Consider the following 56,562-nt stretch of genomic DNA (forward strand, 5'->3'; position numbering starts at 1 on the left):
GCATCACGCCCGCCAGCAGCGTCGCCACCGGAGAGCCTTCGCTCAGGGGCACGGCCGTCAACCGCTCGGCCTCTGGCACCAGCGCGAGCAGCCGCCGGCGCGGGATGCGCAGCATCAGGAACGCGTCGGGCTGCAGGTCGTAGGTGAAGGGGCGCGCCGCGTCGTAGAGGGCGATGTCGCCCGGGCGCTGCACCATCTGGCGACCGCCCTGCGACAGGCGGCCGTGGCCTTCCACCACGAGGCTGAGCATGAAGTCGTCATTCGGGCCGGTGCGCAGGTGGTACGGGGTGCGCTCCCAGGCGTGCGCGGGCGAGGACATCCGCGCCAGGGTCAGGCTGCCGAGCGGGCGCACCTCCAGGCGGGCGTCGAAGTCGTCGCGGCACGGCACCGTGCTCGCGGCGGGAATGAAATGACTGCACACCACATCGCTCCAGTAGGCGAAGCGGTGCGCGGTGCCGGCGGCACGCGTCGAGTAGTTCAGTTCCATGATCGGCACCCCCGGGGCGAGAAGCGATGGGGCACTGTAAAGAGGTGCTCACCCTCACGCAACTTCTGTGCCGCCGGGCCTGCCCGCGGCGGCGGCTACTGCGTCTTCGCGCCGGCCAGGAACCACTTGCCGATCAGCGCGCGCTCCGCGTCGGTGATGCCGGTGGCGTTGTTCATCGGCATGATCTTCGTCACCACCGCCTGCTGGTAGACCGCCTGGGCGTGCAGCGCGACCTGGTCGGGCGTGTCCAGGCGCACGTTCTTCATCTGCACGGCCGCGCCGTGGCACAGGTAGCAGCGCTGTTCCAGCACCTTCTGCACCTCGCCGAAGGACACCTGCTGCACCGCCGCGCCCGGCGCCGGCGCGGCGACCGGCTCGGGCCGCATCCAGACGATGGTCAGGCCCAGCACCGCGACGCCGACCATCGCGTAGGGCAGCGGATTGCCCGCGTTGCCCAGCTTGAAACGATGGCGCACCACGAAGAACTGCCGGATGGCCGCGCCGCCGAGCATGATCAGCAGCAGCACCACCCAGTTGTGCTTGTGCGTGTAGGTGAAGCTGTAGTGGTTGCTCAGCATGGCGAAGAGCACCGGCAGCGTGAAGTAGGTGTTGTGGACGCTGCGCTGCTTGCCGCGCTGGCCGTGCACCGGATTGACCGGCTTGCCCTCCCGCAGCAGGCCCACGTTCTCGCGCTGGCCGGGAATGATCCAGAAGAACACGTTGGCGCTCATGGTCGTGGCCATCATCGCGCCCACCAGCAGGAACGCGGCGCGGCCGGCGAACCACTGGCAGGCCAGCCACGTCGCGAAGGCGATGAAGATCGCGATCAGCACGCCCACGATGGTGTCGCCGTTCTTGCGGCGCCCGAAGACCTGGCAGATGCCGTCGTAGACGATCCAGAAGACGACGAAGAAGGCCAGCGCCACCGAGATGGCCGCGCCGGGCTGCCAGTCCATCTTCGACTTGTCGATCAGGTAGGTGCTCGCGTTCCACAGGTAGGACATGGTGAACAGCGAGAAGCCGGTGATCCAGGTCGAGTAGCTCTCCCAGTACGACCAGTGCAGGTGGTCGGGCAGCTTCTTCGGCGCCAGCGCGTACTTCTGCATGTTGTAGAAGCCGCCGCCGTGCACGGCCCACTGCTCGCCGCCCACGCCCTTGTCGAGCGATTCGGCGTCCTGCGGCTTCTCCAGGCTGTTGTCCAGCATCACGAAGTAGAACGAGGCGCCGATCCAGGCGATGGCGGTGATGACGTGGACCCAGCGCAGCAGCAGGTTGGCCCAGTCGAGGTAATAGCTTTCCATGGCTCTTTCTTTCTCTTTCAGCCTGGCCGGCGCGTGACTGCGCCGGACGGTCGGTGCCTGCTCACCACTGCGGGCGCTGTAAGCAGAAAGAAGGCCGCGAACGCAGGCTCTGATGGCCTCGCTCCGCTGCGGCGTGGGGTCGGGAGTGTAAACAAGGGGGTCGGTGGGTGTGGGCGGTCTCCGGGAAACTCCTCAGCCGCGCGGGCCGAGCGACTGCAACAACTGTGCCGCCACCGCCACGGCGATCACCTCGGGCTCCTTGCCGGCGATGCCGGGGATGCCGATCGGGCAGGTGACGCGGTCCATCTCGGCCTCGGTGAAGCCGCGCGCGGCCAGGCGGTGGCGGAAGGTGGCCCATTTCGTCCGGCTGCCGATCAGGCCGACGTAGGGCAGGTCGTCGCGCGTTCGCAGGCGCTTCAGGCAGGCCACGACGATGTCGAGGTCCTCGGCGTGGCTGAAGCTCATGACCAGCACGCGCGAACCCGGCACCAGGTCGGCGACGGCGTCCTGCACGGGCTCGGAATGCTCGGTGGCGATGCGCGCCGGCAGCGCGGGGGCGAAGACGCCCTCGCGGCTGTCGATCCAGCGCACCGCGAACGGCAGGGTGGCCAGCAGCCGGGCCAGCGCGGCGCCGACGTGGCCGCCGCCGAACAGCGCGACCGGCTCCAGGCGCCGGGTGAACGCGTCGCGCAGCGCCGGCGCGTCGGCCGCGCCGACCCGCTGATACGACAGCACCACGACGCCGCCGCAGCACTGGCCCAGTGCCGGGCCGAGCGCGTGGCGCCTTGGCCCCTCGATGGCCGGGCCGCCGCCGAGCCAGTCGCGCGCGGCGCGCGCGGCCTGGAATTCGAGGTGGCCCCCGCCGATGGTGCCGGTCAGCGTGCCGTCGCCCCACACGGCCATCCAGGTGCCGGCCTCGCGCGGCACCGAGCCCTGCGTGGCGTCGATGCGCACCAGCACGCCGTCCTCGACGCGCAGGCGCTGCAGCAGCAGGTCGAGCATCGATGTCATGCGGCGCTCCGGGCCGGGCGGCGCACGGTATAACCGCGCCGATGACGAAACTCCCGCCCGCGCCGCGCCGCCTCGCCCTGGCCGGCGTCCTCCTCGCCACGCTGTGGCTCGCCGGGTGCGCCGGCAGCCCGACGGCGCCGATCACGCGCCCCGTGCCCGGCCAGCTCACCGACGCCACGCCCGAACCCCCGCCCGGCCGCTCGCCCATGCCGCGCGCCTCCGAGGCCGCCAACGCGCGCGACTACCGCCGCGACGCCGCCCGCCACGTCTACGACGGCAACCGCGCCCGCATCTACGGCGGCAAGCTGCCCGCCCTGCTCTACGCGGTCGGCACGCTGCAGGTGAACCTCGACGCCAACGGCAAGGTGCTCTCGATGCACTGGATGCGGGCGCCGAAGCACGCGCCGGAGGTCATCGCCGAGATCGAGCGCACCGTGCTGGAGGCCTCGCCCTTCCCGGCGGCGGCGCGCATCGGCAAGGTGACGTGGACGGACACCTGGCTGTGGGACAAGGGCGGTCATTTCCAGCTCGACACGCTGACCGAAGGGCAGTTGTAGCGACGGCGCCGGGCGCGGAGCTTGCAAGGCACGCTCAGGAGCCCCGGTAGGTCGAGTAGCTCCACGGGCTCACCAGCAGCGGCACGTGGTAGTGCTCGTCGGTGCGCGCGACGCCGAAGTCGAGCGACACGCGGTCGAGGAAATTGGGCTCGGGCAGCACGACGCCCCGCGCCTTGAAGTACGCCGCGACGTCGAACACCAGCCGGTAGGTGCCGGCCCTGAGGGTCTGGTTGTCGTAGAGCGGGCCGTCGCTGCGGCCGTCGGCGTTGAGCACGAAGCGCCGCACCAGCGTCGCCGCGTCGCCCTGCGTGGTGAACAACGCGACCGACATGCCCGCGGCGGGCGCGCCGTGCATCGTGTCGAGGACGTGGGTGCTGAGGCCCATGGAAAGCTCCTGGTAATTCCGGTGGACAAAAGTGTATACACATTCCCGGTTGCCGCCTATCATGGATGTCATGGAGTCCTCCACCACCGCCGCCATCGTCGACGCCCTGACCCGGGCCATCGTCGAGCACCGGCTGCATCCGGGCAGCAAGCTCGCCGAGCAGAAGCTGGCCGACCACTTCGGCGTCTCCCGCACGCTGGTGCGGCAGGCCCTGTTCCAGCTCTCGCAGAACCGGCTGATCCGGCTCGAACCCGCGCGCGGCGCCTTCGTCGCGTCGCCGTCGGTGGACGAGGCGCGCGAAGTGTTCGCGGTGCGCCGCATGCTGGAGGTCGAGATGACGCGCAGCTTCGTGCGCGGCGTGACCCCGGCGCGCCTGAAGGCGCTGCGCGAGCACGTCGCCGCCGAACGCGCGGCCGTGACCGCCGGCGACGCCACCGGCCGCACCGAGCTGCTGGGCGACTTCCACGTGCGCATGGCCGAACTCATCGGCAACCGGGTGCTGGCCCAGATGCTGGGCGAGCTGATCTCGCGCTGCGCCCTCATCACGCTCATGTACCAGAGCCCGAGCGCCGCCGCGCACTCCAACGACGAACACGCCGACATCGTGCGCGCCCTCGCCGCCCGGGACGAGGACCTGGCCGTGCGCCTCATGAGCGAGCACCTCGACCACGTCGAGGCGAGCCTGACCTTCGACCGCAAGGTGCCCACGCACGACGTGGCGCTGGCCCTGACCTGACCCGGCCCCGTCGGCCTTCCACCCCCGTCCTCACCGCCCTCACCGCCCCGCCCGCCATGACCGTCTACGACTCGACGCTCCCCTATCCCCGCGACCTGGTCGGCTACGGCCGCAACCCGCCGCACGCGCGCTGGCCCGGCGGCGCCCGCATCGCGGTGCAGTTCGTGCTGAACTACGAGGAAGGCGGCGAGAACAGCGTGCTGCACGGCGACGCGGGCTCGGAGCAGTTCCTGTCGGAGATGTTCAACCCGGCGAGCTACCCGGAACGCCACATCAGCATGGAGGGCATCTACGAGTACGGCTCGCGCGCCGGCGTCTGGCGCCTGCTGCGCGAGTTCGAGAAGCGCGGCCTGCCGCTGACGGTGTTCGGCGTGGGCATGGCGCTGGAGCGCCACCCCGAGCTCACCGCCGCCTTCGTCGCGCTCGGCCACGAGATCGCCTGCCACGGCTGGCGCTGGATCCACTACCAGGCCATCGACGAGGCGACCGAGCGCGAGCACATGGCGCTGGGCATGGCCGCCATCGAGCGGCTCACCGGAGCGCGCGCGCTCGGCTGGTACACCGGCCGCGACAGCCCGCGCACGCGCCGCCTGGTGGCCGACTACGGCGGCTTCGAATACGACAGCGACTACTACGGCGACGACCTGCCCTTCTGGATGCGGGTCGCGAAGAGCGACGGCGAGGTGGTGCCGCAACTCATCGTGCCCTACACGCTCGACTGCAACGACATGCGCTTCGCGCTGCCCCAGGGCTACTCGCACGCCGACCCGTTCTTCCAGTACCTGAAGGACACCTTCGACGCCCTCTACGCCGAGGGCGACCCCGCGGGCGACGACCGCCCCAAGATGATGAGCGTGGGCATGCACTGCCGCCTGCTCGGCCGGCCCGGGCGCATCGCGGCGCTGCAGCGCTTCCTCGACCACGTCGCCGCCCATGCGGACGTGTGGGTGTGCCGGCGCGTGGACATCGCGCGGCACTGGCGAGCGACGCATCCCTTTCGTGCCGAAGACACAGGAGCCTGAGACCATGACCACCGCATCGACGACCGCCCCCCGCGCGCCCTTGACCCTCGAGGCCCTCAACGCCGCCACGCCGGAGGCGGCCGTGGCGCTGCTCGACGGCACCTACGAGCACTCGCCCTGGGTGGCGGAGGCGGCCCTGGCCGAGCGGCCGTTCCGCTCGCTGCAGCACCTCAAGCACGCCCTGGCGCGGGTCGTCGACGCGGCACCGGCCGAGCGCCAGCTGTTTCTCATCCGCGCCCACCCCGAACTCGCCGGCAAGGCGATGGAGCGCGGCGCCCTGACCGCCGAATCGACCAACGAGCAGGGCAAGGCCGGCCTCACGAACTGCACGCCCGCAGAGCTCGCGCACATCGGCGACCTCAACGCCGCCTATGGCGCGAAGTTCGGCTTCCCGTTCATCCTGGCCGTGCGCGGGCCGCGCGGCACCGGGCTGGCCAAGCAGGAGATCGTGCGGACCTTCGAACGCCGGCTGGGCCACCACCCGTCCTTCGAGCGCGGCGAGGCGCTGCGCAACATCCACCGCATCGCCGAGATCCGCCTGCACGACAAGTTCGGCGCCGACACCTCGCTGGGCGACGACGTCTGGGACTGGCAGGAGGCGCTCGCGGTCCACACCGACCCGGGCTACGCCGAACTCGGCCAGCTCACCGTCACCTACCTCACCGACGCGCACCGCGCCTGCGCCGCGCAGATCGCGCAGGGCATGCGCGACTGCGGCTTCGACGCGGTGGACACCGACGCCGTGGGCAACGTGGTCGGCCGCTACGAGGCCGCCACGCCGGGTGCCAGGGCGCTGCTGACCGGCTCGCACTACGACACCGTGCGCAACGGCGGCAAGTACGACGGCCGGCTGGGCATCTTCGTGCCGATGGCCTGCGTGCGCGAGCTGCACCGCCAGGGCCGGCGCCTGCCCTTCGCCATCGAGGTGGTCGGCTTCGCCGAGGAGGAAGGCCAGCGCTACAAGGCGACCTTCCTGGGCTCGGGCGCGCTCATCGGGCATTTCGACCCCGCCTGGCTCGACCAGAAGGACGCCGAGGGCGTGACCATGCGCGAGGCCATGCGTCACGCCGGGCTGAGCGAAGCCGACATCCCCGCCATCCGGCGCGACCCGGCGCGCTACCTCGGCTTCGTCGAGGTCCACATCGAGCAGGGCCCGGTGCTCACCGAGCTCGACCTGCCGCTGGGCGTGGTCTCCTCCATCAACGGCAGCGTGCGCCACGTCGGCGAGGTCCACGGCATGGCCAGCCACGCCGGCACGACGCCGATGGACCGGCGCCGCGACGCGGCGGCGGCGGTGGCCGAGCTGATCCTGTTCGCCGAGCAGCGCGCCGCGCGCGACGGCGACTCGGTCGCCACCGTCGGCATGCTGGAGGTGCCCAACGGCTCGATCAACGTCGTCCCGGGCCTGTGCCGCTTCAGCCTGGACATCCGCGCGCCCGACGATGCCCAGCGCGACGCCGTCGTCGCCGACGTGCTGGCCGCGCTGGCCGGGATCTGCGAGCGCCGCTTCGTGCGCCACACCCTGGAGGAGACCATGCGCGCGGCCGCCGCGCCGAGCGCGCCCGAATGGCAGCGGCGCTGGGAGCGCGCGGTCGAGTCGCTGGGCCTGCCGGTGCACCGCATGCCCAGCGGCGCCGGCCACGACGCCATGAAGCTGCACGAGGTCATGCCGCAGGCGATGCTGTTCGTGCGCGGCATCAACTCGGGCATCAGCCACAACCCGCTCGAATCGAGCACGTCGGCCGACATCGACCTCTCGGTGCGGGCGTTCCAGCACCTGCTCGACGACCTGGCGCGGGACGTGGCCGGGGCCACCGCGCCGTCGCCGTCGGCCTGATCCACCCGCTCCCACTTTCCCCTTCTCCGATCCCTTCCGATCTTTCCGGACCGCTGCCCATGACCGCCTACGACCGCCTCGACGCCTGGATCGACGCCCATTTCGACGAGGAAGTGCGCTTCCTGCAGGAGCTGGTGCGCGTGCCCACCGACACCCCACCGGGCAACAACGCGCCGCACGCCGAGCGCACCGCCGAGCTGCTCGCGGGCTTCGGCCTGGACGCCGAGCGCCACGCGGTGCCCGAACAGGCCGTGCGCGACTACGGCCTCGAATCCATCACCAACCTGATCGTGCGCCGCCGCTACGGCACCGCCGGCGACGGCCCGACGGTGGCCCTCAACGCCCACGGCGACGTGGTGCCGCCCGGCGAGGGGTGGACCCACGACCCCTACGGCGGCGAGATCGAGGACGGCCGGCTCTACGCCCGCGCCGCCGCCGTCAGCAAGAGCGACTTCGCCAGCTTCACCTTCGCCCTGCGCGCGCTGGAGGCGGTGGCGAAGCCGTCGAAGGGCGCCGTCGAGCTGCACTTCACCTACGACGAGGAGTTCGGCGGCCTGCTCGGTCCGGGCTGGCTGCTGTCGCAGGGCCTGACGAAGCCCGACCTGATGATCGCCGCGGGCTTCGGCTACGAGGTGGTGACCGCGCACAACGGCTGCCTGCAGATGGAGGTGACCGTGCACGGCAAGATGGCCCACGCGGCCATCCCCGACACCGGCGTCGACGCGCTGCAGGGCGCCGTGCGGATCCTGAACGCGCTCTACGCGCAGAACACGCGCTACCGGGAGGTCACCTCGGCCGTCGAGGGCATCACCCACCCCTACCTCAACGTCGGACGCATCGAGGGCGGCACCAACACCAACGTCGTGCCCGGCAAGGTCGTCTTCAAGCTCGACCGCCGGATGATTCCCGAGGAGAACCCGGTGGAGGTCGAAGCCGCGATCCGCGAGGTCATCGCCGAGGCGGCGGCGCCGCTGCCGGGCGTCACGGTGGAGATCAGGCGCCTGCTGCTGGCCAACGCGATGAAGCCGCTGGCCGGCAACCAGCCCCTGGTCGAGGCCATCCAGAAGCACGGCCGGACGATCTTCGGCGAGCCGATCCCGGCCATGGGCACGCCGCTCTACACCGACGTGCGCCTCTACGGCGAGGCCGGCATTCCCGGCGTGATCTACGGCGCCGGCCCGCGCACGGTGCTGGAGTCGCATGCCAAGCGCGCCGACGAGCGCCTGGTGCTGGAGGACCTGCGCCGGGCCACCAAGGTCGTGGCGCGCACGCTGGCCGACCTGCTCGGCTAGGCACCCGCACCCCTGACACGGACGGCGCTTCGGCGCCGTTTTCTTTTGGCGCGCAACTTGCATCGCGAGGTCCGTCCCGCCAGGCCGGGTCGCGGACTAGGCGTTTTCCTCGATGCGTGCGCAGCCATGCTTTGTATACAGTTTCGCGTACAAAGCAGTCGTCGCCCGCTCCGGCCCGCCGCGATCGCCACCGTCGTCCTTCCTCAGGAGCCACGTGATGTCCTCTCCCTCCGCCGCCGCCTCGCCGGCCGCAGATTCCCTCCCGTCGGTCCACCTCGTCGACCAGCAGCTGCCCCTGGGCCGGCTCTCCGCCCTGGGACTGCAGCACGTGCTGGTGATGTACGCCGGCGCGGTGGCCGTGCCGCTGATCGTGGGGCGCGCGCTGCGCCTGAGTCCGGACGAGGTGGCGCTGCTGATCTCGGCCGACCTGTTCTGCTGCGGCATCGCCACGCTGATCCAGTCGCTGGGCGCCACGCGGTGGTTCGGCATCAGGCTGCCCGTGATGATGGGCGTGACCTTCGCCTCGGTGGCGCCGATGGTGGCCATCGCCAACGCCAACCCGGGCGTCGCCGGGGCGCAGCTGCTCTTCGGCTCGATCATCGGCGCGGGCGTGATCTCGATCCTGATCGCGCCGATGGTCAGCAGGATGCTGCGCTTCTTCCCGCCGGTGGTGACCGGCACGATCATCGCGGTCATCGGCATCAGCCTGATGCGCGTGGGCATCAACTGGATCTTCGGCAACCCGTTCGGCCCGACCGCCCCGGCCATCGTCGACCCGGTCTACGCCAAGTGGCTGGCCGACGTGACCTCGCCGGGCAGCGCGCTGCCGCCGGTGCCCAAGGGTTTCGCCATCCTGCCGACGGTGCCCAACCCGCGCTATGCCGACCTCACGGGCTTCGGCGTGGCGGCCGTCGTGCTGGTGTCGATCCTGCTGATCGTGAAGTACGCCCGGGGCTTCGTGGCCAACATCTCGGTGCTGCTGGGCATCGCCATCGGCGCGGTGGTGGCCTCGGCGATGGGCATCATGACCTACGAGAAGGTCGGCCGCGCGCCGTGGTTCGACGTCGTGCTGCCGTTCCACTTCGGCATGCCGCAGTTCGACGCGGTGCTCATCCTGACCATGACGCTCATCATGATCGTGGTGATGATCGAGTCGACCGGCATGTTCCTGGCGCTGGGCGAGATGACCGAGCGGAAGATCGACCAGAAGGACCTGGCCAAGGGCCTGCGCACCGACGGCCTGGGCACGCTGATCGGCGGCATCTTCAACACCTTCCCCTACACCAGCTTCTCGCAGAACGTCGGCCTGGTGGCCGTCACGGGCGTCAAGAGCCGTTACGTGTGCGTGGCCGGCGGCGTGATCCTGATCGTGCTGGGCCTGCTGCCCAAGATGGCCGCGCTGATCGAGTCGCTGCCCACCGTGGTGCTCGGCGGCGCCGGGCTGGTGATGTTCGGCATGGTGGCGGCCACGGGCATCCGCATCCTCTCGGGCGTGGACTTCAAGGGCAACCGCCACAACCCGATGATCGTCGCGGTGTCGATCGGCATCGGCATGATTCCGCTGATCGCGCCCAACTTCAAGCAGTGGATGCCGCACGCGCTGCACTCGCTGATCGAGTCGGGCATCCTGCTCGCGTCGATCACGGCGGTGCTGCTCAACCTGTTCCTCAACGGCGCGAAGCACGACGAGGCCGCCGTCATCGCCGCGGCCAAGCAGGCCGAGGCGCATTGAGGCCGTTGCCTTCCCGACATCCACGACGACGACACAGGCGACACCTCCTCATGCAACCCACCGGCCTCCACGGCGTCCCCGGCTCGGACGAACGCCTCATCAACCACGACCTCGCGCCCGTCGCGGGCGAGCGCAAGAACTGGTCGAGCTACAGCATCTTCGCGATGTGGATGTCCGACATCCACAGCGTGGGCGGCTACACCTTCGCGGCCAGCCTGTTCCTGCTGGGACTCAACGGCTGGCAGGTGCTCGGCGCCCTGGTGGTGGGCATCGCCATCGTCAACGTGCTGATGAACTGGATCGGCCGGCCCAGCCAGCGGCACGGCATCCCCTACCCCGTGATGGCGCGCGTGAGCATGGGCGTGATGGGCGCGAACTTCGCCGCGCTCATCCGCGGCATCGTCGGCGTGGTCTGGTACGGCGTGCAGACGTACTTCGCCTCCAAGGCCGTGGCCACGCTGGTGCTGGTGTTCTTCCCGGCCGCCGCCGCGCTGCAGTCCAGCAGCTTCCTGCGGCTGGACCTGCTGGGCTGGGCGAGCTTCATGTTCATGTGGATCTTCCAGCTGCTGATCTTCCAGCGCGGCATGGACTCGATCCGCAGGTTCATCGACTTCTGCGGCCCGGCGGTGTACGTGGTGATGTTCCTGCTGGCCGGCTGGATCGTCTGGAAAGCCGGCTGGGACGCGCTGGACCTGTCGCTCAGCGACAAGGTGCTCACCGGCGGCGAGTCGTTCGTCGCCATGGGCAGCGCGATCCTGCTGGTGGTGAGCTACTTCGCCGCGCTGCTGCTGAACTTCGGCGACTTCTCGCGCTACGCGCGCAGCGAGCGCGACATGCGCGTGGGCAACTTCCTGGGCCTGCCGGTCAACTTCATCCTGTTCGCGGTCATCGTGGTGATCGTCACCGCCGGCAGCGCCAAGGTGTTCGGCCACATGATCATGGACCCGATCGAGATCGTCGCGCGCATCGACAACAAGTGGGCCGTGGTGCTGGGCAGCGTGACCTTCATCATCGCCACGATGGGCATCAACATCGTCGCCAACTTCGTCTCGCCGGCCTACGACTTCGCCAACCTGTTTCCCAAGCACATCGACTTCAGGCGCGGCGGGCTCATCACCTCGGTGCTGGCGGTGGCGGTGTGTCCGTGGATCTTCGTGGACAGCCCCAAGGCGATCACGGTGTTCGTGAGCGTGTTCGGCGCGGTGCTGGCGCCGCTGTTCGGCGTGATGGTGGCGGACTTCTACCTGCTCAAGAAGCAGGTGCTGAAGGTCGAGGACCTCTACACCATGGCCCCCGGCGGGCGCTACCACTACGACGGCGGCTGGAACCGGGTCGGCGTCGCGGCCCTGGTGCTGGCCAGCGCGGTCTCCATCGGCTGGGAGCTGTGCACGCAGCTCCTGAAGGTGCTGCCGGAGAACAATTTCGGCTGGGTCATCGGCGCGGTCGCCGGCGCGGTCCTCTACGTCGCGATGATGCGCGGCGCCCGGCGCACCTGAGCCGCGCCCCGCGCGACCCGCCCGGGCACGGCCGCGCTCAGATCGGCGTGCCCTTGTCGTCGTGCCGGTCGCCCACGTCGCCGGAGTTCGCGAACAGGCTCCACGCGGCCATGAACAGGGCGGCGATGACCGGGCCGATCACGAACCCGTTGATGCCGAACAGCGCCATGCCGCCGATGGTGGACATCAGCACGATGTAGTCGGGCATCTGCGTGTCCTTGCCCACCAGGATGGGGCGCAGGATGTTGTCGACCAGGCCGATCACGAAGACGCCGACGAAGACCAGCACCAGGCCCTGCCAGATGCGCCCGGTCGCGAGGAAGTAGAGCGCCACCGGCCCCCAGATGAGCGCCGCGCCCACCGCCGGCAGCAGCGACAGGAAGGCCATCAGCACCGCCCAGAGCAGCGCCCCCTGCACGCCCAGGAACCAGAACGCCAGCCCGCCGAGCGTGCCCTGCGCGATCGCCACGGCCACGTTGCCCTTGACGGTGGCGCGGATCACGGTGGTGAACTTGTTGAGCAGGTAGTGCGTGTGCGGCTTGGCCAGCGGCAGCGCGTCGCGCACGGTCTTCGACAGCGCCGGACCGTCGCGCAGCAGGAAGTACAGCAGGTACAGCATCACGAAGAAGCTGACGAAGAAGTCGAAGGTGTTCTGGCCGATGGTCAGCGCCTGGCCGGCGACGACCTGACTGCCCTGCGCCGCGCCGGCGGTGATGCGCGATTCGAGCGAGGACATGTTGGTCAGGTCGAAACGCTCCAGGATGTTCATGACCCAGCGCGGCATCGCGCCCAGGATCTGCTGGAAGTAGGCGGCGAAATTGATCTGGCCCGTGCGGATGTCCTGCGTCACCACCGCCACCTGCTGCACCAGCGACACGCCGATCATGGCCAGCGGCAGGATCACGATCACCAGGCAGATCGCCAGCGTCGAGAGCGCGGCGGTGTTCTTGCGGCCGGGAAACTTCCGCAGCAGCCAGCGATACATGGGCGTGAACAGGATCGCCAGCGCCACCCCCCACAGCACGGCCCCGAAGAACGGCATCAGGATCCAGATGAAGGCGACCGTGACGATGGCGAGCAGGGCAAAGAAGGTGCCGCGCTGGAGTTGGGGGGAATTCATAGGTGACGCAATGTAGTGCAGCCCTGCGCCGCGGCCGTGTACGTCAGGAACCGGACTTCGCGCCGTCCGTCGGTGGTCGTGGCGTTTGCGCAACGTCCAGCGGCGCGAGCGTCGCGCGCAGGCGCGCCGGCGCATCGGGCTCGCGCGCCGCCGGTTCGACCTCCAGCGCCTGCTCGACGTTGCCGATGTGGGCCAGCATCAGGTCGCGCGCGCGGGCCGTGTCGCCGTCCTCGAGCGCGTCGACGATGGCGCCGTGCTCGGCGCAGGACTGTCCCGCGTCGTGGCGCGACTGGTAGAGCGTGGCCGCCAGCGTGGTGCGCGCGGTCAGGTCGCGCAGCACGTCGACCAGCAGCCGGTGGCCCATCTGCGCGGCCAGGCAGACGTGGAAGTCGGCCAGCAGGAAGGCGCGCGTGGCCGCGTCGGCGCCGTCGATGGCGCGCCGCTCGTCGGCGATGTGCTGGCGCAGGCGGCGCGTGACGGCCTGCAGCGGCCGCCCGGCTTCCGCGAGGATGCCGGCCTCGACGATGCGCCGCGCCGCGAAGGCGTCGCGCGCCTCCTCGGCCGAGGGCTGCACCACGTACCAGCCGCGCTTGCTCTGCACCTCGACGAAGCCGCGCGCCTGCAGCTTCATCAGCGCCTCGCGCACCATGGTGCGGCTGACGCCGAAGTTGCCCGCGAGCGCCTGCTCGCCCAGGCGCTCGCCCGGCGCGAGCTTCTGCGCCAGGATGGCCTCGACCACGCGCTCGGCGATGACGGTGGGCGAGACCTCGTCCAGGGCCGGTGCGCCCTCAGGCATGGCGCGCCGTCGCCGTGGCGGCGCTGGTGGCGACCGGCGCGTCGGCCGTCGTCGCGTCGTCGGGGGTCCAGGTGCCGTCGAGCACGGCATGGGCGCGTTCGCGGTCGATGTCGCCCTCCCAGGCGGCGACGGCCACCGTGGCGACGCAGTTGCCGATCAGGTTGCCCAGCGCGCGGGCGATGCCCATGAACCAGTCCACCGACAGCACCAGCACCAGCCCGATGGCGGGGATCGCGGGGATCGCCTGCAGCGTCGCGGCCAGCACCACGATGGCCGAGCCCGGCACGCCGTGCGCGCCCTTGGAGGTGACCAGCGCGATCGCCAGGATCGCCAGCAGGTCCGACAGGGAGATCGGCGTGTTGGTGGCCTGCGCGATGAACACCGCCGCCAGCGTGATGTAGATGGAGAAGGCGTCGAGGTTGAACGAGTAGCCCGTCGGGATCACCAGGCCGACGGTCGAGTCGCGGATGCCCATGCGGCGCAGCTTGGCCATGACCTGGGGCAGCACGCTGTCCGACGAGGTGGTGGCGAAGACGATCGTGAGCTCCTCGCGCAGGTAGCGCAGCAGCTTGACCAGGCTGAAGCCCGACAGCCGCATCACCAGCCCCAGCACGCCGAAGACGAAGATCAGCACCGCGCCGTAGAACAGCGCCACCAGCATTCCCAGCTGCTTGAGCGAGCCGATGCCGTAGCGCCCCACCGTGAACGCGATCGCCCCGAGCACGCCCAGCGGCGCGAGCTTGATGATGATCCCCATGATCTTGAACAGGACCAGGGAGAGCGAGTCCACCACCTGCGCGACCGGCTTGCCGTGCTCGCCCAGCAGCGCCAGCGCGCAGCCGAAGAGCACCGCGAACAGCAGCACCTGCAGCACGTCGCCGGTGGCGAAGGCGCCCACCACCGTGTTGGGGATGAGCTTCATCAGGAACTCCACCGTGCCGCCGCTGGTGAGCTTGTCGGCGTTGGAGGCGTAGGCGCTCATGGCGCTCGCGTCCAGCAGGCGCGGATCGACGTTCATGCCCACGCCGGGCTTGAAGACGAAGGCCAGCACCAGGCCCAGCACCAGCGCGATGGTGGTGAGCGCCTCGAAGTAGATCAGCGCCTTCACGCCGACCCGGCCCACGCGCCGGAGGTCGCCCGCGCCGGCGATGCCGTGCACCACGACGCAGAACACCAGCACCGGGATGATCATCTTGATCAGCTTGATGAAACCGTCGCCCAGCGGCTTGAGCTTGACGGCGAGGTCGGGCACCAGCAGGCCGGCCAGCACGCCGAGCACCAGCGCGATGACGACTTGGCCGAAGAGGGATCGGGCGAAGCGGGGCATGGGAGGTTCCTGGAGTGGCAAGGTTGCATGCAACATCGCTCAAACTTGCATGCAAGTAATGTAGGCAAGATGGGCGCACGGGACCGAGCGGGTATTCCCGGGGCCTCGGCCGACGCAAGCAAGCGCCGTGCGCGGCGCATCATGGGCACCATGGACACCCTGAGAACCCTGGAACTGCCGGCGGGACCGGCCATGCCCGTGCTCGGCCTGGGCACCTGGCGCCTGGGCGAGGACCCGGCCCGGCGCGCCGGCGAGGTGGCCGCCGTGCGCGCGGCCCTGCGCATGGGCTACCGGCTGATCGACACGGCCGAGATGTACGGCGACGGCGGTGCCGAGGAGGTCGTCGGCCAGGCGATCGCCGAGGCGGTGGACGCGGGCGAGGTGCGGCGCGAATCGCTCTTCGTCGTGAGCAAGGTGCTGCCCCACAACGCCAGCCGCCGGGGCACGGCGCAGGCCTGCGACCGCAGCCTGGCGCGCCTCGGGCTGGCGCGCGTGGACCTCTACCTGCTGCACTGGCGCGGTCCGCACCGGTTGGCCGACACCGTCGCCGCCCTGGAGGCGCTGGTGGCCGACGGCCGCGTCGGCGCCTGGGGCGTGAGCAACTTCGACACCGACGACATGGACGAACTCGCCGGCGTGCCCGGTGGCGATCGCTGCGTGACCGACCAGGTGTACTACTCGATCGCCGAGCGCGGCCCGGAGTTCAGCCTCGCGCCCTGGCTGCGCGCGCGTGGCCAGGCGCTGATGGCCTACAGCCCGATCGACCAGGGCGCGCTGGCGTCGGATCACGCCCTGGCCGCGCTGGCCGAGGCGCGCGGCGTCACGGCGGCGCAGCTGGCGCTCGCCCGGCTGCTGGCCGAGCCCGGCGTGGTCGCGATCCCGAAGGCGGCGCGCGAGACGCACCTGCGCGAGAACCTGGCGGCGGCGTCGATCGTGCTGTCCCCCGGGGACATCGCCGCGATCGACCGGCTGCACCCGCCGCCCAGGCGCAAGACGCCGCTGGCGATGATCTGAGGCGGCCTGGGCCGGTCGCGCCTCAGGCCTCCGGCGGCCCGGGCGGCGCGATCTCCCACCAGCGCTCGCCGAAGCGCCCCTGCAGGAAGGCCACGAAGCCCGCGACCTTGCCGCCCAGCCGCCGGGGCGAGGGAAAGACGGCGTGGATCTCCTGGCTCGCCAGGGCATGGTCGGCCAGCACCTCCACCACCCGCCCCGTGGCGAGCGATTCCGCCGCGACGTAGCGCGGCACCATCGCCAGCCCCAGGCCGTCGCGCACCGCCGCCAGCACGGCCGAGACGTTGTTCGAGCGCAGCCGCGCGGTCACCGGCACGCTCGCCGGTTCGCCCCGGGGCGTGCGCAGGTGCCAGACGTCGTCGCCCACCACGCTGCTGTAGGTGATCGCCACGTGCGCGCTCAGGTCGGCCGCGCGCCGGGGCGTGCCGTGGCGCGCCAGGTAGCCGGGCGCGGCCACCACCACCCACGGGTTCAGGCCCAGGAAGCGCGCGCCGAGCGAGGAATCGGCCAGCCGCCCCATCCGGATCGCCACGTCGATGCCCTGCGCCACCAGGTCCACGTAGCGGTCCTCGAAGCTCAGGTCGAGCCGCACCCGCGGGTGGTCCGCCATGAATTCGAGCGCCAGCGGCACCACCACGCGGCGGCCGAAGGCGACCGAGGTGGCGATGCGCAGCAGCCCCTGCATGGCCGAGGGCTGCTGGCGCGCGACGTGCTCGGCCTCCTCGGCGTCGCGCACGACGGCCTTGCACCGCTCGCAGTAGAGCGCGCCCGCCTCGGTCGGGCTGACGCCGCGCGTGTTGCGGTGGAGCAGCCGCACCCCCAGGCGCGCCTCGAGGGCGGCGACCTGCTTGGTCACGGTGGGCTGGGTGGTGTTGAACTCGCGCGCCGCGCGCGAGAAGCTGCCGGTCTCCACCACCCGCACGAACATCGCCATCGCCTGCAATCGGTCCATGGCCGGATGCTAGCCACGGATCGGCCCGCGGTCATTCCGCGGCGGAATAGCTTCTATGGCGCGGCACCGTCTTCCGCCCGGCGGCACCGGTTCCTAGAGTCGGTCCATCGACATCCAAGGAGACATGCACATGACGAAGATGACCGCCATCGAGGCCGCCGTGCGGGTGATGGAGAAGGAAGGCGTGACCCAGGCCTTCGGCGTGCCCGGGGCCGCCATCAACCCGCTCTACGCCGCCCTGCGCCGCCACGGCGGCATCGCCCACATCCTGGCGCGCCACGTCGAGGGCGCCTCCCACATGGCCGAGGGCTACACGCGCGCCGTGGCCGGGAACATCGGCGTGTGCATCGGCACCTCGGGGCCGGCGGGCACGGACATGATCACCGGGCTCTATTCGGCCTCGGCCGACTCGATCCCGATCCTGTGCATCACCGGGCAGGCGCCCCGCGCGCGCCTGCACAAGGAGGACTTCCAGGCCGTCGACATCGAGTCGATCGCGCGGCCGGTGACCAAGTGGGCGGTCACGGTGCGCGAGCCCGGGCAGGTGCCGCAGGTGTTCCAGCAGGCCTTCCACCTGATGCGCTCGGGTCGCCCGGGACCGGTGCTGATCGACCTGCCCTTCGACGTGCAGATGGCGACCATCGAGTTCGACATCGACGCCTACGCCCCGCTCGCGCCCTACCGGCCCGCCGCCACGCGCGCCCAGATCGAGAAGGCCCTGGCGATGCTCGGGGCCGCCGAGCGGCCGCTGATCGTGGCCGGCGGCGGCGTGATCAACGCCGACGCGAGCGAGCTGCTGGTGCGCTTCGCCGAGCTCACCGGCGTGCCGGTGATCCCGACCCTGATGGGCTGGGGCGCCATCCCCGACGACCACCCGCTCATGGCGGGCATGTGCGGGCTGCAGACCAGCCACCGCTACGGCAACGCGACGCTGCTGGCCTCGGACTTCGTGCTGGGCATCGGCAACCGCTGGGCCAACCGCCACACCGGCTCGATCGACGTCTACACGAAGGGCCGCACCTTCGTGCACGTGGACATCGAGCCGACGCAGATCGGCCGCGTCTTCACGCCCGACTTCGGCATCGTCTCGGACGCGAAGGCGGCGCTGGAACGGTTCGTCGAGGTGGCCGGGGCGATGAAGGCCGGGGGCCGCCTGCGCGACCGCGCCGCCTGGTCGGGCGAGTGCCGCGAGCGCAAGCGCAAGCGCACGATGCTGCGCAAGACGCACTTCGCCGACGTCCCGATGAAGCCGCAGCGCGTCTACCAGTGCCTCAACGCGCACTTCGGCCCCGAGACCTGCTACGTCAGCACCATCGGGCTGTCGCAGATCGCGGCGGCGCAGTTCCTCCACGTCCATCGGCCGCGCCACTGGATCAACTGCGGCCAGGCCGGCCCGCTGGGCTGGACGCTGCCGGCGGCGCTGGGCGTGCGCGCGGCCGACCCGGCGCGGCGCATCGTCGCGCTCTCGGGCGACTACGACTTCCAGTTCATGGTCGAGGAACTGGCCGTGGGCGCGCAGTTCAAGCTGCCCTTCCTGCACGTCGTGGTCAACAACAGCTACCTCGGGCTGATCCGCCAGAGCCAGCGCGGCTTCGACATGGACTACTGCGTGCAGCTGGGCTTCGACAACGTCAACGCCGGGCCCGAGGCCGGCATCGAGGCGGGCTACGGCGTGAACCACGTGAAGGTGGTCGAAGGCCTGGGCTGCAAGGCGATCCGCGTGAGCCGCCAGGAGGAGATGCAGCCGGCGCTGGAACAGGCCGAGCGGTGGATGGCCCAGTACCGGGTGCCGGTGGTGATCGAGGTGATGCTCGAGCGCGTCACCAACATCGCCATGGGCACCGAGATCGACGCGATCCAGGAGTTCGAGCCGCTGGCCGAATCGCTCGAGGACGCGCCCACGGCCCTCGCCGCGACGATGCCGGGCTGAGCGGACGACGCACGCCATGCCCCGTTTCGCCGCCAACCTGTCCATGCTGTTCACCGAGCGGCCCTTCATGCAGCGCTTCGAGGCGGCCGCCGCGGCCGGCTTCGAGGCCGTGGAATGCCTCTTCCCCTATGCCCTGCCCCGGCGCGAACTCGCCGCCGCGCTGCGCGCCAACGGCCTCGCGCAGGTGCTGCACAACCTGCCCGCGGGCCGGTGGGAGGCCGGCGAGCGCGGCATCGCCTGCCACCCGGGGCGCATCGGCGAGTTCCGCGCCGGCGTCGACCGGGCCATCGACTACGCCCGGGCGCTGGGCTGTCCGCGCGTCAACTGCCTGGCCGGACGGCGCCCCGAAGGCGCGAGCGAGGCGGACGTCCGGCGCACGCTGGTCGACAACCTGCGCTTCGCCGCGTCCCGGCTGCAGGCCGCGGGCATCGGGCTGCTGGTGGAGCCGGTCAACCACTTCGACGTCCCCGGCTTCGCGCTGACCACCACCGCGCAGGCGCTGTCGCTGATGGACGAGGTCGCTGCGCCCAACCTGCGGCTGCAGTACGACATCTACCACGCGCAGCGCATGGAAGGCGAGCTCGGCGCCACGCTGGCCGCCCACATCGGTCGCATCGGCCACATCCAGCTGGCCGACAACCCCGGACGCGGCGAGCCCGGCACCGGCGAGGTCCATTTCCCGTGGCTCCTGCGGCACATCGACGCGCTCGGCTACGACGGCTGGATCGGCTGCGAATACCGGCCGCGCGGCGACACGGCGGCCGGGCTGGGATGGCGCGACGCGTGGGCCGGACCCGTGCTTCCCATTAGACGGAAAGTGCCAATTCTGGAGTAGCCTGCGGGTCGCTTTCGTCGTTTGAACCCAGGAGACTTCTCTCAAATGTCCGCTCCCCTCTCCCCTGCAGAAGAAGCCTTGCGCGATGCCGCGCGCGACTACCACCGCAACCCGGTGCGCGGCAAGATCTCGATCACGCCGACCAAGCCGCTGGTCAACCAGCGCGACCTGTCGCTGGCCTACTCGCCCGGCGTCGCCTACCCGTGCCTGGACATCGAGGCCGACCCGGCCATGGCGGCCGAGTACACCTCGCGCGGCAACCTGGTGGGCGTGGTCACCAACGGCACCGCCGTGCTGGGCCTGGGCAACATCGGCCCGCTGGCGGCCAAGCCGGTAATGGAAGGCAAGGGCTGCCTGTTCAAGAAGTTCGCCGGCATCGACGTCTTCGACATCGAACTCGCCGAGAACGACCCCGACAAGCTGGTCGACATCATCGCGGCGCTGGAGCCCACGCTGGGTGGCATCAACCTCGAGGACATCAAGGCGCCCGAGTGCTTCTACATCGAGAAGAAGCTGCGCGAGCGCATGAACATCCCGGTCTTCCACGACGACCAGCACGGCACGGCCATCATCTCGGCGGCCGCGCTGCTCAACGGCCTGGAACTGGTCGGCAAGAAGATCGAGGAGGTGAAGATCGCCGTCTCCGGCGCCGGCGCCGCCGCGCTCGCCTGCCTGGACGTGATGGTCGGGCTGGGCGCCAAGCCCGCCAACATCTTCGCCGTCGACTCCAAGGGCCTGATCTACGAGGGCCGCCCCGGCGGCTTCGACGAGTCCAAGGCCCGCTTCGCGCAGCCCGACACCGGCGCGCGCACCCTGGCCGACGTGGTCGACCGGGCCGACGTGTTCCTGGGCTGCTCGGCGCCCGGCGTGCTGACGGCCGACATGGTCAAGACGATGGGCACGCAGCCCATCATCCTGGCGCTGGCCAATCCCGAGCCCGAGATCCGCCCCGAACTGGCCAAGGCCGTGCGTCCGGACTGCATCATCGCCACCGGCCGCTCGGACTACCCCAACCAGGTCAACAACGTCCTGTGCTTCCCCTACATCTTCCGCGGCGCGCTCGACTGCGGCGCGAGCAAGATCACGGAGGAGATGAAGCTCGCCTGCGTGCGCGAGATCGCCGACCTGACCAAGGCCGACATCAGCGAGGAGGTGGCCACCGCCTACGAGGGCCAGGAGTTGTCCTTCGGCCCCGACTACCTGATCCCCAAGCCCTTCGACTCGCGCCTGATCCTGCGCATCGCGCCGGCCGTGGCCAAGGCGGCGCAGGAGTCGGGCGTGGCGGCGCGCCCGATCGAGGACCTGGAGGCCTACCGCCAGCAGCTCACCCGCTTCGTCTACCAGACCGGCATGTTCATGCGCCCGGTGTTCGCCGCGGCCAAGGTCGCCACCGCCAAGCGCGTGGCCTACGCCGAGGGCGAGGACGACCGCGTGCTGCGCGCGGCCCAACTGGCCATCGACGAAGGCCTGGCGCGGCCGATCCTCATCGGGCGGCCCTCGGTGATCGAGGCGCGCATCAAGAAGGCCGGCCTGCGCCTGCGCCTGGGCGAGGACTACGAGATCGTCGACCCCGAGAACGACGCGCGCTTCCGCCAGTACTGGGAGGCCTACCACCGCACCATGGGCCGGCGCGGCATCTCGCCGGAAGCCTCCAAGGCCATGGTGCGGCGCTCCAACACCACCATCGCCTCGCTGATGGTGCAGCTCGGCGATGCCGACGCCATGATCTGCGGCCTGGTCGGGCGCTTCGACAGCCACCTGAAGATCCTCGACCAGCTGCTCGGCGCCAAGGAGGGCGGCCCCGGCTTCGCCACGCTCAACGCCCTGACGCTGACCAACCACACGTTGTTCATCGCCGACACCAACGTCCACGAGGACCCGAGCGCCGAGCTCCTGGCCCACATCGCCGTGATGGCCGCCGAGGAGGTGCGCCGCTTCGGCCTGCCGCCCAAGGTGGCCTTCCTGTCGCACTCGAACTTCGGCTCGTCCGACCGCGCCTCGGCGCGCAAGATGCGCCGCGCGCGCGAACTGTTCATGGAACTCGCCCCGGACGTCGAGTGCGACGGCGAGATGCACGGCGACTCGGCCCTGTCGGAGGACGTGCGCAGGCACGCGCTGCCCGAGACGACGCTCACGGGCTCGGCCAACCTGCTGATCTGCCCCAACCTCGACGCCGCGAACATCCTGTTCAACGTGCTCAAGATCACCGGTGGCAACGGCGTCACGGTCGGCCCCATCCTCCTGGGTGCCTCGCGCTCGGCGCACGTGCTCACGCCCTCGGCGACGGTGCGGCGCCTGGTCAACATGACGGCCCTCGCCGTGGCGCAGGCGGCGATCCAGAAGTAGCGGCGCCGGCGGCTCAGGCCGCGCCGGAACGCCGGCGGTGGCGCTTGGCCGTCTCCTTGCGCAGGGCCAGCGAGAGCTGGTCGAAGGAATAGGGCTTCTGCAGCAGTTCGAAGCCGCTCGTGCCGTCGTGCACCAGCGCGTCGCTGTAGCCCGAGGTCAACACCACCGGCACGTCCGGGTGCCGCCGGGCGATCTCCCGGGCCAGTTCGACGCCGTTCATGCCGGGCATCACCACGTCGGAGAAGACGACGTCGAAGGCATCGGGGGCGCGGTCGAGTTCGGCCAGCGCCTGCGTCGCGTCGACGGCCCAGGCCGTGACGTAACCCAGTTCGGCCAGCGTCTGCGTCGCCAGCGCGCCGACCTCCACGTTGTCCTCCACCACCAGCACGCGGGTGCCGTGCCCGGTCAGCAGCATCTCGGGCACGTCCGCCTCCTGCGCGGCACCCTCCCCATGGGCCCAGGGCAGGTAGAGCGTGAAGGTGCTGCCCCGGCCCGGCGTGCTGTCGACCTGGACCTCGCCGCCGGACTGCTTGGCGAAACCGTAGACCTGCGACAGCCCCAGCCCCGTGCCCAGACCGACCGACTTGGTGGTGAAGAACGGTTCGAAGATCTTCTTCAGGTGGTCCGTCGGGATGCCCGTGCCGGTGTCCGCGAGCGACACCTCCACGTAGGCGCCCGGGCGCACCGGGTGCGAGCGGATCGCCGGCAGGGCCTCGACGCGGCGCACGCGCAGGCTCAGGGTGCCCTCGCCGCCCATCGCGTCGCGGGCATTGACGGCCATGTTGATGATGGCCGTGTCGAACTGGCTCGCGTCCGCGTGCACGAAGCAGGGGTGCGGCGGCAGGTCGATGCGCACGCGGATGCGCGACCCGGTGAGCGTGTCCATCATCTCGCCCACCATCCGGATGTTGCGCACGACGTCGAACACGGTGGGCACGAGCGCCTGCCGGCGCGCGAAGGCCAGCAGCTGGCCCGTCAGCTTGGCCGCCCGGTCCACCGCGTCGGAGATCGACTGGATGTAGCGCCGCCGCTTCTCCACCGCGCCCGCGTCGACGCGGCGCAGCAGCTCGACCGACGAGCGCACCACCGTCAGCAGGTTGTTGAAGTCGTGCGCCACGCCACCGGTGAGCTGCCCCACGGCCTCCAGCTTCTGCGACTGGCGCAGCTGCTCCTGCGAGGCCGCCAGGGCGCTCGACTGCGCGAGTTCCTCGGTCACGTCGCGCCCGACGGCGTTGATCAGGCCGTTGGCCGAACGGGTCGACCAGCTGATGTGGCGATGGCTGCCGTCCTTGTGGCGAAAGCGGTTGTCGAAGCGCTGGAACGAGCGGCCTTCGGCCGAGGCGTTGGCGCCATCGATGGTGCGCTGCAGGTCGTCCGGATGGATCAGCTCGAACAGCGAAGTGCCCAGCAGTTCGTCGTCCCGCCAGCCCAGCAGGCGCAGCCACGCCGGATTGACCGCGACGATGCGGCCGTCGAAGCCGCAGCGCAGCATCAGGTCCGAGGACAGCTCCCACAGGGCGTTGCGGTCGCGCGTGCGCTCCTCGACCGTCATCGCCAGGTGGCGGGTGAGCGCGCGCAGCTCGGCGGCGGTGGCGTCGCGCTGCATCTCGGCGACCACCTGTTCGGTGACCTCGGTGCCCTGGTTGAACAGCCCGGCGATGCGCCCGTCCTCGCCCCGGATGGGCGTGGCGGTGAAGTCCCACCAGGTCTCGACGTCGTGGCCGTGGCGGCGGATCACGAGCGGCACGCGCCGCTGCATCATGCCCACGCCCGTGGCCACGACCCGGTGGAAATCCGGCGCGACCGCCGCCCAGGCCTCCCCCCACACGTCGGCCACCGGCCGCCCCAGCGCGAGCGGGTGGCGCTCGACCATCGACGGGATGTAGGCGTCGTTGTAGAGCATGCGCAGGTCGGGACCCCACAGCACGGTGCCCAGCACGGGCGAGTTCAGGCAGGCCGAGACCATCGAGCGCAGGGACTGGGGCCACTCCGTCGGCGCACCGAGCGGATGGCCGCGCCAGTCCATCCGGCGCATGAGGTCGCCCATCTCGCCGCCGCCCGAGAGGAAGGCCAGGTCATCCGAGCCGGGGTCGATGGGCGTTGAGGTCATGGCGATGGGAAGGCTGTTCGGTGGGGCGGCGCGGTCGTTGCGGCCGGATGCTGGCACCCGGCCCGCCGCCCGCCTGTCAGCCGGGGACTGTCGCGGGCCTTCCCGATTCGCCATGAAACGATGCACCGGAACGGTGCAGGCACCGTTATTGCTAATTCCCGACGCCATTCTCCCGACGCCATCCCCCTCCTCCTCCCGCACGCCCTCCCCGATGAACAAGCGCCACCTCCTCCAGTCCTTCTTCGCCGCTTCCGTCCTCGCCCTCGGCCTCGCCGGGAGCGCGAACGCGCAGACGCCCGTCAAGTTCCAGCTCGACTGGCGCTTCGAGGGACCGGCCGCGCTGTTCCTGCACCCGGCGGCCAAGGGCTACTTCAAGGGCGCCGGACTCGACGTGACGATCGACGCGGGCAACGGCTCGGGCGGCACGGTCACGCGCGTGGCCTCCGGCGCCTACGACATGGGCTTCGCCGACCTCGCCGCGCTCATGGAATTCCACGCCAACAACCCCGACGCGCCCAACAAGCCCGTGGCGGTCATGATGGTCTACAACAACACGCCGGCCTCGGTGATGGCGCTGAAGAAGAGCGGCATCGCGAAGCCGGCGGACCTCGCGGGCAAGAAGCTCGGCGCGCCGGTGTTCGACGCCGGGCGCCGCGCCTTCCCGATCTTCGCCAAGGCCAACAACGTGGGCGCGGTCAACTGGACCGCCATGGACCCGACCCTGCGCGAGACCATGCTCATGCGCGGCGACGTCGACGCCATCACCGGCTTCACCTTCACCTCGCTGCTCAACCTGGAGGCGCGCGGCGCCAAGGCGGCCGACGTCGTGGTGCTGCCCTATCCCGACTACGGCGTGAAGCTCTACGGCAACGCGATCATCGTCTCGCCGAAGATGCTCAAGGACAACCCGGCTGCGGTGAAGGCGTTCCTCTCGGCCTTCGCCAAGGGCGCGAAGGAAGTCATCGCCAACCCGGCGGTGGCGATCGAATCGGTCAAGGCGCGCGACGGCATCATCGACGCCAAGCTGGAGACGCGCCGGCTGCAGCTGGCCATCGACACCGTGATCAACAGCGCCGACGCGCGCACCGAGGGCTTCGGCGCCGTCAACGCCGCCCGCCTGTCGCTGATGGCCTCGCAGGTGTCGGACGCCTTCGCGACCAAGACTCGGGTCGACCCGGCCACGGTGTGGAACGCCACGCTGCTGCCGCCGGCCGCCGAACTCGCCGTCCTGAAGAAGTGACGCCCGACGCCCGCCGACCCCGCGCCCCCGAAGCCATGTCCGAACCCACCCACTTCGTCGATTTCCAGGATGTCTGGCTGGCCTACAACGAACAGCTGCTGCGCGAGAACCATTTCGCGGTCGAGGCCATCGACCTGAAGATCCGGCGCGGCGAGTTCATCGCCATCGTCGGACCCTCGGGCTGCGGCAAGTCGACCTTCATGAAGCTCGCCACCGGCCTGAAGATGCCCTCGATGGGCCGCATCCGCATCGACGGCGCGCCGGTCACCGGACCGCTGAAGGTCTCGGGCATGGCCTTCCAGGCGCCGTCGCTGCTGCCCTGGCGGACCACGGTCGACAACGTGCTGCTGCCGCTGGAGATCGTCGAGCCCTACCGCTCCAGCTTCCGCGCCAAGCGCAAGGAATACGAGGAACGCGCCCGCCGGCTGCTGCAGAAGGTCGGCCTCGCCGGCTACGAGGACAAGTTCCCCTGGCAGCTCTCCGGGGGCATGCAGCAGCGTGCGAGCATCTGCCGCGCGCTCATCCACGAGCCCCAGATGCTGCTCCTGGACGAGCCTTTCGGCGCGCTCGACGCCTTCACGCGCGAGGAGCTGTGGTGCATCCTGCGCGACCTGTGGACCGAACAGCGCTTCACCGTCATCCTGGTCACCCACGACCTGCGCGAGAGCGTCTTCCTGGCCGACACGGTCTATGTCATGAGCAAGAGCCCCGGGCGCTTCGTCGTGCGCCGCGAGATCGAGCTGCCGCGCCCGCGCGAGCTCGAACTCACCTACACCAAGGAATTCACCGACATGGTCCTGGAACTGCGCGGGCACATCGGCGCGTTGCGGGGCAGTCCGGCCCCGGCGGTGGCGGCATGAGCGCGATGCAGCGCAACGCCCGGCAGATCGAGCGCTGGTCGCCGTGGCTGCTGCTGGTGGCGGTGCTGGTGCTCTGGCAGATCGTCTGCGCGGGCTTCGGCATCTCGGAATTCATCTTCCCCAGCCCGATGCGCATCTGGACGCAGTTCTGGGAGTTCAAGGAGATCATCGCCGGCCACGCCTGGCGCACCTTCTGGGTCACGATGGCCGGCTTCGGCCTGGCCATCGTCGTGGGCGTGCTGCTGGGCTTCGTCATCGGCAGCTCGCGCCTGGCCTACGCGGCGATGTACCCGCTGATGACGGCCTTCAACGCCCTGCCCAAGGCGGCCTTCGTGCCGATCCTGGTGGTGTGGTTCGGCATCGGCGTCGGTCCGGCGATCCTGACGGCCTTCCTCATCAGCTTCTTTCCGATCATGGTGAACATCGCCACCGGTCTGGCGACGCTGGAGCCGGAACTCGAGGACGTGCTGCGCGTGCTGGGCGCCCGGCGCTGGGACGTGCTGATGAAGATCGGCCTGCCGCGTTCCATGCCGTACTTCTTCGCCTCGCTCAAGGTGGCCATCACGCTGGCCTTCGTCGGCACCACGGTCAGCGAGATGACGGCGGCCAACGAGGGCATCGGCTACCTGCTGATCTCCGCCGGCTCGGCCATGCAGATGGGCCTGGCCTTCGCGGGCCTGATGGTGGTGGGCGCGATGGCGATGGTGATGTACGAGCTGTTCAGCCTGATCGAGAAGCACACGACCGGCTGGGCGCACCGCGGCTCGCAGGGCGGATGACGCGCGATCAGGCGATCGCCGCGCTGCGGCGGGCCGACGCGGTGGCGCGGCGGGCGATGGCGATGGGCCGGCATCCGTTCGGGGCCGTGCTGGTGGCCCCGGACGGCGACACGGTGCTGGCCGAGCAGGGCAACATCGACACCGTCCATCACGCCGAGGCGACGCTCGCGCGCCACGCCTCGCTCGACCATCCGGCCGCCTACCTGCGGCGCTGCACGCTGGTGACCACCTTCGAGCCCTGCGCGATGTGCGCGGGCACCGTGTACTGGGCGGACATCGGCCGGGTCGTCTACGGCGCGGGCGAGGACGCCCTGCTCGCCCTGACCGGCGACCACCCCGAGAACCCCACGCTCGCGCTGCCCTGCCGCGAGGTCTTCGCGCGCGGCCAGAAAGCCATCGAGGTGATCGGGCCGGTGGCCGAAGTGGCCGAGGAGATGGTGGCGACGCACCGCGGCTTCTGGGCCTCGCGCGGGCGGTAAGCGCGCAGGCGGCACAATCCCCGCCCGCCCCTTCTTCGCCTTCGCGATCCGCCCCATGACCACCCGCCAGTCCCGCCGCAAGCTCATCGTCGTCGTGCTGCTGTTCCTGGCGGTCGCGGGGGCGGCGATCCGCCACTTCGCCGTGCCCGGCACCACCACGCGCGACATCGGCACGCTGATGCTGCTGCTGTGGATTCCGGTGATCGGCAATGTCGTGGGCTGGCTGATGGGGCGCCTGAAGCGGCCCGCGAAGCCGGCGCCCACCTCGGCCGTCCTCCTGGCCGACCAGGTGTCGCTGGCGGCCCGGGCGCCCTTCCACGCGCACGCGCTGGCGGAAATCACCCTGCGACCCGCCGCCGTGCCGGCCGAGGACGTGCTGATCGCCGAGGGCCAGCATTTCTGTGCGTTCGTCGTCGACAACGCTGGTTTTTCCGGGCGTTGGGAGGTGCCGGCGGGTGGCGCCTTCCGGCGCGGCACGGTGCAGCGCCTGCCGGTCGAATTCCTGTCGCCGGCGGTGGCGCGACCCCGCTTCGCTCCCGGCACGGCCTTCCGCATGCTGGTGGGCGAGGCGTTCGTCGGCGACGGGACGATCGTCGAGGTGAGGCCCGACACGGATCGCTAGAAACCCGGGTATTACATGTCGCACAGGCGACTTACCGTCGACGACCAAGTGCGCGGGCGTTAACCGTGCAAGCGGGATAGCCAATGGCTGACAAGCCGTTACAACAATCGATCCAGACTCTCGCCATGGTCAATTTCCTCATCACCGTTGTCATCTCGACGGCTTCTGCTGCGATCTTCATGTTGGCGGTACCGGCCGATGCGGCCAGCGCTGATTGGGAGATTCCGACAGTGGCGACGTTCGAACGCTGACCCGACCCGGGTTCCTCCGTCGTGGACGGAGCAGTGCGCGGGCGGCATCGCCGCTGCTCGCGTCATGGCCGCGTGACCGGCGCGCGGTCCGCCCGCCGGCAGCGGCCGTCGCTTTCCTTCACGCCCCGAAAGCCTAGGATCGCGGTCATGTCTACCGATTTTTCCTTCCACAACCCTCACGCGCACGGCTTCGCGCGCTTGGCCGTGGCCGTGCCGCGCAACCGCGTGGCCGACCCCGTGTTCAACGCGGCCGAGACCCTGCGCCTGTACCGCGAGGCGGCCGCCGACGGCGTCGACCTGGTCGCCTTTCCCGAGCTGGGACTGTCGGCCTACACCTGCGACGACTTGTTCCACCAGGCCGCCCTGCTCGAGGCCTGCGAGGCCGCGCTCGGCGAGATCGTCGCGGCCTCGCGCGCGCTGCCCACCATCGCGGTGGTGGGCCTGCCCCTGCGCGTGGACCACCGGCTCTACAACTGTGCGGCGGTGGTCGCCGGCGGTGCCCTGCTGGGCGTGGTGCCCAAGACCTACCTTCCCAACTACGCCGAGTTCTACGAGGCGCGCCAGTTCAGCCCCGCCGACAGCGCCCTGGCCACCGAGGTCGACCTGTGCGGCATGCGCGTGCCCTTCGGCGCCGAGCTGCTGTTCAGGGCGCGCGCCCTGCCCCTGCTGACCTTCCACGTGGAGATCTGCGAGGACGTGTGGGTGCCCATCCCGCCCTCGAGCCTGGGCGCGCTCGCGGGCGCGACGGTGCTGGTGAACCTGTCGGCCTCCAACATCACGGTGGGCAAGTCCGACTACCGCCACCAGCTGGTGCGCTCGCAGTCCGCGCGCTGCCTGGGCGCCTACCTCTACTCGTCGGCGGGCATCGGCGAGTCGACCACCGACCTGGCCTGGGACGGCCAGGCGCTGATCTACGAGAACGGCGAACTGCTCGCCGAGAGCGCGCGCTTCAGCAACCGCTCGCACATGATCGTCGCGGACGCCGACCTCGAGCGCCTCGCCCATGAGCGCATGCGCCAGACCTCCTTCGGCGCCTCGGCGCAGCGCCACGGCGAGGCGCTGCGGCGTTGGCGCGTCGTCGAGTTCGACCTGCCCGGTCTCGGGCGCGATGCGCCAGGGGGCCTGCGCCGCACGGTCGAGCGCTTCCCCTACGTGCCGGCGGACGCGGCCACGCGCGACGAGCGCTGCCGCGAGGTCTTCAACATCCAGGTGCAGTCGCTGGTGCAGCGCGTGGAGGCCGCGCGCATCAAGAAGCTGGTGATCGGCGTCTCCGGCGGACTCGACTCGACCCACGCCCTGCTGGTGTGCGCGCAGGCCATGGACCGCCTGGGGCGCCCGCGCAGCGACATCCTGGGCTTCACCATGCCCGGCTTCGCCACCACCGGGCGCACCCTGGCCCAGGCCCACGGGCTGATGGCGGCCATCGGCTGCACCGCGCGCGAGATCGACATCCGCCCGAGCTGCCGCCAGATGCTCGCCGACCTGGGCCACCCCTTCGCCGACGGCGTGCCGCAGTACGACATCACCTTCGAGAACGTGCAGGCCGGCGAGCGCACCAGCCACCTGTTCCGACTGGCCAACCACCTCGACGGCATCGTCGTGGGCACCGGCGACCTGAGCGAGCTGGCGCTGGGCTGGTGCACCTACGGCGTGGGCGACCACATGTCGCACTACAACGTCAACGCCAGCGTGCCCAAGACCTTGATCAAGCACCTGGTGCGCTGGGTGGCCGGCGCGGGCGTGCTCGACGCGACCGGCAGCGAGGTGCTGCGCGCCATCGTGGCCACCGAGGTGAGTCCGGAGCTGGTGCCGAGCGAGCCGCCGCCGCAGGCCGAGGGCGCCGGCGCGGCGCCCGACACCGCGCGCCACGCCCAGCCCGGCCAGCGCACCGAGGACACCATCGGCCCCTACGAGCTGCAGGACTTCCACCTCTACTACATCACCCGCCACGGCTTCCGGCCCTCGAAGGTGGCTTTCCTCGCGCACGCGGCCTGGGGCGAGCGCGAGCGCGGTCCCTGGCCCGAGGCCCTCGCCGGCGAGGAACGCAACGCCTACGGGCTCGCGGCCATCCGGGGTCACCTGCGCACCTTCGTCTGGCGCTTCTTCAAGACCAGCCAGTTCAAGCGCTCCTGCGTGCCCAACGGCCCGAAGGTCGGCTCGGGCGGCTCGCTCTCGCCGCGCGGCGACTGGCGCGCCCCGAGCGATTCGGAGGCCGAGGTCTGGCTCGCCGACCTCGAGCGCATCCCGGCCGACCCGGACGCGCCGGCCGCACCGGCCGCCGTGGTCAGTACGCCTTGAAGTTCGCCGCGATGCGCTGGTTCAGGAAATCGCCCGCGCTGATCGGCGCGTGCGTTCCGCCCGGGCTCACGATCATCGCGTCGCGGTTGGCCTGGGCGAAGAAGGCGATGCTGTAGCGCGGCCCCATGTACTCGCCCGGCAGCGGGTTCTTCACGCGGTGGAAGTTGCTCGGCAGACGGTCGTCGCTCCAGCGCATGAGCATGTCGCCGATGTTGCAGGTGATGGCGTCGCCGTCGGGCGCGATCGGCGTCCATTCCTGCGCGTCCATCTCCTTGCCCGGACACACTTCCAGGCCGCCCTGGCCGTGGCGCTGGTAGAGCAGGGTCAGGCAGTCGAAATCGGTGTGGGCGCCGGCCCGCCAGAGTTCGAGCCGGTCCTGCGCCTCGGGCGGGATCGCGTAGTAGTGCAGCAGGCGCAGGGTGCTCTGGTAGCTGGCGCGTTCGGAATCGTGCGCGCGGGCGAAGAAGTCGCGCTCGAAGCCCAGCCGGGTGGCGAAGCACGACAGCACCCGCATGGCGACCTCCCAGCTCTCGCGCTCGAAGGCGAGCATCGTCTCGCGAAAGCCCGGCAGTTCCGCGTCGGTCGGCCACAGGCCGGCCATGTGCGGACGGGTGAGCTGGTAGCTTTCCTTCTGGTCGGGCGTGCCGGTGGAGGGCCGGACCTGCGCCTTGCTCTCCCAGCCGGCGTTGAGCGCCTTTTTCAGCGGGTACTGCGCCTTGACCGGTTCGGGCAGCGCGAACAGGCGTTCGGCCATCTCGAAGGCGCCGCGTACCTTGGCGAGGTCGATGCCGTGGTTGACGAGCTGGAAGAAACCGACATCGACGGCCGCGTCCCACAGCGCCTGCGCGATGACGTCGCGGCGGCGCTCGAAGTCGGAGAGGTCGATGCGGCGGATCTCGCGCGCGGTGGTGGTGCGGCCCACCGCGCCCATGCGGGTCTCGCGCTGGATCTCGGCGAGGTCGTGGTCGGCGGCGCTCGTGGTCATGGCATGGATCTCCTGAAGGTTGGAACAACGCATCAAGAGCAATTTCCTGCCAGCCCGTGAAGGCCTGCGGCTGGTGAACGCTTCTACTCTCGCGGCGCCGATGATGCGCCCGCCCCGTCCCCCGGGGCAAGCCGGCGGCCACGGTGACCCCGCGCGGTGGTCGAACTTCGCTGGTGCACGGCGCGCCGCGTCTTGGTGCATGCCGGCGGCGCGGCGCGCGGCCGGTTCGGGACGACGGGGGATTGGCATGCCTCGTGCTTGCCGCAGGACCGAGAGTAGAAGCGTTCAGCAGCGCACGCACCCGGTCCGGGCGCTGCCCGGAAATTGCTCTTGAAGCACCTGTCGCCCTCGCGCGACGGGTTTCAAGGCCACCACGATTCCAGGGTTCATCGCCATGCAACGCCGCACCTTCCTCGCCACCGGCTCCGCCGTGGCCGCCTGCTCGCTCGCCGCCCCGCTCGCCTTCGCACAGGGCACGAAGCCCGTGCCGATCAAGTTCACGCTCGACTTCCGCATCAACGGCCAGACCGCGCCGTTCTTCCTCGCACTGGCCAAAGGCTACTACCGCGACGAGGGGCTGGACGTGACGATCGACACCGGCGCCGGCTCGGTCGCCTCCATCACGCGCATCGCCAGCGGCGTCTACCAGCTCGGCCTGGGCGACATCAGCTCGCTGGTCGAGTTCAACGCCCAGCACCCGGGCACGCCGGTGGTGCAGGCGGTCTACCAGTACTACAACCGGGCGCCCTTCGTCATCATCGGCCGCAAGGACCGGGGCGTGACCGGCGACTTCCGCAGCCTGGCGGGCCGCAAGGTGGCCGCGGCCGCCGTCGAGTCGACCCGCCGCGCCTGGCCGATGGTGGCGCGCAAGACCGGCATGAAGCCCGACGCCTTCCAGTGGCAGACCACCGACTTCAGCGCCCGCGACAACGTCATGGTGCGCGGCGACGTCGATGCCGCGACCTACTTCCACGACTCGGCCGTGTCGCTGTTCGCGCGCATGAAGACGGACGAACTCTCGATCCTGAAGTACGCCGACGCCGGCGTCGACCTGTACGGCAACGCCATCCTCGCGAGCAGCAACCTGGTCGCCCAGAATCCCCAGGCCGTCGCCGCCTTCCTGCGCGCGAGCAACCGCGCCATCGTCGAGACCCTGGCCAACCCGGGTCCGTCGATCGCCGCGATGCGCCAGCGCGAGCCGATCCTCGACGAGCGCGTCGAACTCGATCGCTGGGCCATCACCGCCCAGTACGTGGCGGCGTCCGACACCCGCTCGCACGGACTGGGCGATATTCGCAAGCTCGTCCTCGAGCGCCAGGTCGACGAGGTGGTCGACGTCTTCGGCCTCCGGACCCGGCCCTCGGCCGATGCCATCTTCAACACCTCGATGCTGCCCGCGCGCGGCGAACGCACCGTCAAGACATGACCTCCACCACCTCCCCCCCGATCCGCACCCCCGCAAGACTCCCCGCCGAGCAGCCCCTGGACGAACGCGACGGCCGCTACCTGCGCAAGGCCATCTACTGGTCGCACGCGGCGGTCCGGCGCGGCAACCGGCCCTTCGGCGCCCTCGTGGTGTCGGCCGCCGGCGAAGTCATCGCCGAGGCCTACAACAACACCGCGGAGACGGGCGACTGCACCGGCCACGCCGAGATGGGCGCCATCCGCGCCCTGGCGGCGCGCAAGCCCTCGCGCGACGAACTCGCCGGCGCCACGCTGTACTCGTCGGGCGAGCCGTGCGTGATGTGCGCCGGCGCGATCTTCTGGTCGAACATCGGGCGCGTGGTGTTCGGCATCGACGCCGAGCGCCTGCGCGTCTTCCGGGGCGAGCACCAGGACCAGCGCGACGCCGAACTCTCGTGCCGGGACGTGTTCGCCGCCTCCCCGCACCCGATCGAATGCATCGGTCCGGCGTTGATCGGCGAAGCCACGGTGCCCCACGAAGGGGCCTGGAAGCCCTGACCCGGGGGACTTCTAGACTCCCCGGATGCCCTGGCACGCCCGACTCGCGCTCGACTACAGCGCCACCGACCCCTCACGCACCGTCGCGCGCTTCCGCCACGACGGCCCCCTGCGCATCCTGCAGAGCCTGTACCCGGAAGGCCCCGCGGTCTGCCACAACGTGCTGGTGCATCCGCCGGGCGGCCTGGTGGGCGGCGACACGCTCGACATCGACGTGAGCGCGGCGCCCGGCAGCCACGGGCTGGTCACGACGCCGGGGGCGACGCGCTTCTACCGCAGCGAGGGCGAGGCGGCGGTGCAGCGCGCCACGCTGCGCCTCGCGGCCGGCGCGCGACTCGAATGGCTGCCCCTCGAAGCGCTCTGCTACAGCGGCTGCCGGGCCGAGAACCGCCTGCGCATCGAGGCCGCGCCCGGCGCCGAGCTGATCGGCTGGGACGTGAGCGCGCTGGGGCTGCCGGCCGCCGGCCAGCCCTTCGTGCGCGGCAGCCTGCTGCAGCACATCGAGGTGCCGGGCACGTGGCTGGAGCGCGCGCGCATCGACGCGGCCGACCACCGGCTGCTCGCCAGCCCGATCGGCCTGGCCGGCCACCGCTGCATGGCCACGCTGTTCCTGGTGACGGGCACGCCGCTCGCGCGCGCGCGGCGCGAGGCGCTGCTCGACCTCGCGCGCGCGCTGGCCGACGCGCACCCGCTCGCGGCGAGCGCCGGCGCCACCAGCCCGCACGGCGGGATCGTCGTGCTGCGCGTGCTCGCGCCCGTGGTGGAACCGGCGATGCACCTGCTGCGCCAGGTGTGGCTGGCCTGGCGCGGCGAACTCTGGCGGCGCCCGGCCGTCGCGCCGCGCATCTGGTCGATGTGACGGCGTCCCGGCGCGGCGGCTAGGCGCCCGGCGCCGGCGCGGCGCGGTCGCTCAGGAACAGCACCCCGGCCGCCAGCGCCAGCGCGCCCCCCATCAGGCACACGCCGCTCCAGCCGTGGAAGGCGTAGATCGCCGCCGAGACGCCGGAGGCGACGGCCGCGCACAGGAAGATGAAGGTCATGAACAGGCCGTTGAGGCGGCCGCGCAGCTCGGGCGCGAGCATGTAGAGGCTGCGCAGGTTGAGCACCTGGCACAGCTGCACCGCGCCGTCGAGCAGGATGCCCGCGAGCACCAGCCCGGCGAGCGAGTGGAAATGCACCGACACCGCGCCGATCACGAACGACAGCAGCGCCGCGCCGATGGCCGCGCCGGTGGCCGGCCGTGTCAGCCCGCGGTCGGCCAGCCGTCCGGCCCACGGGGCGGCCAGCGCCCCGGCGGCGCCGGCCAGCGCGAACAGCGCGATGCCGCCCTGCCCCAGGCCGAACTCGTGCGCCAGCAGCAGCGGCACCGCCGTCCAGAAGGCCTGGAAGCCCGCGAACAGCATGCCCTGGTAGAAGCCCCGGCGCTGCAGCAGCGGCGTGCGCCAGGCGATGCCCGGCAGCGAGGCCATGGTGCGCGCGTAGCCGATGGTCCCGTGCGGCACGCGGCGCGGCAGGGCGCGCCAGAGCACCGCGATCAGCACCGTCATCAGCAGCGCCGAGACGGCGAACACCGCGCGCCAGCCGAAGGCCGACGCCACCAGGCTGGAGAACGGCCGCGCCAGCATGATCCCGGCGATCAGCCCGCCCATGATGTTGCCGACCACCCGGCCCCGGCCGGCCTCCGGCGCGAGGTGCGACGCGAACGGCACCAGCACCTGGGCCGCCACCGCGCACAGCCCGACCACGAAGGAGGCGCCCAGGAAGGTCGCGGCCGAATTCGACAGCGCCACGCCCGCCAGGCCCAGCACCGCGCCGGCCATGGCCACCAGGATCAGGCGGCGGTTCTCCACCACGTCGGCCAGCGGCACCAGCAGCAGCAGGCCGGTGCCGTAGCCCAGCTGCGTGAGCGTGACGACCAGCCCCGCCATGCCGGCGTGCAGCCGCAGGGTCTCGGCGATGGGGCCGACCAGCGGCTGCGCGAAGTACAGGTTGGCCACGCACAGCCCGCAGGCGACGGCGAAGAGCAGCGTCAGGCGCGGCGACAGGCCGGGGCCCGCCGGGACGGCGGACCGCCCGGCGGCGGTGGCATCGGCATCGGCGCGGGCGGCGCGCGCGGCGACGGCCGCTGCGCTGGGGACGGGGGGTTCGGGGAGGGGCACGGGGCGCTCGGTTCCAGGGTCACGGCCGGAGGGGGCTCCGGGCGGCGGGCACCTTAGCACGCGACCCGTTTCGCTGCGCGCGAAAGGTTGCCGGGGACGTTCCCGTGCGACGTGCGCGCGGCGCCGAAGCGGCGTAAGGTCTTCAACCTCTTCCAGCCCCAGCCAGGACCCTCTCCATGACCCGACTCACCCACGCCTACGCGGCGCGCTCCGCCACCACGCCGCTCGCGCCCTTCACCTTCGAGCGCCGCGACCCGACCGCGCGCGACGTCGCCATCGACATCCTGCATTGCGGCGTCTGCCACTCCGACCTGCACACCGCGCGCAGCGAATGGGGCGCGGCCAACTACCCGTGCGTGCCCGGCCACGAGATCGTCGGGCGCGTCACCGCCATCGGCGAGGGCGTCTCCAAGTTCGCCGTCGGCGACATCGTCGGCGTCGGCTGCATGGTCGACAGCTGCCAGCACTGCCAGCATTGCGCCGACGGCGTGGAGCAGTACTGCGACAACGGCTTCACCGGCACCTACGACAGCCCCGAGCAGGTCTCGCGCGCCAACACGCTGGGCGGCTATTCCGACCACATCGTGGTGCACGAGAAGTTCGTGCTGAAGGTCAACCACCCGGAGGCCGATCTCGCCGCCGTCGCGCCGCTGCTGTGCGCGGGCATCACCACCTACTCGCCGCTGCGCCAGTGGAAGGTCGGCCCGGGCTCGAAGGTGGGCATCGTCGGCCTGGGCGGCCTCGGCCACATGGGCGTGAAGATCGCCGCCGCGATGGGCGCGCACGTGGTGCTGTTCACCACCTCGCCCGACAAGCGCGAGGACGCGCTGCGCCTGGGCGCGAAGGAGGTCGTGGTGTCGAGGAATGCCGAGGAGATGGCCGCCCACGGCAACAGCTTCGACTTCATCCTCAACACCGTCGCCGCCGCGCACGACCTCGACCCGTTCCTGGCGCTGCTCAAGCTCGACGGCACCATGACGCTGGTCGGCGCACCGTCCACGCCCCACCCCTCGCCCACCGTCTTCAACCTGATCCTCAAGCGCCGCCGCCTGGCCGGCTCGCTCATCGGCGGCATCGCCGAGACCCAGGAGATGCTCGATTTCTGCGCCGCGCACGGCATCGTCTCGGACATCGAGCCGATCCGCATGTCGCAGATCAACGAGGCCTACGAACGCATGCTGAAGAGCGACGTGAAGTACCGCTTCGTGGTCGACATGGCGACGCTCGCCGAAGGCGCGCCGGCCTGAGCGGCGGCGCGGCGCCTCAGCGCTCGAACAGGCTGCCCCAGCCCGTCAGGCGGCGCGTGTCCACGCCCGCCAGGCGCAGCGACTTCCACACCACCGTGGCGATGGTGTCGTAGACCGGCACGCCCAGCTCGGCCTCCAGCCGGGCCGTGACCGGCGCGCCGCACAGGTTGGTGCAGTAGATGGCGATGGCCTCGGGCCGCGTCGCCGCCGGGCCGGACATCACCTCGCGCGCCATCGCGCAGATCTCGTCCTCGGTCACCTGCGAGAACGAGAAGTTGTCCTGCAGGCCGAGGTGGCGCTCGGCCGAGCAGTCGATGCCCTCGCGCGCGTAGTTGCGCACGATCGCGGCCTGCACGTCGTCGCGGTAGGGCGACACCAGCCCGAGGCGCGTCACGCCGGTCTCGCGCAGGATCTCGTTGAGCGCCAGGATCGACGTGCACGCGAGCGCGCCGGTCGTGCGCTCGATGGCCGTGCACAGCGCGCGGTCCGACTCGAACCCCAGCCAGCCGGCCGCCGTGCCGTTCCAGCCGATCACGTGGCAGCGCGCGTGCGAGAGCAATTCGGCCGCGGCCAGGATCTCGCGGTTGTCGAACTGCGCCAGGGCGTCGGCCGACAGCGCGATCTCGGTCACGCGGAAGCGCCCGAAATGCGCGCTGACCTCGCTCAGGTCCGCCAGCATGGCGGCGGTGACGGGTTCAAGGATGGTGTTCGACGAGGGGGTGAGCATCCCGAGCAGCTTGCGGTCCGGCATCTTGTCCTTTGGGGCATGAATGATCGGCCTCCGACGCCAGAAGCGTGCCAGCCCCCGGCGCATTGGATACGATCCCCGGCGTTCGTGTATCCATCCATGCCGCGCCGCCCGACCCGGACGCGCGCACCCTCCGCCGCAACCGCCCTCGCCCGATGACTTCCTCCAGATCCCGCCCCGCCGTGCCCGCGACGCCCGGGACGGCCGCGCCGTCGGCCGCCACCCGCGGCGGCGCCAGCCGGGCGGACATCCACCGCAGCATCTACGACGCCATCGTCGAGCACCGGCTGCTGCCGGGCACCAAGCTGTCGGAGGAGCGCGTGGCCGAACTCTTCGCGGTCAGCCGCACGCAGGTGCGCGGGGCCCTGCAGCGCCTGGCCGTCGAGCAGCTCGTCACGCTGATCCCCAACCGGGGCGCCTTCGTCACCACGCCCAGCGCCGAGGAGGCGCACGACGTGCTCTCCGTGCGCCGCACGCTGGAGCCGGCCGCCGTGACGCGGCTGATCGAGCGCATCGCCACGGGCAAGGCGCCGACGGCCGTGCGGCAGCTGCGCGCGCTGGTGCGGCGCGAGCAGCAGGCGCACGCGCGCGGCGAGCGCCGCCAGGCGGTGCGGCTGTCGGGCGACTTCCACGTCCTGCTCGCCGAGCTCTCCGGCAGCAGCATCCTCGCGCGGCTGATGCGCGAACTCACCCCGCTCACGTGCCTCGCGATCCTGACCTTCGAGGCGCCCACGGCGGTCGCCTGCCCCAACGACGAGCACGCCCTGCTGATCGACGCCATCGAGCGCGGCGACGCCGAGGGGGCCGCGCGGCTGATGACCGAGCACCTGACGCACATCGAGGGCGCGCTGAACCTGGACGCGCAGGCGCCCGGCGAGGTCGATCTGGCGCAGGTGCTGTTCGGCTGAACCCCGCCCGCGCGCTCGCCCGCGCCGGCCTCAGGCCATCAGGGGCGACGGCGCGCCCGTGCCGAGCACCTGCTGCGCGTGCCACGCGAGCCGCAGCACGCGCGCGTCGGCGAAGCGCGGCCCGGCGATCTGCAGGCCCACGGGCAGGCCCTGGCGCCCGGTGCCGCACGGCAGCGAGATCGCGGGCACGCCGCCGTAGTTGAAGATCGGCGTGAAGGCCGCGTGGCCGCGCGGGCCGGCCGGCCGCCCGCCGATCGCCGCCGGCCCCAGGCGGCCGAGCGGCCACGCCTCGACCGGGCTCACCGGACACAGCAGCGCGGCGAAGCCGCCTTCGCCGCCACCGCCCCCGTCGCCGCCGTCGGCCGCGCCGAAGAAGCGCGTGAAGCTCGCATGGAAGTCCTCGCGCAGCTTCATCAGTTCCATCACCCGCGCGCCGGAGATCGCGAAACCGAGCTCGATCTGCGCGCCGATGTCGGGGTCGAGCACCTCCGGCGTGCGGCGCCAGACGTCGCCGAAGCGCTGGGCCAGGGCGGCCTGCTGCAGCGCGATGAGCGGGTATTCGGCGGCGCCGGCGGGCCAGACCGGATCGGCGTCCTCGATGCGCCAGCCGGCGCGGCGCAGCGCCTCGACGGCGGCCTCCAGCGTGGCGCGCACGTCGGCGTCGATCGCCAGCCCGCAGCCCAGGTGGGGCGACCACGCGAGGCGCAGCGGCCCCGGCGGCGCCTCGAGCGCGGCCAGCGCGTCGGGCACGGCGAAGGCCGGCGACGAGCGCGTGTCGGCCGGCACCCAGGCGGTGAGCGCGTCGAGCATGAGCGCCACGTCCTCGACGTCGCGGCCGATCTGCCCGACCACCGACAGCAGGTGGCTGGGGTCGTCGAAGCCCCACGGGTCGGGCACCCGGCCGAGCGTGGGCTTCATGCCGACCAGCCCGGTGTGCGCGGCCGGGCGGCGCACCGAGCCGCCCGCGTCGGTGGCCAGCGCGATCGGCCCCAGCCCGGCCGCGACGGCGGCCACCGCGCCGCCGGAGGAGCCGCCGGTGGTGCGCTCCGGGTCCCAGGGGTTGCGCGTCTCGCCGTGCAGGGGCGTGGCGGTGATGCCCTTGCAGGCGAACTCGGAGCAGTTCGTCACCCCCAGCGGCACCGCGCCGAGCGCACGCAGGCGCGCCACGCACCACGAATCGCGCGGGGCGACGAAGTCCTCGAACACCTTCGAGCCGAAGGTGGCCGGCCGCCCGCCGAGCCACAGGTTGTCCTTGACGGTGAAGGGCACGCCCGCGAGCGGCAGGTGCGCCCCGGCGGCGAGGCGCGCGTCCACCGCGCGCGCCGCGGCCAGCGGCACGGCGGGGTCGAAGTCGGCGAAGGCGTTGAGCCGCGGCTGCAGCCGCGCGACGCGCGCGACCAGGTCCTGCGCGACCTCGGTGGCGGACAGGGCACGGGCGTTCACGCGCGCGGCCAGGTGCCGGGCGGTCCAGCGATGCGGTTCGAGGTTCGTGGAAGTCGGATTCATGGGATGCACCAGTGCCTGTCTTTTGTATCCAATCTGGTGCGACGGCGCACCGGACTGCGGCGGGCAACGGCCGCCGTGGACCCCGCATGCAAGGATGGTTCCAGAGACTCCGGGGGCCAGGACCGGACCAGGATTGGATACAAAACTGGCACAGCGATTGCATGACGTCCCGCCATGGAACCGACCGCCGGACGACCCCCCGCCCCGGACGACACCGTGCCCCGCCCCGGCGGACCGACGGCGCCTCCCGGCCCCCACTTCGACCTCCTGCTGCTCGACGCCATCGCGCTGACCGCCGACCCGAGTCGCCCGGAGGTGCGCGACTGCGCCATCGGCATCCGGGACGGGCGCATCGCCTGGCTCGACCGCGCGCCGCCGGCGCACTTCACGGCCGCGCGCACGCTGCGCCTGCCGGGCCACTTCGTCACGCCCGGCTTCGTCAATCCGCACACGCACGGCGTGCTGACCATGGTGCGCGGCGTCGCGGCCGACCTGGGCTTCGCGCCCTCGTACACGCCGGGCATCCCCAAGGGCACCGCCGTCACCCCGGCGCAGGCGCGCGCGCTGGCCCGGCTGGGCGCGCTGGAGGCCCTGCTCTTCGGCTCGACCGTCATCGGCGACAACTTCGTCCACGCCGACATCGGCACCGAGGCGATGGTCGAGCTGGGCGTGCGGCTGTGCCCGAGCTGGCGCATCCACGACGTCGATTTCTCGCGCGTGGCGCACGGCGACTGGCACCACGACCGCGCCATCGGCCGCCGCACGCTGGAGGCGGGGCTGGCGCTGCACGAACGCTGGTCCGGCCACCCGCGCGTGCGCGTGAACCTGGCCGCGCACGCGGTCGACACCTGCTCCAACGACTTCCTGCGCGAGATCGCCGCGGCCGCGCAGGCGCACGACCTGGTCGTCAGCACCCACCTGGGCCAGAGCCGCACCGAGGTCGACCGCGTGAAGGCGCGCACCGGCCGCAGCTCGACCGAGGTGCTGGCGGAGACCGGCCTGCTCGACCACCGCCTGATGGGCGGCCACTGCATCTACGTGAGCGAGGACGACGTCGCGCGCATGGCCCGGGCCGGCGCGCACGCCGTGCACATCCCCAAGTGCAACGCCACTTCCGGGCGGCTCGCGCCCACGCCGATGCTCAAGCGCGCCGGCGTCAACATCGCCCTGGCCACCGACACCCAGCACGGCGACATGGTCGAGCTGATGCGCTGGGCGCTGGTCACCGCGCGGGTCCAGGAAGGCGGCGTCGACGAACACTGGCAGCCGCACCACGTCTTCCACATGGCGACGATGGGCGGTGCCCGGGCGCTCGGGCTGGACGACGAGATCGGCAGCCTGACGGTCGGCAAGGCCGCCGACCTGGTGGTCTTCGACGCCAACCGGCCGCACCTGCGCCCGCACGTCAACCCGCTGGGCAACCTGGTGCACACCGGCCAGGGCCGCGACGTGCGCCTGGTGCTGGTGGCCGGCGACGTCCTGGTGGAGGACGGCCGTCCGACCCGGGTGGACATGGAGGCCGTCTGCGCCGAGGCCGAGGCGGCCGCGCGCGAACTCTGGGGCGCCGAGGGCAAGCGGTACTGGCAGTGAGCCCCCGGCATGGTGCGCCACGCACCATCGCTGGTCCTTTTGTATCCAATCCATTCCTGACCTGGGTCGCCCTCCTCCAGGGCTTCGCTCGGCACGTAACCCGAATCGCCAAAACGGATTGGATACAGTTTTTGGCACGGCCCTTGCAAGACCGGTGGCAGGCGACACCCGGTCGTCCATCCACCTCCATGGGAAACCGCATGTTCAGACGCATCGTCAACTTCGTGCTGGCCGCCGCCGCCGTGCTGCCGCTGGCCAGCCTCGCGCAGGCCCAGGCCGTGCCCGAGATCAAGCTCGGCTACGCCAAGTGCGCCCACTGCACGCCGCTGTCGCTCACGCCGCAGAACGCCGCCAACGTCAAGCTGGAGGCCATCGGCTTCAACACCGGCAACGACGTCCTCACCGCCCTGCTCTCCAAGAGCATCGACGTCGCCCAGGTCACCTACCTGCACTACGCCACCGCGCTGGACAAGGGCTTCGACGTCGTCGCCGTCTCCGGCCAGGTCAACGGCGGCTCGCAGATCCTGGTGGGCAACGACCTGCCCATCAAGGAGAACGACTGGGCCGGCCTGAAGAAGGTCATCGCCGATTACAAGGCCGCCGGCAAGCCCTTCCGCGTCGCGGCCTCGCGCGGCAACGCGCAGGACATCCACATGCGCGGCGCCTTCGCCAAGCAGGGCATCGACGTCAACAAGGACGTGCAGTTCATCAACATCCCCAACCCGTCGGACCACGTCCAGGCCCTGCGCCGCGGCGAGATCGAGCTCATCTGCTCGGTCGACCCCTTCGCCACGCAGATCCGCCAGCTCAACGCCGCCAAGTTCTTCGCCTACCCCTACGACCAGGCCGCCGGCAAGCTCACCAACCTGATCGTCACGCGCTCGGACGTCATCGCCGGCAAGCCCAAGGGCGTGGAGGAGACCGTGCGCGCCATCGTCAAGGTCAACGACCTGATGACCGCCGACAAGGGCCTGTTCGTCGACACCATCCAGAAGGTCACCGGCCTGGACAAGGCCATCGCCGCAGGCGCGGTGGAGAACCTCTACCCCGACTACCGCATGTACCGCGCGCCGGCCGTGGCCATCGGCGCCATGATGCGCGACCTCAAGTACATCAATTCCGACGTCTCCGGCGCGATCGAGAAGCACATGGACTACCGCTTCCTCGAGGCGGCCACGGGCAAGCCGAAGTCCGCGCTGGGCTACTGAGCCCCACCGCCATGGCCGCCCGCTCCCTGCTCGCCCGCTTCTACCTCCGCATCGAGCGCGCCATCGTGCCGGTGCTGCTGCTCGTCGGCTGGGAGCTGTTCTCCCGCTCGGGCATCCTGCCGCGCGCGCTGCTGCCGGCGCCCTCGCAGGTGCTGGTGGCCTGGGCCGACTGGGTCTTCGCCACCGACGGCAACACCCAGAGCTACAGCGGCCACTGGGCGATGGACACCGCCGCCAGCGCCACCCGCGTGTTCTCCGGCTTCGCGCTGGCGACCTTGCTGGGCGTGGGCCTGGGCATGGCGATCGGCTGGTCGCGCACCGTGGAGAAGCTCATCGAGCCGGTGCTGCAGGTGCTGCGCCCGGTGCCGCCGGTCTCGTGGATCCCGCTGGCCATCATCTGGTTCGGCATCGCCGACAAGCCGGCCATCTTCCTGGTGTTCCTGGGTTCGTTCTTCCCGGTGCTGCTGAGCACCATCCACGGCGTGAAGACGGTCGACCGCAACCTGCTGCGCGCCGGCGCGATGGCCGGCGGCACGCCGCGCAAGCTGCTGCGCCACATCGTCTTCCCGGCGGCGCTGCCGAGCATCTTCTCGGGCCTGCGCATCGCCATCGGCTCGGCCTGGATGCTCACCGTCACGGCCGAGATGGTGGCCGTGAAGAGCGGCGTGGGCTACGTGCTGTGGGACTCCTACTACTTCCTGCGCTACGACCTCGTGATCGCCGCCATGGCCAGCATCGGCCTGCTCGGCTTCCTGAGCGACTTCGCCATCAAGCGCGTCGCCGCGCACGTGCTGCGCTGGCAGCGCGGCTCCACCCTGCAGGCCAAGGAAGGCTGACGCCATGACGCTCATCACCATCGACCGCGTCACGCGCCTGTTCGAGGACCCCAAGCGCGGGGTGCCCGTCAAGGCGCTCGACGACATCAGCCTGAGCGTGGGGCGCAACGAGTTCCTGTGCCTGCTCGGGCCCAGCGGCTGCGGCAAGTCGACCCTGCTCAACATGATCGCGGGCTTCGACCACCCCACCACCGGCACCGTGACGGTGGGCGGCCAGGCCGTGAGCGCGCCGGGCTCGGACCGCGGCTTCGTGTTCCAGCAGCCCACGCTGATGCCGTGGCTGACGGTGTGGGAGAACGTGGCCTTCCACCTCACCATGCGCGGCGTCGGCCGGCCCGAGCGCCGCGAGCGCGCCCAGCGCTTCATCGACATGGTGCGGCTCACCGGTTTCGAGAACCACTTCCCGAGCGAACTCTCGGGCGGCATGAACCAGCGCGTGGGCATCGCGCGCGCGCTGCTGATGAACCCGGAGGTGATCCTGATGGACGAGCCCTTCGGCGCGCTCGACGAGCAGACCAAGATGGAGATGCACACGGAGCTGGTGCGCATCTGGCGCGAGAGCCAGGCGACCATCGTCTTCGTCACGCACGGCATCGACGAGTCGCTCGCGCTGGGCACGCACGTGGCCGTGATGTCGGCGCGCCCGGGGCGCATCCGCGAACTGCTGCCGATCCACCTGGAGCGCCCGCGCGACCCCACCAGCGCCCAGTTCAACGACTACAAGCGCCACATCCTCCACCTGCTGCGGCCCGAGGCGGCCGTCGCGGCCTGAGGCCGGCGCCGCGCATGGCCACCACCACCGTCCTGGTCACCGGCGCGAGCGGCTTCGTCGGTCTGGCGCTCGCGGAGCACCTGCTCGCGCGCGGCGACCGCGTGGTCGGCTACGACCTCGCCGCGCCGCCGCCGGCCGCCCGGCGCGCCTTCGCCGCCCTGCCCGGGCGCTTCGACGCGGTGGCGGGCGACGTGCGCGACGCCGCCGCGCTCGGCCGCGTGCTGCGCGACCACGCGGTCGAGCGGATCGTGCTGCTGGCCGCGATCACGGCCGACGCCGCGCGCGAGCGGGCGATGCCGCAGGCGATCCTCGAGGTCAACGTCGGCGGCGTGCTGGCGGCGCTGGACGCCGCCGCCGGGGCGGGCGTCGGCCGCGTGGTGCTGGGCAGTTCCGGGTCGGTCTACGGTGCCGCCGGGTACGCGACGACGCCGCTCGACGAACGCGATACGCCCCTGCGGCCGGAAGGCCTCTACGGCATCTCCAAGCAGGCCGCCGAGGCCGCCGCCGCGCGGCTGGCGGCGCTGCACGGCATCGACCTGCGCACCGGCCGGCTGGGCACCTGCTTCGGCCCCTGGGAGGCGGCCACCGGCGTGCGCGACACCCTGAGCGCGCCCTGGCAGGTGCTGCACCACGCGCGCCACGGCCGGGCGGTGCGCCTGCCGCGCGACAGCCGGCGCGACTGGCTCTACGTGCGCGACGCCGCGGCGGCCCTGGCCGCGCTGCTGGATGCGCCGTCGCCGCCCGCGCCGGTCTACCACCTGGCGGCCGGTTTCGAGTGGTCTCTGAGCCAGTGGTGCGAACGCGTCGCCGCCTGGCATCCGGGCTTCGCGTGGCGCATCGCCGACGACGCCGATGGCGATGCCGGTGCCGACGGCGCGGCCCGCATCGACTGCTACGCCCCCCGCGACCGCGCCCCGATGTCGATTCGCCGCCTGCGCGCGGACACCGGCTTCGCGCCGCGCTTCGACCTGCCCGAGGCGGCGGCCGATTTCCACGCCTGGCTGCAGGCCACCGACCGGGACTGAGATGAACGCGTCCACCGCCCCCCTGCACCCCGACGCGCGCCGCATGCGCGGCCGCGTCTGCATCGTCACCGGCGCCTCCTCGGGCATCGGCCGTGCCATCGCCCGCCTGCTCGCGCGCCACGGCGCGACGGTGGTCGTGGCCGACATCGACACCGCGGTCGTCGAGGGCGGCGCGCCGACCGCCGGGGTGATCGCGGCCGAGGGCGGCGTGGCCGAGTTCGTGCGCACCGACGTCGCCGACAGCGCGCAGGTCGAGGCGCTGGTCGCGGGCACCGTCGCGCGCCACGGGCGGCTCGACGTGCTGGTCAACAACGCCTGCGTGCGCCACGCCCGGCCGCTGCTCGAACTCGACGACGCCGACTGGCAGCGCGTGCTCGACGTCAACCTCGGAGGCGTCTTCCGCTGCTGCCGCGCGGCGGTGCGGCAGATGGTCGGGCAGGCGCCGCTGGCGCCGCTCGACGGCGCGGACGGCGCGGACGGCGCGGACGGCGAACCCGAGGTGCGCGGGCGCATCGTCAACCTGTCGTCCCAGCACGGCCTGATCGCCGCGCCGGGCGACCTCGCCTACGGCACCAGCAAGGCCGCCATCGCCTACCTCACGCGCCAGGTCGCGGCCGACTACGCCGCGCGCGGCATCGTCTGCAACGCCGTCGCGCCGGGCAAGGTGCAGACCGGCGCGGGCGGCCGCGCGGTCGACCCCGACGTGCTGGCGCGCGCGCACCGCCGCACGCCCTGGCCGCGCCTGGGCCGTCCCGGCGACGTGGCGCGCGCCGTGCTGTTCCTGGCCAGCGGCGAGGCCACCTTCGTCACCGGCGCCGAGCTGATGGTCGACGGCGGCTGGATGGCCGCCTGAGCGGCCCGCGACGCCTGTTTTTCCCCACCCTCCACGACACCCCCCGGGACACCCATGACCGACTTCGACCTCGTCGTGCGCAACGCGCGCGTCGTCACCGCCTCCGACACCTTCGACTGCGACATCGGCATCGTCGGCGGGCGCATCGCGCAGCTCGGCCGCGCGCTCGGGCCCGGCGCGCGCGAGATCGACGCGGCCGGGCGCACCGTGACGCCCGGCGGCGTCGACGCCCACTGCCACCTCGACCAGCCGATGGCGCCGCCCGCGCGCAACGCCGACGACTTCGACAGCGGCACGCGCTCGGCGGCCTGCGGCGGCACCACCACCGTGATCCCGTTCGCCGCGCAGCACAAGGGCCAGTCGCTGCGCGCGGCGGTCGAGGACTACCGCGCGCGCGCCGCCGGCAAGGCGCACGTCGACTACGCCTTCCACCTGATCGTGAGCGACCCGACGCCCGAGGTGCTGCGCGACGAACTGCCCGCGCTCATCGCCGAGGGCTTCACCTCGTTCAAGATCTACATGACCTACGACGACATGAAGCTCGACGACGGCCAGATCCTCGACGTGCTCGCGGTCGCGCGAGCGCACGGCGCGATGGCCATGCTGCACGCGGAGAACGCCGACTGCATCGAGTGGCTGACCAGGCGCCTCGAAGCGGCCGGGCGCACCGCGCCGCGCTTCCACGCGCACGCCCGCCCGATGCTGGTGGAGCGCGAGGCCACGCACCGCGCCATCGCCCTGGCCGAGCTGGTGGACGTGCCGATCCTGATCGTCCACGTCTCCGGGCGCGAGGCGGTCGAGCAGATCCGCTGGGCCCGCGCGCACGGCCTCAACGTGTTCGCCGAGACCTGTCCGCAGTACCTGTTCCTGACGGCCGAGGACCTGGGCATCGACGACAGCTACAAGGGCGCGAAGTGCGTGTGCAGCCCGCCGCCGCGCGACAAGGCCAACCAGCAGGTGATCTGGGACGCCCTGACCGACGGCCTGTTCTCGGTCTTCTCCTCCGACCACGCGCCTTTCAAGTACGACGCGCCCGAGGGCAAGAAGCCCGACGGCGAGGAGGTCGCCTTCCGCCACATCCCCAACGGCATCCCGGGCCTGGAGACGCGCATGCCGCTGCTGTGGTCCGAGGGCGTGCTGACCGGGCGCATGACCGAGCACCGCTTCGTCGAGCTGACCGCCACCGGCCCGGCCAAGGCCTACGGGCTGCACCCGCGCAAGGGGACCATCGCCATCGGCGCCGATGCCGACTTGGTGATCTGGGACGAGCGCGAGGTGGCGCTGAGCAACGCGCTGCTGCACCACGAGGTCGACTACACGCCCTACGAGGGCATGACGCTCAAGGCCTGGCCGGGCCTCACCCTCGCCCGGGGCGAGGTGGTGTGGGACGGCACGGATTTCCACCCCCGGCGCGGGCGCGGCGAGCTGCTGGCCTGCGGCCTGCCCACGCTGATGCCGCGCCGCCGCTGAGGAAGGGACGGCCCCGATGCGACTGCTCGTCATCAACCCCAACATCTCCGACAGCGTCACGGCGCTGATCGAGGCCGAGGCCCGGCGCAGCGCCGAGCCCGGTACCGAGCTGACGATGAGGACCGCCGCCTTCGGCGTCGCCTACATCGAGACGCGCTTCGAGGCGCTGATCGGCGCCTACGCCACCGCGCAGCTGGCCGCCGAGCACCACGCGGGCCACGACGCGGTGATCGTCGCGGCCTTCGGCGACCCCGGCCTGGCCGCCCTGCGCGAGGCGTTGCCCGTGCCGGTGCTGGGCATGACCGAGTCGGCGCTGGCCACCGCCTGCCTGCTGGGCCACCGCTTCTCGATCGTCGCGATCTCGCAGCGCATCCAGGCCTGGTACCGCGAGATGGTGGAGAGCCACGGGCTGATCGGCCGGCTGGCGAGCATCCGCGCGCTCGACCGGCCCCTGGCCAGCATCGGCGGCGTGCAGGACGAGCACGCCGACGCGCTGCTGGCGCTGTGCGAGCGCGCGGTGCGCGAGGACGGCGCCGAGGTCATCGTGCTGGCCGGGGCGCCGCTCGCGGGACTCGCGCGCGCGCTGCGCGGGCGCCTGCCGGTGCCGGTGGTCGACGGCGTCTCCAGCGCCGTGCGGCACGCGGCCACGCTGGTGGCGCTGGCGCCGGGCCGGGCCACGGCCGGCAGCTTCGCGCCGCCGCCGGCCAAGCCCCACCAGGGCCTGCCCGAGGCCATCGCGCGGCTGCTCGACGCCCGCGCGCCGCGCTGACCGCGCCCCACGCCGCGGGCGGGAAACCGTCGCCCGGCATAGAGTGCGTCGGATGAACGCCGCCACCCCCGCCTCCCCGCCACGCCACCGCACCACCGACATTCCCGCCCGCCTCGACCGCCTGCCCTGGTCGCGCTGGCACTGGCGCGTGGTGATCGCGCTGGGCATCGCCTGGGTGCTCGACGGCCTGGAGGTGACGCTGGTCGGCTCGGTGGGCAGCGTGCTGGAGCGCCCGGACACGCTGGGGCTGTCGGCCGCGCAGATCGGCGGGGCGGGCTCGCTCTACATCGGCGGCGCGGTGCTCGGCGCGCTGGTCTTCGGGCGCATGGCCGACCGGCTGGGGCGCAAGAAGCTGTTCCTCATCACGCTGGCGGTCTATACGGCGGCGAGCTTCGCGACCGCGTTCTCGACCGACTTCCTGTTCTTCGCGGTCTGCCGCTTCATCACCGGCGTGGGCATCGGCGGCGAGTACGCGGCGATCAACTCGGCCATCGACGAGCTGATCCCGGCGCGCGTGCGCGGGCGCGTCAACCTCGCGATCAACGGCAGCTTCTGGCTCGGCGCGGCCATGGGCGCGGGCCTGAGCCTGGTGCTGCTGGACCCGCGCGTGCTCGGGCCGGTGTGGGGCTGGCGCGTGGGCTTCGGGCTGGGCGCGCTGCTGGCGCTGTCGATCCTGCTGATCCGGCGCGACGTGCCCGAGAGCCCGCGCTGGCTGATGGCGCACGGCCGCGAGGCCGAGGCCCTGGCCGTGATCGAGGCCATCGAGGCCCGCGTCGCGGCCGAGCACGGCCCGCTGCCGCCGGTGCCCCTCGCGCAGCATCACGCCTTCGTGGCCGGCGGCACGGCGCCGTCGCTGCGGCGGGTGGCGCAGGTGCTGTTCCACCGCTATCGCCAGCGCAGCATCGTCGCGCTGGCGCTGATGGTGTCGCAGGCCTTCTTCTACAACGCGATCTTCTTCACCTACGCGCTGGTGCTCACGCGCTTCCACGGCGTGCCGGCCGGGCGCGTGGCGCTCTACATCTTCCCGTTCGCGCTGGGCAACGTGCTCGGCCCGCTGCTGCTGGGCCCGCTGTTCGACCGCGTGGGGCGGCGCAGGATGATCGCGCTGACGTACACGCTGTCGGGCGTCGGCCTGGCGCTCACCGGGGCCGCCTTCATGGCCGGCTGGCTCGACGCGCTGACGCAGGCGCTGTGCTGGTCGGCGGTGTTCTTCCTCGCCTCGGCGGCGGCGAGCTCGGCCTACCTGACGGTCAGCGAGGTGTTCCCGCTGGAGATGCGCGCGCTGGCCATCTCGCTGTTCTACGCCGTGGGCACGGGCGCCGGCGGCTTCGCCGCGCCGTTCCTGTTCGGCCTGCTGATCGAGACCGGCAGCCGGGGCGCGGTGGCCGCGGGCTATGCCCTGGGCGCCGTGCTGGTCGTGGCCGCCGGCCTGATCGCGCTGCGCTGGGGCGTGGACGCGGAGCGGCGCTCGCTGGAGGACATCGCCCCGCCGATGGGCAGCGAGGACGGATCGCGCTACTCGACCTGAACGTTGCCTTCCCTGGCGATCCGGGCGAACCGGGCGGTCTCCGAGGCGATGCGCGCCTCGAACTCCTCCACCGAGCCCCCCAGGGGTTCGCAGCCGCCCAGGGCGATGCGCTTGACGAATTCCGGGCTCCGGATGACCGCCAGCATCTGGGCGTTGAGGCGCGCCACGATCGGCTTGGGGGTCGCCGCCGGGGCGAGCACGCCGTACCAGGTCTCGATGCCGAAGCCCTTTAGGCCCGCCTCCTCCAGGGTCGGCACGTCCGGCAGGAACGGCGTGCGCGCGCGCGTCGTCACGGCCAGGGCGCGCAGCTTGCCGGTGGCGATGTGCTGCGTCAGCGTCGTGATGCTGTCGAAGGACATGTTGACCTGGCCGCCGAGCAGGTCGGTGGTGAGCGGCGCGCTGCCCTTGTAGGGCACGTGCAGCAGGGTGGTGCCGGTCGAGCTCTGGAACAGCATGCCCATGAGGTGCTGGGCGGTGCCGTTGCCGTTCGAGCCGAAGGACAGCCGGCCGGGCGACGCCTTGGCCAGCGCGACGAGTTCCGCGACGTTCCTGGCGGGCGTGAACTCGGGATTCACGACCAGCGCGTTGGGCACCATCGCCACGGTCGTGATCGGCGCGAGGTCCTGCGTGAAATCGTAGGGCAGCTTCCGGTAGACGCTCGGCGCGATGGTGTGGTGCACCGCGCCCATCAGCAGCGTGTGGCCGTCGGGCCGGGACTTGGCCACGTGGTCCGCGCCCAGGGTGGTGCCAGCGCCGGGCCGGTTCTCCACGACGACCGGCTGACCGAGGCTGCGGCCGAGCTGGTCGCCCAGCGCGCGCGCCACGAGGTCGGTGGTGCCGCCGGCCGCGAAGGGCACCACGATGACGACCGGCCGGGTGGGCCAGTCCTGGGCGAAGGCGCCGCGGGCGGCGGCGGCGAGGCAGGCGCCGGTGAGCAGGGCCGCGCGGCGTGTCGGGCGAAGGTTCATGTCATGTCTCCTGGGGTGCGCGGGGGTAGCCGGGCATGGCGAAGCCGATGGCTTCCAGGTCGCCGCGAAGCCGGCGCCCGGCGTCCTCGCCGAGCGGGGTCAGCGGCGGGCGGACGGTCCGCCAGACCGGCTGGCCGGCGTGCAGGGCCACGGCATGCTTCATGGCGGGGATCATGCTGGCGCCCTGGAACGCCTGGCGGACCCGGTCGGCCGCGCGCTGCAGGTCGGGCCCCTCGGGGCCGCGCCAGCCCTCGATCAGGCGCTGGATGCCCCCCGGGTTCACGTTCACGGTGGCGCTGATGCAGCCGGCCGCGCCCAGCGGGAGCGCCGCCGACAGGAGCGATTCGCTGGCGGGAAAGACATCGAAGCCGCCGGCGGCGAAGTTCTCGAGCAACGCGCGGGTGTTGTCCCAGTCGCCCGAGGAGTCCTTGGCGCCCGCGATCACGCCTGGGTAGCGCGCGAGCAGGCGCTCGACGAGCGCGGGCGTGACGGGCACGCAGGTGAACTGGGGGATGTGATAGAGGTAGATGGGCGCGCAGCCGCTGCCCACGCGCTCGATGAGCTCGGCGTAATAGGCGAACACGCCGTCCTCGGAGACGCCCTTGAAGAAGAACGGCGGCAGCACCAGGAGGCCGCCCGCGCCCGCCCGGCTCGCGTGACGCGAGAGCGCCACCGCGTCGGACAGCGCGCAGGCGCCCGTCCCGGGCATGAGCCGGCCGGCCGGGACGCCGGCCTCCAGCAGCGCGTCGGTCAGCGCGATGCGCTCGCCGGTGGACAGGGACGCGGCCTCGGAGTTGGTGCCGAAGACCGCCAGGCCGACGCCATGCCCGGCGAGCCAGCGGCAATGGGCGACGAACCGCTCGGTGTCGGGCGCCAGGTCGGCCGTGAACGGGGTGAGGACCGGCGCCAGCGCGCCGCGGATTCTGTGCGTCATGACGCCGGAGTCTCGTGGACGCCCGGGGGCGGAACCCGCCGCGACCAGACAGTCAGACAACAAGATTCTTATGTTCCGCGCCACCGGCGCCCGTACATTCGCCGCATGGACACGCGCTACCTGCAGAGCTTCGTGGCCGTGGTCGAACTGGGGTCGATGGCCGAAGCCGCGCGACGCCTGGACCTGACCCCGGCGGCCATCGCCGCGCGCGTGAAGGCGCTGGAGGCCGACCTCGGCATCGCCCTGGTGCAGCGCTCGGGCCGGTCCGTGCGGCCGACGGAGGCCGGCCTCGGGATGCTCGAGCGCGCGCGCAACCTGCTGCGCGAGGTGCGCGACCTGCGCGCGGCCGCGGACGACGGCATGTCCCCGGGGGAACTGCGCCTGGGCGTCTTCGGATCGGCCATGACGGGCGTGCTGCCGCCGGTGCTCAGGCGCCTCTACGACCGGCATCCCGCGCTGTCCGTGCTGGTCCTCCAGGGCAGTTCGGTCGAGCTGTGCCGGCAGGTGGCCGCCGGCGCGCTGGACGCGGCCATCGTGGTGGAGCCGCAGTTCGCCATCGGCAAGGGCTGCGAGTGGAGCCTGCTGATCGAGGAGCCGCTGCTGGTGGTGGCGCCCCGACGCCTGCAGGGCGGATCGGCCCACGACCTCCTGGCCCGCCAGCCCTTCATCCGCTACGACCGCTCGGTCCTCGGCGGCCAGCTGGCCGACCGCTACCTGCGCGACCACGGCATCGCGGTGCGCCAGCGCCTGGAGATCGACAGCCTCATGGCCATCGCCGCGTTCGTGGACCAGGGACTGGGCGTCGCCCTGCTGCCCGACTGGGCGCCCATGTGGCACAGCGGTTTCGACATCGTCCGCCTCCCGCTGCCCGGGCGCGCGCCGGTGCGGCGCATGGGCGTCGTGTGGGCGAAGCAGGGACCGCGGGCGACCCTCGCCCGGGCGCTGCTCGACGAAGCCCGGGCGCTCTACGGGGGACCACAATAAATTTGTTGTCTGTCGCTGGTGGCGCCGCTTCGTCGCGGCCCGCGCGTTCGTCACACTGGCCAGGCCCCGTCCCCTCATCACGAAGAAAGCGCCAAGACCATGCAAGAAGCGGAAAAATCACCTTTCGAACCGGACGCGGACATGGTCGACGCCGGCATGCGCAAGGGCCTGACCAGCTATGGCGACCAGGGCTTCTCCCTGTTCCTGAGAAAGGCCTTCATCAAGGGCGCCGGCTACACCGACACCGCGCTGGACCGGCCGGTCGTGGGCATCGCCAACACGGGCAGCGCCTACAACCCCTGCCATGGCAACGCGCCGCAGCTCATCGAGGCGGTCAAGCGCGGGGTGATGCTCGCCGGCGGCCTGCCGATGGACTTTCCCACCATCTCCATCCACGAGAGCTTCGCCGCGCCCACGAGCATGTACCTGCGCAACCTCATGGCGATGGACACCGAGGAGATGGTGCGGGCCCAGCCGATGGACGCGGTCGTCCTCATCGGCGGGTGCGACAAGACCGTGCCGGCGCAGCTCATGGGCGCCGCCTCCGCCGGCATTCCGGCCATCCAGCTCATCACCGGCTCGATGCTGACGGGCAGCCACCGGGGCGAGCGGGTGGGCGCCTGCACGGACTGCCGCCGCTACTGGGGGCGCTTCCGTGCCGGCGAGATCGACGTGCAGGAATCGGTGGACGTCAACAACCAGCTCGTCGCCAGCGTGGGCACCTGCTCGGTGATGGGCACGGCCAGCACCATGGCGTGCATCGCCGAGGCCCTGGGCATGACGGTGCCGGGGGGCGCCTCGCCACCGGCCGTGACGGCCGAGCGCATCCGCGTCGCCGAGCAGACCGGCGCGCAGGCGGTGGCGATGGCGCGCACCGGCCTGACCATCGACAGGATCCTCACGCCCGATGCCTTCGAGAACGCGATGCGGGTGCTGCTGGCCATCGGCGGCTCGACCAACGGCATCGTCCACCTGGCCGCCATCGCCGGACGCATGGGCCTGGAGATCGACATGGCCGCGCTCGACCGCATGGGGCGCGAGACGCCGGTGCTGCTGGACCTGAAGCCGTCCGGCCAGCACTACATGGAGGACTTCCACGCCGCCGGCGGCATGGCCACGCTGCTGCGCGAACTCCGGCCGCTGATGAAGCTGGACGCCCTGACCGTGACGGGCCGCACCCTGGGCGAGGAACTCGACCGGGCCGGCCCGGGTTTCAGGCAGGACGTCGTGCGCCCGATGGCCGACCCCATCTACCCGCAAGGCGCCATCGCCGTGCTCCGGGGCAACCTCGCGCCCGGCGGCGCCATCATCAAGCAGTCGGCGGCCGACCCGCGCCTCATGGAGCACGAGGGCCGCGCGGTGGTCTTCGAGGGCATCGAGGACCTGGTCGAGCGCATCGACCGCGACGACCTCGACGTCACGGCCGACGACATCCTGGTGCTCAAGCGCATCGGCCCCAAGGGCGCGCCCGGGATGCCGGAGGCGGGTTACATCCCCATCCCGCGCAAACTGGCCCGCTCGGGTGTGAAGGACATCGTGCGCGTCTCCGACGGCCGCATGAGCGGCACCGCCTTCGGCACCATCGTGCTGCACGTGACGCCGGAGTCGGCCGTCGGCGGCCCGCTGGCCCACGTCCGCAACGGCGACCGGATCCGCCTGAGCGTCAAGGACCGCGAGATCCGCCTGCTCGTGTCCGACGACGAACTCGCCCGGCGCGCCCTGGAATCCCCGGTGACGCCGCCGAGCGCCGAGCGCGGCTACCGCAAGCTGTTCCTGCAGGCGGTGACGCAGGCCGACCAAGGCGTGGACTTCGATTTCCTGCGCGCCGCGAAGATGGTCGGCAAGACGCCGCGCTAGGCGACCAGCGCCCGCTCCCGGGCGCCGCGCCGCGCCGCGCCAGGGCCCCGCTCAGGCGTGCGCGGCCGCGCCGCGCCGCGTGCGCCGTTCCACCGACAGCGACCACGCGAACATCCCCAGGCCGGCGATGCCCAGCAGCGCGCCGACCCAGCCGGTCGAGGTCCAGCCCAGGCCGGCCGTGATGGCCACGCCGCCGAGCCACGCGCCCAGCGCGTTGGCCATGTTGAAGGCCGAATGGTTGAGCGCGGCGGCCAGGGTCTGCGCCTCGCCGGCCACGTCCATCAGCCGGATCTGCAGGGCCGGGCCGATGGCGACGATGGTGCCGATCAGGAAGGTGCCCAGCGCCGCCGTCGCCACGTGGTGCGCCATGAAGACGAAGGCCACGAGCACCAGCACCGACCACACCAGCAGCGTGCCGATGGTCCGCATCAGCGCCTGGTCCGCCAGCCGCGCCCCCACCAGGTTGCCCGTGACCATGCCCAGCCCGAACAGCGCCAGCACGAACGGCACGCCGCCCAGGGGCATGCCCGCGACCTCCGTGAGCGTGGGCTTGATGTAGCTGAAGACCGCGAACATGCCGCCGAAGCCGATGGCCGCGATGCCCAGCGTCAGCCAGACCTGCTTGCGGCGCAGCGCGTCGAGCTCGCGCATCGGGCTGGCGCCGGGCGTGGGCGCCATGTCGGGCAGGCCCCGGCGCAGCATGACCATGGCCAGCAGCGCGATCGCGCCGACGAAGACGAAGGCCGCGCGCCAGCCGAATTCCTGCCCCAGCCAGGCCGCGATGGGCACGCCCACCAGCGTCGCCCCGGTGAGTCCCAGCATCACCAGCCCGACGGCGCGGGCGCGCTTGCCCGGCGGAGCCAGCGAGGCCGCCACCAGCGCCGCCACGCCGAAGTACGTGCCGTGCGGCAGGCCGGTCAGGAAGCGCATGAGGTTCAGCGAGAGGTAGCCCGGCGCCAGCGCCGAGGCGAAGTTGCCCAGCGCGAAGACCGCCATCAGGGCGATGAGCAGCGTGCGCCGGCGCCAGCCCGCCGCCAGCACCGCCAGCAGCGGCGCGCCCAGCACCACGCCCACGGCATAGGCGCTGATCACGTGGCCGGCCTGCGGGATGCTCACGCCGATGTCCTGGGCCACCTCGGGCAGCAGGCCCATGATGACGAATTCCCCGGTGCCCAGCGCGAAGCCCCCCACGCCCAGCGCCAGCACGGCGCGCAGCAGCGTGCGGTCGGCCTCGGCGCTGCGCGCGGGCATGGTCGAGGGATCGGCGAGGTCGTCGGAAAGGATGGGCGTGGTCATGGCGGGAGGGCGCGGGCGCGGACGGGATGCGGATGATGCCGGGCCGCGTAACGGCATGGCGGTCTAGGGGTTAACCCTGTCGATCGACCTTAACACGCACCCCTCGAAAAGGCAGCCGGCGCGCGCCCGTTTCAGGCGGGACGCC

General features: G+C 71.7%; 50 protein-coding genes (1 of these 50 only partly in view). 34 read left to right on the top strand and 16 right to left on the bottom strand.

Annotation, left to right across the window (positions count from 1 at the left end; genetic code table 11):
* From NF681_15705 to xdhC, 3 genes are all read right to left on the bottom strand, one after another.
* Positions 1-487, bottom strand: the 5' portion of a protein-coding gene (locus NF681_15705; GenBank protein UST53733.1) for a helix-turn-helix domain-containing protein. Its footprint begins 449 nt before the window's first position; 487 of the gene's 936 nt are visible here — the first part of the coding sequence; it begins with the start codon at positions 485-487; its stop codon lies beyond the left edge, outside the window.
* Between the two features lie 95 nt (positions 488-582).
* Positions 583-1,788 carry a urate hydroxylase PuuD gene (locus NF681_15710; protein UST53734.1) on the bottom strand — a complete coding sequence of 402 codons (1,206 nt, stop codon included), beginning with the start codon at positions 1,786-1,788 and terminating at the stop codon, positions 583-585.
* 192 nt (positions 1,789-1,980) lie between these two features.
* Positions 1,981-2,799: a xanthine dehydrogenase accessory protein XdhC gene (gene xdhC / locus NF681_15715; GenBank protein ID UST53735.1), complete on the bottom strand. Its 819-nt coding sequence runs from the start codon at positions 2,797-2,799 to the stop codon at positions 1,981-1,983.
* Between the two features lie 41 nt (positions 2,800-2,840).
* Here xdhC and NF681_15720 point away from each other — a divergent pair, with 41 nt between their 5' ends.
* Positions 2,841-3,356, top strand: coding sequence for a hypothetical protein (locus tag NF681_15720; GenBank protein UST53736.1), 516 nt, complete (start codon positions 2,841-2,843; stop codon positions 3,354-3,356).
* Positions 3,357-3,390: 34 nt separating this feature from the next.
* Here NF681_15720 and uraH read toward each other — a convergent pair whose 3' ends face one another.
* A complete protein-coding gene (gene uraH, locus NF681_15725) occupies positions 3,391-3,741 on the bottom strand; it encodes a hydroxyisourate hydrolase (GenBank protein UST53737.1) in 351 nt (116 codons plus the stop codon).
* A 61-nt stretch (positions 3,742-3,802) separates the two neighbouring features.
* Here uraH and NF681_15730 point away from each other — a divergent pair, with 61 nt between their 5' ends.
* The 6 genes from NF681_15730 to NF681_15755 all read left to right on the top strand — a co-directional run bounded on the left by NF681_15730 (position 3,803) and on the right by NF681_15755 (position 11,856).
* Positions 3,803-4,477 carry a GntR family transcriptional regulator gene (locus NF681_15730; protein UST53738.1) on the top strand — a complete coding sequence of 225 codons (675 nt, stop codon included), beginning with the start codon at positions 3,803-3,805 and terminating at the stop codon, positions 4,475-4,477.
* 56 nt (positions 4,478-4,533) lie between these two features.
* On the top strand, positions 4,534-5,499 hold the full coding sequence (gene puuE / locus NF681_15735; protein UST53739.1) for an allantoinase PuuE: 966 nt from the start codon (positions 4,534-4,536) through the stop codon (positions 5,497-5,499).
* A gap of 4 nt (positions 5,500-5,503) precedes the next feature.
* The gene (uraD, locus tag NF681_15740; GenBank protein ID UST53740.1) at positions 5,504-7,336 is read left to right on the top strand and encodes a 2-oxo-4-hydroxy-4-carboxy-5-ureidoimidazoline decarboxylase; all 1,833 of its coding nucleotides are present in this window, start codon (positions 5,504-5,506) and stop codon (positions 7,334-7,336) included.
* A gap of 59 nt (positions 7,337-7,395) precedes the next feature.
* On the top strand, positions 7,396-8,628 hold the full coding sequence (locus NF681_15745; protein ID UST53741.1) for a M20/M25/M40 family metallo-hydrolase: 1,233 nt from the start codon (positions 7,396-7,398) through the stop codon (positions 8,626-8,628).
* A 217-nt stretch (positions 8,629-8,845) separates the two neighbouring features.
* Positions 8,846-10,360: a purine permease gene (locus NF681_15750; GenBank protein ID UST53742.1), complete on the top strand. Its 1,515-nt coding sequence runs from the start codon at positions 8,846-8,848 to the stop codon at positions 10,358-10,360.
* Positions 10,361-10,410: 50 nt separating this feature from the next.
* On the top strand, positions 10,411-11,856 hold the full coding sequence (locus tag NF681_15755; GenBank protein ID UST53743.1) for an NCS1 family nucleobase:cation symporter-1: 1,446 nt from the start codon (positions 10,411-10,413) through the stop codon (positions 11,854-11,856).
* A 37-nt stretch (positions 11,857-11,893) separates the two neighbouring features.
* Here NF681_15755 and NF681_15760 read toward each other — a convergent pair whose 3' ends face one another.
* Genes NF681_15760 through NF681_15770 form a run of 3 tightly spaced genes read right to left on the bottom strand, consistent with a single transcriptional unit; the run spans position 11,894 to position 15,099 of the window.
* Positions 11,894-12,976, bottom strand: coding sequence for an AI-2E family transporter (locus NF681_15760; GenBank protein ID UST53744.1), 1,083 nt, complete (start codon positions 12,974-12,976; stop codon positions 11,894-11,896).
* Positions 12,977-13,019: 43 nt separating this feature from the next.
* Positions 13,020-13,772, bottom strand: coding sequence for a GntR family transcriptional regulator (locus tag NF681_15765; protein ID UST53745.1), 753 nt, complete (start codon positions 13,770-13,772; stop codon positions 13,020-13,022).
* Positions 13,765-15,099 (bottom strand): C4-dicarboxylate transporter DctA, encoded by a 1,335-nt coding sequence (locus tag NF681_15770; GenBank protein ID UST53746.1) that lies wholly within the window; start codon positions 15,097-15,099, stop codon positions 13,765-13,767. Before NF681_15770 ends, NF681_15765 begins: the two co-directional genes overlap by 8 nt.
* 150 nt (positions 15,100-15,249) lie before the next feature.
* Between NF681_15770 and NF681_15775 the strand changes: the two genes are divergently transcribed.
* Positions 15,250-16,113 (top strand): aldo/keto reductase, encoded by an 864-nt coding sequence (locus NF681_15775; protein UST53747.1) that lies wholly within the window; start codon positions 15,250-15,252, stop codon positions 16,111-16,113.
* A 22-nt stretch (positions 16,114-16,135) separates the two neighbouring features.
* Here NF681_15775 and NF681_15780 read toward each other — a convergent pair whose 3' ends face one another.
* A complete protein-coding gene (locus tag NF681_15780) occupies positions 16,136-17,062 on the bottom strand; it encodes a LysR family transcriptional regulator (protein UST53748.1) in 927 nt (308 codons plus the stop codon).
* Between the two features lie 130 nt (positions 17,063-17,192).
* On the opposite strand from NF681_15780, the gene gcl reads away from it, so the two are divergent.
* From gcl to NF681_15795, 3 genes are read left to right on the top strand one after another with little or no spacing between them, the layout of a single operon-like run.
* Complete coding sequence (gene gcl / locus NF681_15785; protein ID UST53749.1) at positions 17,193-18,992, top strand: glyoxylate carboligase; 1,800 nt, start codon at positions 17,193-17,195, stop codon at positions 18,990-18,992.
* Between the two features lie 16 nt (positions 18,993-19,008).
* Positions 19,009-19,827, top strand: coding sequence for a hydroxypyruvate isomerase (gene hyi, locus NF681_15790; protein ID UST53750.1), 819 nt, complete (start codon positions 19,009-19,011; stop codon positions 19,825-19,827).
* A gap of 45 nt (positions 19,828-19,872) precedes the next feature.
* Complete coding sequence (locus tag NF681_15795; protein UST53751.1) at positions 19,873-22,173, top strand: NADP-dependent malic enzyme; 2,301 nt, start codon at positions 19,873-19,875, stop codon at positions 22,171-22,173.
* Positions 22,174-22,186: 13 nt separating this feature from the next.
* On the opposite strand, the gene NF681_15800 is transcribed toward NF681_15795, so the two are convergent.
* Positions 22,187-24,283: an ATP-binding protein gene (locus tag NF681_15800; GenBank protein UST53752.1), complete on the bottom strand. Its 2,097-nt coding sequence runs from the start codon at positions 24,281-24,283 to the stop codon at positions 22,187-22,189.
* Between the two features lie 211 nt (positions 24,284-24,494).
* Between NF681_15800 and NF681_15805 the strand changes: the two genes are divergently transcribed.
* The 7 genes from NF681_15805 to NF681_15835 all read left to right on the top strand — a co-directional run bounded on the left by NF681_15805 (position 24,495) and on the right by NF681_15835 (position 30,812).
* Positions 24,495-25,523 carry an ABC transporter substrate-binding protein gene (locus NF681_15805; GenBank protein UST53753.1) on the top strand — a complete coding sequence of 343 codons (1,029 nt, stop codon included), beginning with the start codon at positions 24,495-24,497 and terminating at the stop codon, positions 25,521-25,523.
* 35 nt (positions 25,524-25,558) lie between these two features.
* The gene (locus NF681_15810) at positions 25,559-26,383 is read left to right on the top strand and encodes an ABC transporter ATP-binding protein (GenBank protein ID UST53754.1); all 825 of its coding nucleotides are present in this window, start codon (positions 25,559-25,561) and stop codon (positions 26,381-26,383) included.
* On the top strand, positions 26,380-27,162 hold the full coding sequence (locus NF681_15815; protein UST53755.1) for an ABC transporter permease: 783 nt from the start codon (positions 26,380-26,382) through the stop codon (positions 27,160-27,162). Before NF681_15810 ends, NF681_15815 begins: the two co-directional genes overlap by 4 nt.
* On the top strand, positions 27,159-27,641 hold the full coding sequence (locus tag NF681_15820) for a nucleoside deaminase (GenBank protein UST53756.1): 483 nt from the start codon (positions 27,159-27,161) through the stop codon (positions 27,639-27,641). The genes NF681_15815 and NF681_15820 overlap by 4 nt, the downstream gene beginning before the upstream one ends.
* Positions 27,642-27,696: 55 nt before the next feature.
* Positions 27,697-28,263: a hypothetical protein gene (locus tag NF681_15825; GenBank protein UST53757.1), complete on the top strand. Its 567-nt coding sequence runs from the start codon at positions 27,697-27,699 to the stop codon at positions 28,261-28,263.
* A gap of 83 nt (positions 28,264-28,346) precedes the next feature.
* Positions 28,347-28,514 (top strand): hypothetical protein, encoded by a 168-nt coding sequence (locus NF681_15830; GenBank protein UST53758.1) that lies wholly within the window; start codon positions 28,347-28,349, stop codon positions 28,512-28,514.
* A gap of 147 nt (positions 28,515-28,661) precedes the next feature.
* Positions 28,662-30,812 carry an NAD(+) synthase gene (locus tag NF681_15835; GenBank protein ID UST53759.1) on the top strand — a complete coding sequence of 717 codons (2,151 nt, stop codon included), beginning with the start codon at positions 28,662-28,664 and terminating at the stop codon, positions 30,810-30,812.
* Here NF681_15835 and NF681_15840 read toward each other — a convergent pair.
* Positions 30,799-31,797, bottom strand: a complete 999-nt coding sequence (locus NF681_15840; protein UST53760.1) for an isopenicillin N synthase family oxygenase — start codon at positions 31,795-31,797, stop codon at positions 30,799-30,801. The two genes, NF681_15835 and NF681_15840, sit on opposite strands and share 14 nt — an antisense overlap.
* 394 nt (positions 31,798-32,191) lie before the next feature.
* Here NF681_15840 and NF681_15845 point away from each other — a divergent pair, with 394 nt between their 5' ends.
* Genes NF681_15845 through NF681_15855 form a run of 3 tightly spaced genes read left to right on the top strand, consistent with a single transcriptional unit; the run spans position 32,192 to position 34,618 of the window.
* Positions 32,192-33,223 carry an ABC transporter substrate-binding protein gene (locus NF681_15845; protein ID UST53761.1) on the top strand — a complete coding sequence of 344 codons (1,032 nt, stop codon included), beginning with the start codon at positions 32,192-32,194 and terminating at the stop codon, positions 33,221-33,223.
* Positions 33,220-33,759, top strand: coding sequence for a nucleoside deaminase (locus NF681_15850; protein ID UST53762.1), 540 nt, complete (start codon positions 33,220-33,222; stop codon positions 33,757-33,759). Before NF681_15845 ends, NF681_15850 begins: the two co-directional genes overlap by 4 nt.
* Before the next feature lie 25 nt (positions 33,760-33,784).
* Positions 33,785-34,618, top strand: a complete 834-nt coding sequence (locus NF681_15855; protein ID UST53763.1) for an urease accessory protein UreD — start codon at positions 33,785-33,787, stop codon at positions 34,616-34,618.
* 19 nt (positions 34,619-34,637) lie between these two features.
* On the opposite strand, the gene NF681_15860 is transcribed toward NF681_15855, so the two are convergent.
* Positions 34,638-35,918 carry an MFS transporter gene (locus tag NF681_15860; protein ID UST53764.1) on the bottom strand — a complete coding sequence of 427 codons (1,281 nt, stop codon included), beginning with the start codon at positions 35,916-35,918 and terminating at the stop codon, positions 34,638-34,640.
* A 176-nt stretch (positions 35,919-36,094) separates the two neighbouring features.
* On the opposite strand from NF681_15860, the gene NF681_15865 reads away from it, so the two are divergent.
* Positions 36,095-37,165, top strand: a complete 1,071-nt coding sequence (locus NF681_15865) for an NAD(P)-dependent alcohol dehydrogenase (protein UST53765.1) — start codon at positions 36,095-36,097, stop codon at positions 37,163-37,165.
* Positions 37,166-37,181: 16 nt separating this feature from the next.
* Here NF681_15865 and NF681_15870 read toward each other — a convergent pair whose 3' ends face one another.
* The gene (locus NF681_15870; GenBank protein UST53766.1) at positions 37,182-37,916 is read right to left on the bottom strand and encodes an Asp/Glu/hydantoin racemase; all 735 of its coding nucleotides are present in this window, start codon (positions 37,914-37,916) and stop codon (positions 37,182-37,184) included.
* A gap of 152 nt (positions 37,917-38,068) precedes the next feature.
* Between NF681_15870 and NF681_15875 the strand changes: the two genes are divergently transcribed.
* Positions 38,069-38,821, top strand: a complete 753-nt coding sequence (locus NF681_15875) for a GntR family transcriptional regulator (protein ID UST53767.1) — start codon at positions 38,069-38,071, stop codon at positions 38,819-38,821.
* A 30-nt stretch (positions 38,822-38,851) separates the two neighbouring features.
* Here NF681_15875 and NF681_15880 read toward each other — a convergent pair whose 3' ends face one another.
* A complete protein-coding gene (locus NF681_15880; GenBank protein ID UST53768.1) occupies positions 38,852-40,327 on the bottom strand; it encodes an amidase in 1,476 nt (491 codons plus the stop codon).
* Between the two features lie 174 nt (positions 40,328-40,501).
* On the opposite strand from NF681_15880, the gene NF681_15885 reads away from it, so the two are divergent.
* From NF681_15885 to NF681_15925, 9 genes are all read left to right on the top strand, one after another.
* The gene (locus tag NF681_15885; GenBank protein UST53769.1) at positions 40,502-41,917 is read left to right on the top strand and encodes an amidohydrolase family protein; all 1,416 of its coding nucleotides are present in this window, start codon (positions 40,502-40,504) and stop codon (positions 41,915-41,917) included.
* 200 nt (positions 41,918-42,117) lie between these two features.
* The gene (locus tag NF681_15890) at positions 42,118-43,125 is read left to right on the top strand and encodes an ABC transporter substrate-binding protein (GenBank protein ID UST53770.1); all 1,008 of its coding nucleotides are present in this window, start codon (positions 42,118-42,120) and stop codon (positions 43,123-43,125) included.
* Between the two features lie 11 nt (positions 43,126-43,136).
* On the top strand, positions 43,137-43,961 hold the full coding sequence (locus tag NF681_15895) for an ABC transporter permease (protein UST53771.1): 825 nt from the start codon (positions 43,137-43,139) through the stop codon (positions 43,959-43,961).
* Between the two features lie 4 nt (positions 43,962-43,965).
* On the top strand, positions 43,966-44,733 hold the full coding sequence (locus tag NF681_15900) for an ABC transporter ATP-binding protein (protein UST53772.1): 768 nt from the start codon (positions 43,966-43,968) through the stop codon (positions 44,731-44,733).
* Positions 44,734-44,747: 14 nt separating this feature from the next.
* A complete protein-coding gene (locus tag NF681_15905) occupies positions 44,748-45,758 on the top strand; it encodes an NAD(P)-dependent oxidoreductase (GenBank protein UST53773.1) in 1,011 nt (336 codons plus the stop codon).
* 1 nt (position 45,759) lies between these two features.
* Positions 45,760-46,611 carry an SDR family oxidoreductase gene (locus tag NF681_15910; GenBank protein ID UST53774.1) on the top strand — a complete coding sequence of 284 codons (852 nt, stop codon included), beginning with the start codon at positions 45,760-45,762 and terminating at the stop codon, positions 46,609-46,611.
* Between the two features lie 54 nt (positions 46,612-46,665).
* Complete coding sequence (gene hydA / locus NF681_15915) at positions 46,666-48,081, top strand: dihydropyrimidinase (GenBank protein ID UST53775.1); 1,416 nt, start codon at positions 46,666-46,668, stop codon at positions 48,079-48,081.
* Positions 48,082-48,097: 16 nt separating this feature from the next.
* Positions 48,098-48,850, top strand: coding sequence for an aspartate/glutamate racemase family protein (locus NF681_15920; GenBank protein UST53776.1), 753 nt, complete (start codon positions 48,098-48,100; stop codon positions 48,848-48,850).
* 52 nt (positions 48,851-48,902) lie between these two features.
* Positions 48,903-50,378 carry an MFS transporter gene (locus NF681_15925; protein UST53777.1) on the top strand — a complete coding sequence of 492 codons (1,476 nt, stop codon included), beginning with the start codon at positions 48,903-48,905 and terminating at the stop codon, positions 50,376-50,378.
* Here NF681_15925 and NF681_15930 read toward each other — a convergent pair.
* Positions 50,366-51,346 (bottom strand): tripartite tricarboxylate transporter substrate binding protein, encoded by a 981-nt coding sequence (locus tag NF681_15930; GenBank protein UST53778.1) that lies wholly within the window; start codon positions 51,344-51,346, stop codon positions 50,366-50,368. The two genes, NF681_15925 and NF681_15930, sit on opposite strands and share 13 nt — an antisense overlap.
* Position 51,347: 1 nt before the next feature.
* Positions 51,348-52,280 carry a dihydrodipicolinate synthase family protein gene (locus NF681_15935; GenBank protein UST53779.1) on the bottom strand — a complete coding sequence of 311 codons (933 nt, stop codon included), beginning with the start codon at positions 52,278-52,280 and terminating at the stop codon, positions 51,348-51,350.
* Between the two features lie 105 nt (positions 52,281-52,385).
* On the opposite strand from NF681_15935, the gene NF681_15940 reads away from it, so the two are divergent.
* The gene (locus NF681_15940; GenBank protein ID UST53780.1) at positions 52,386-53,264 is read left to right on the top strand and encodes a LysR family transcriptional regulator; all 879 of its coding nucleotides are present in this window, start codon (positions 52,386-52,388) and stop codon (positions 53,262-53,264) included.
* Between the two features lie 99 nt (positions 53,265-53,363).
* On the top strand, positions 53,364-55,121 hold the full coding sequence (locus tag NF681_15945; protein ID UST53781.1) for a dihydroxy-acid dehydratase: 1,758 nt from the start codon (positions 53,364-53,366) through the stop codon (positions 55,119-55,121).
* Positions 55,122-55,172: 51 nt separating this feature from the next.
* Here NF681_15945 and NF681_15950 read toward each other — a convergent pair whose 3' ends face one another.
* Entirely contained in the window at positions 55,173-56,372 is a 1,200-nt protein-coding gene (locus NF681_15950) for an MFS transporter (protein UST55806.1), read from the bottom strand.
* Positions 56,373-56,562: the final 190 nt, after the last annotated feature.

This window comes from Comamonadaceae bacterium OTU4NAUVB1 (assembly GCA_024372625.1).
Classification (GTDB): Bacteria; Pseudomonadota; Gammaproteobacteria; order Burkholderiales; family Burkholderiaceae_C; genus Variovorax.

Excerpts from the sequence above, each read along its gene's own strand:
- NF681_15710 (UST53734.1), bottom strand. The coding sequence starts at position 1,788 with ATGGAAAGCTATTACCTCGACTGGGCCAACCTGCTGCTGCGCTGGGTC.
- xdhC (UST53735.1), bottom strand. The coding sequence starts at position 2,799 with ATGACATCGATGCTCGACCTGCTGCTGCAGCGCCTGCGCGTCGAGGAC.
- NF681_15720 (UST53736.1), top strand. The coding sequence starts at position 2,841 with ATGACGAAACTCCCGCCCGCGCCGCGCCGCCTCGCCCTGGCCGGCGTC.
- uraH (UST53737.1), bottom strand. The coding sequence starts at position 3,741 with ATGGGCCTCAGCACCCACGTCCTCGACACGATGCACGGCGCGCCCGCC.
- NF681_15730 (UST53738.1), top strand. The coding sequence starts at position 3,803 with ATGGATGTCATGGAGTCCTCCACCACCGCCGCCATCGTCGACGCCCTG.
- puuE (UST53739.1), top strand. The coding sequence starts at position 4,534 with ATGACCGTCTACGACTCGACGCTCCCCTATCCCCGCGACCTGGTCGGC.
- uraD (UST53740.1), top strand. The coding sequence starts at position 5,504 with ATGACCACCGCATCGACGACCGCCCCCCGCGCGCCCTTGACCCTCGAG.
- NF681_15745 (UST53741.1), top strand. The coding sequence starts at position 7,396 with ATGACCGCCTACGACCGCCTCGACGCCTGGATCGACGCCCATTTCGAC.
- NF681_15750 (UST53742.1), top strand. The coding sequence starts at position 8,846 with ATGTCCTCTCCCTCCGCCGCCGCCTCGCCGGCCGCAGATTCCCTCCCG.
- NF681_15755 (UST53743.1), top strand. The coding sequence starts at position 10,411 with ATGCAACCCACCGGCCTCCACGGCGTCCCCGGCTCGGACGAACGCCTC.
- NF681_15760 (UST53744.1), bottom strand. The coding sequence starts at position 12,976 with ATGAATTCCCCCCAACTCCAGCGCGGCACCTTCTTTGCCCTGCTCGCC.
- NF681_15765 (UST53745.1), bottom strand. The coding sequence starts at position 13,772 with ATGCCTGAGGGCGCACCGGCCCTGGACGAGGTCTCGCCCACCGTCATC.
- NF681_15770 (UST53746.1), bottom strand. The coding sequence starts at position 15,099 with ATGCCCCGCTTCGCCCGATCCCTCTTCGGCCAAGTCGTCATCGCGCTG.
- NF681_15775 (UST53747.1), top strand. The coding sequence starts at position 15,250 with ATGGACACCCTGAGAACCCTGGAACTGCCGGCGGGACCGGCCATGCCC.
- NF681_15780 (UST53748.1), bottom strand. The coding sequence starts at position 17,062 with ATGGACCGATTGCAGGCGATGGCGATGTTCGTGCGGGTGGTGGAGACC.
- gcl (UST53749.1), top strand. The coding sequence starts at position 17,193 with ATGACGAAGATGACCGCCATCGAGGCCGCCGTGCGGGTGATGGAGAAG.
- hyi (UST53750.1), top strand. The coding sequence starts at position 19,009 with ATGCCCCGTTTCGCCGCCAACCTGTCCATGCTGTTCACCGAGCGGCCC.
- NF681_15795 (UST53751.1), top strand. The coding sequence starts at position 19,873 with ATGTCCGCTCCCCTCTCCCCTGCAGAAGAAGCCTTGCGCGATGCCGCG.
- NF681_15800 (UST53752.1), bottom strand. The coding sequence starts at position 24,283 with ATGACCTCAACGCCCATCGACCCCGGCTCGGATGACCTGGCCTTCCTC.
- NF681_15805 (UST53753.1), top strand. The coding sequence starts at position 24,495 with ATGAACAAGCGCCACCTCCTCCAGTCCTTCTTCGCCGCTTCCGTCCTC.
- NF681_15810 (UST53754.1), top strand. The coding sequence starts at position 25,559 with ATGTCCGAACCCACCCACTTCGTCGATTTCCAGGATGTCTGGCTGGCC.
- NF681_15815 (UST53755.1), top strand. The coding sequence starts at position 26,380 with ATGAGCGCGATGCAGCGCAACGCCCGGCAGATCGAGCGCTGGTCGCCG.
- NF681_15820 (UST53756.1), top strand. The coding sequence starts at position 27,159 with ATGACGCGCGATCAGGCGATCGCCGCGCTGCGGCGGGCCGACGCGGTG.
- NF681_15825 (UST53757.1), top strand. The coding sequence starts at position 27,697 with ATGACCACCCGCCAGTCCCGCCGCAAGCTCATCGTCGTCGTGCTGCTG.
- NF681_15830 (UST53758.1), top strand. The coding sequence starts at position 28,347 with ATGGCTGACAAGCCGTTACAACAATCGATCCAGACTCTCGCCATGGTC.
- NF681_15835 (UST53759.1), top strand. The coding sequence starts at position 28,662 with ATGTCTACCGATTTTTCCTTCCACAACCCTCACGCGCACGGCTTCGCG.
- NF681_15840 (UST53760.1), bottom strand. The coding sequence starts at position 31,797 with ATGACCACGAGCGCCGCCGACCACGACCTCGCCGAGATCCAGCGCGAG.
- NF681_15845 (UST53761.1), top strand. The coding sequence starts at position 32,192 with ATGCAACGCCGCACCTTCCTCGCCACCGGCTCCGCCGTGGCCGCCTGC.
- NF681_15850 (UST53762.1), top strand. The coding sequence starts at position 33,220 with ATGACCTCCACCACCTCCCCCCCGATCCGCACCCCCGCAAGACTCCCC.
- NF681_15855 (UST53763.1), top strand. The coding sequence starts at position 33,785 with ATGCCCTGGCACGCCCGACTCGCGCTCGACTACAGCGCCACCGACCCC.
- NF681_15865 (UST53765.1), top strand. The coding sequence starts at position 36,095 with ATGACCCGACTCACCCACGCCTACGCGGCGCGCTCCGCCACCACGCCG.
- NF681_15870 (UST53766.1), bottom strand. The coding sequence starts at position 37,916 with ATGCCGGACCGCAAGCTGCTCGGGATGCTCACCCCCTCGTCGAACACC.
- NF681_15875 (UST53767.1), top strand. The coding sequence starts at position 38,069 with ATGACTTCCTCCAGATCCCGCCCCGCCGTGCCCGCGACGCCCGGGACG.
- NF681_15880 (UST53768.1), bottom strand. The coding sequence starts at position 40,327 with ATGAATCCGACTTCCACGAACCTCGAACCGCATCGCTGGACCGCCCGG.
- NF681_15885 (UST53769.1), top strand. The coding sequence starts at position 40,502 with ATGGAACCGACCGCCGGACGACCCCCCGCCCCGGACGACACCGTGCCC.
- NF681_15890 (UST53770.1), top strand. The coding sequence starts at position 42,118 with ATGTTCAGACGCATCGTCAACTTCGTGCTGGCCGCCGCCGCCGTGCTG.
- NF681_15895 (UST53771.1), top strand. The coding sequence starts at position 43,137 with ATGGCCGCCCGCTCCCTGCTCGCCCGCTTCTACCTCCGCATCGAGCGC.
- NF681_15900 (UST53772.1), top strand. The coding sequence starts at position 43,966 with ATGACGCTCATCACCATCGACCGCGTCACGCGCCTGTTCGAGGACCCC.
- NF681_15905 (UST53773.1), top strand. The coding sequence starts at position 44,748 with ATGGCCACCACCACCGTCCTGGTCACCGGCGCGAGCGGCTTCGTCGGT.
- NF681_15910 (UST53774.1), top strand. The coding sequence starts at position 45,760 with ATGAACGCGTCCACCGCCCCCCTGCACCCCGACGCGCGCCGCATGCGC.
- hydA (UST53775.1), top strand. The coding sequence starts at position 46,666 with ATGACCGACTTCGACCTCGTCGTGCGCAACGCGCGCGTCGTCACCGCC.
- NF681_15920 (UST53776.1), top strand. The coding sequence starts at position 48,098 with ATGCGACTGCTCGTCATCAACCCCAACATCTCCGACAGCGTCACGGCG.
- NF681_15925 (UST53777.1), top strand. The coding sequence starts at position 48,903 with ATGAACGCCGCCACCCCCGCCTCCCCGCCACGCCACCGCACCACCGAC.
- NF681_15930 (UST53778.1), bottom strand. The coding sequence starts at position 51,346 with ATGAACCTTCGCCCGACACGCCGCGCGGCCCTGCTCACCGGCGCCTGC.
- NF681_15935 (UST53779.1), bottom strand. The coding sequence starts at position 52,280 with ATGACGCACAGAATCCGCGGCGCGCTGGCGCCGGTCCTCACCCCGTTC.
- NF681_15940 (UST53780.1), top strand. The coding sequence starts at position 52,386 with ATGGACACGCGCTACCTGCAGAGCTTCGTGGCCGTGGTCGAACTGGGG.
- NF681_15945 (UST53781.1), top strand. The coding sequence starts at position 53,364 with ATGCAAGAAGCGGAAAAATCACCTTTCGAACCGGACGCGGACATGGTC.
- NF681_15950 (UST55806.1), bottom strand. The coding sequence starts at position 56,372 with ATGCCCGCGCGCAGCGCCGAGGCCGACCGCACGCTGCTGCGCGCCGTG.